27 protein-coding genes are annotated in these 42,416 nt (G+C 36.9%); 17 read left to right on the top strand and 10 right to left on the bottom strand.

All coding sequences use genetic code 11. The features are described from left to right. Positions 1-6,782: beta strand repeat-containing protein (locus AC1DY0_RS16805; protein ID WP_477189741.1), on the bottom strand; the 6,782-nt coding region annotated here is incomplete at its 3' end. A 373-nt stretch (positions 6,783-7,155) separates the two neighbouring features. On the opposite strand from AC1DY0_RS16805, the gene AC1DY0_RS16800 reads away from it, so the two are divergent. After that, positions 7,156-8,631: a sensor histidine kinase gene (locus AC1DY0_RS16800; RefSeq protein ID WP_477189740.1), complete on the top strand. Its 1,476-nt coding sequence runs from the start codon at positions 7,156-7,158 to the stop codon at positions 8,629-8,631. Here the strand turns inward: AC1DY0_RS16800 and AC1DY0_RS16795 are convergent, their stop codons facing one another. Then, on the bottom strand, positions 8,632-9,264 hold the full coding sequence (locus AC1DY0_RS16795) for a response regulator (protein ID WP_477189739.1): 633 nt from the start codon (positions 9,262-9,264) through the stop codon (positions 8,632-8,634). Positions 9,265-9,489: 225 nt separating this feature from the next. Between AC1DY0_RS16795 and AC1DY0_RS16790 the strand changes: the two genes are divergently transcribed. From AC1DY0_RS16790 to AC1DY0_RS16780, 3 genes are all read left to right on the top strand, one after another. Then, on the top strand, positions 9,490-10,050 hold the full coding sequence (locus AC1DY0_RS16790) for a 2'-5' RNA ligase family protein (protein ID WP_477189738.1): 561 nt from the start codon (positions 9,490-9,492) through the stop codon (positions 10,048-10,050). Between the two features lie 134 nt (positions 10,051-10,184). Further along, complete coding sequence (locus tag AC1DY0_RS16785) at positions 10,185-11,384, top strand: thioredoxin family protein (RefSeq protein WP_477189737.1); 1,200 nt, start codon at positions 10,185-10,187, stop codon at positions 11,382-11,384. Positions 11,385-11,708: 324 nt separating this feature from the next. Beyond that, positions 11,709-12,434, top strand: a complete 726-nt coding sequence (locus tag AC1DY0_RS16780; RefSeq protein ID WP_477189736.1) for a DUF4386 domain-containing protein — start codon at positions 11,709-11,711, stop codon at positions 12,432-12,434. Positions 12,435-12,439: 5 nt separating this feature from the next. Here AC1DY0_RS16780 and AC1DY0_RS16775 read toward each other — a convergent pair whose 3' ends face one another. Then, a complete protein-coding gene (locus AC1DY0_RS16775; RefSeq protein WP_477189735.1) occupies positions 12,440-13,135 on the bottom strand; it encodes a LytR/AlgR family response regulator transcription factor in 696 nt (231 codons plus the stop codon). Then, positions 13,135-14,169, bottom strand: a complete 1,035-nt coding sequence (locus AC1DY0_RS16770) for a sensor histidine kinase (RefSeq protein WP_477189734.1) — start codon at positions 14,167-14,169, stop codon at positions 13,135-13,137. The genes AC1DY0_RS16775 and AC1DY0_RS16770 overlap by 1 nt, the downstream gene beginning before the upstream one ends. Before the next feature lie 162 nt (positions 14,170-14,331). Between AC1DY0_RS16770 and AC1DY0_RS16765 the strand changes: the two genes are divergently transcribed. The 5 genes from AC1DY0_RS16765 to AC1DY0_RS16745 all read left to right on the top strand — a co-directional run bounded on the left by AC1DY0_RS16765 (position 14,332) and on the right by AC1DY0_RS16745 (position 22,076). Continuing rightward, entirely contained in the window at positions 14,332-15,717 is a 1,386-nt protein-coding gene (locus tag AC1DY0_RS16765; protein ID WP_477189733.1) for a TolC family protein, read from the top strand. A gap of 12 nt (positions 15,718-15,729) precedes the next feature. Continuing rightward, positions 15,730-19,014: an efflux RND transporter permease subunit gene (locus AC1DY0_RS16760; protein ID WP_477189732.1), complete on the top strand. Its 3,285-nt coding sequence runs from the start codon at positions 15,730-15,732 to the stop codon at positions 19,012-19,014. Beyond that, positions 19,004-20,083 carry an efflux RND transporter periplasmic adaptor subunit gene (locus AC1DY0_RS16755; RefSeq protein ID WP_477189731.1) on the top strand — a complete coding sequence of 360 codons (1,080 nt, stop codon included), beginning with the start codon at positions 19,004-19,006 and terminating at the stop codon, positions 20,081-20,083. Before AC1DY0_RS16760 ends, AC1DY0_RS16755 begins: the two co-directional genes overlap by 11 nt. A 390-nt stretch (positions 20,084-20,473) precedes the next feature. Then, complete coding sequence (locus AC1DY0_RS16750; RefSeq protein WP_477189730.1) at positions 20,474-21,214, top strand: FRG domain-containing protein; 741 nt, start codon at positions 20,474-20,476, stop codon at positions 21,212-21,214. Positions 21,215-21,749: 535 nt separating this feature from the next. Then, positions 21,750-22,076, top strand: coding sequence for a GIY-YIG nuclease family protein (locus tag AC1DY0_RS16745; protein WP_477189729.1), 327 nt, complete (start codon positions 21,750-21,752; stop codon positions 22,074-22,076). Positions 22,077-22,892: 816 nt separating this feature from the next. Here the strand turns inward: AC1DY0_RS16745 and AC1DY0_RS16740 are convergent. Continuing rightward, positions 22,893-23,705: an SDR family NAD(P)-dependent oxidoreductase gene (locus tag AC1DY0_RS16740; protein WP_477189728.1), complete on the bottom strand. Its 813-nt coding sequence runs from the start codon at positions 23,703-23,705 to the stop codon at positions 22,893-22,895. Positions 23,706-23,790: 85 nt separating this feature from the next. Beyond that, a complete protein-coding gene (locus tag AC1DY0_RS16735; protein WP_477189727.1) occupies positions 23,791-24,444 on the bottom strand; it encodes a TetR/AcrR family transcriptional regulator in 654 nt (217 codons plus the stop codon). A 369-nt stretch (positions 24,445-24,813) separates the two neighbouring features. Between AC1DY0_RS16735 and AC1DY0_RS16730 the strand changes: the two genes are divergently transcribed. From AC1DY0_RS16730 to AC1DY0_RS16695, 8 genes are all read left to right on the top strand, one after another. Further along, entirely contained in the window at positions 24,814-25,587 is a 774-nt protein-coding gene (locus AC1DY0_RS16730; protein ID WP_477189726.1) for a class I SAM-dependent methyltransferase, read from the top strand. Between the two features lie 93 nt (positions 25,588-25,680). Then, positions 25,681-26,259: a TetR/AcrR family transcriptional regulator gene (locus AC1DY0_RS16725; RefSeq protein WP_477189725.1), complete on the top strand. Its 579-nt coding sequence runs from the start codon at positions 25,681-25,683 to the stop codon at positions 26,257-26,259. A 218-nt stretch (positions 26,260-26,477) separates the two neighbouring features. Then, positions 26,478-27,620 (top strand): efflux RND transporter periplasmic adaptor subunit, encoded by a 1,143-nt coding sequence (locus tag AC1DY0_RS16720; protein WP_477189724.1) that lies wholly within the window; start codon positions 26,478-26,480, stop codon positions 27,618-27,620. A 9-nt stretch (positions 27,621-27,629) separates the two neighbouring features. After that, positions 27,630-30,854 carry an efflux RND transporter permease subunit gene (locus AC1DY0_RS16715; protein WP_477189723.1) on the top strand — a complete coding sequence of 1,075 codons (3,225 nt, stop codon included), beginning with the start codon at positions 27,630-27,632 and terminating at the stop codon, positions 30,852-30,854. A gap of 64 nt (positions 30,855-30,918) precedes the next feature. Continuing rightward, a complete protein-coding gene (locus tag AC1DY0_RS16710; RefSeq protein ID WP_477189722.1) occupies positions 30,919-32,337 on the top strand; it encodes a TolC family protein in 1,419 nt (472 codons plus the stop codon). Between the two features lie 431 nt (positions 32,338-32,768). Continuing rightward, entirely contained in the window at positions 32,769-33,872 is a 1,104-nt protein-coding gene (locus AC1DY0_RS16705; protein WP_477189721.1) for an NADH:flavin oxidoreductase, read from the top strand. 304 nt (positions 33,873-34,176) lie between these two features. Continuing rightward, a complete protein-coding gene (locus AC1DY0_RS16700; RefSeq protein WP_477189720.1) occupies positions 34,177-35,235 on the top strand; it encodes an NAD(P)-dependent alcohol dehydrogenase in 1,059 nt (352 codons plus the stop codon). A gap of 98 nt (positions 35,236-35,333) precedes the next feature. After that, positions 35,334-35,750 carry a (R)-mandelonitrile lyase gene (locus tag AC1DY0_RS16695; RefSeq protein ID WP_477189719.1) on the top strand — a complete coding sequence of 139 codons (417 nt, stop codon included), beginning with the start codon at positions 35,334-35,336 and terminating at the stop codon, positions 35,748-35,750. A gap of 98 nt (positions 35,751-35,848) precedes the next feature. On the opposite strand, the gene AC1DY0_RS16690 is transcribed toward AC1DY0_RS16695, so the two are convergent. The 4 genes from AC1DY0_RS16690 to AC1DY0_RS16675 all read right to left on the bottom strand — a co-directional run. Beyond that, positions 35,849-36,892, bottom strand: coding sequence for an adenylate/guanylate cyclase domain-containing protein (locus AC1DY0_RS16690; protein WP_477189718.1), 1,044 nt, complete (start codon positions 36,890-36,892; stop codon positions 35,849-35,851). Further along, complete coding sequence (locus tag AC1DY0_RS16685) at positions 36,885-37,268, bottom strand: response regulator (protein WP_477189717.1); 384 nt, start codon at positions 37,266-37,268, stop codon at positions 36,885-36,887. The genes AC1DY0_RS16690 and AC1DY0_RS16685 overlap by 8 nt, the downstream gene beginning before the upstream one ends. A gap of 111 nt (positions 37,269-37,379) precedes the next feature. Continuing rightward, complete coding sequence (locus AC1DY0_RS16680; RefSeq protein WP_477189716.1) at positions 37,380-39,896, bottom strand: tetratricopeptide repeat-containing sensor histidine kinase; 2,517 nt, start codon at positions 39,894-39,896, stop codon at positions 37,380-37,382. 1 nt (position 39,897) lies between these two features. Next, positions 39,898-42,416 (bottom strand): ATP-binding protein (locus tag AC1DY0_RS16675; protein WP_477189715.1); only part of this gene is annotated, 2,519 nt, incomplete at its 5' end.

The raw sequence follows: 42,416 nt of genomic DNA, 5'->3' as shown, positions 1-42,416 counted from the left end.
GTGTAGGTAACCATATCGCCTGCCATTCCYGTTCCACCMACAGCKCCAGTTTTCACCACGGCTATGCTTGGACTCGGAGTCAGTGTGGTTACTGTCGGAGTGTCATTGGTAATTGTCGTTCCGGATGTATCGCTCACTGTTCCGCCTGCTGGGGTGGTTCCCGTTACGGTCGCGCTGTTGGTCACTTGTCCCACATTAACATCCGATTGCTGGATCACATAAGTTGCGGTCGCAGTACCGATTGCGTTTGGTGCCAAGGTGCTTGGGGTAACCGCCAGATTCACGCTGTTGGTCAGTGCATCATTGACAACAATATTGCTCAAGGTCGTATTTCCGGTGTTGGTAACCGTGAAAGTGTAGGTAACCATATCGCCTGCCATTCCCGTTCCGCCAACAGCTCCGGTTTTCACCACGGCTATGCTCGGACTTGGAGTCAAAGGGGTTACTGTCGGAGTATCATTGGTAATTGTCGTTCCGGATGTATCACTCACCGTTCCGCCCGCTGGGGTGGTTCCCGTTACGGTCGCGCTGTTGGTCACTTGTCCGGCATTAACATCCGATTGCTGGATCACATAAGTTGCGGTCGCAGTACCGATTGCGTTTGGTGCCAAGGTGCTTGGGGTAACCGCCAGATTCACGCTGTTGGTCAATAAATCGTTGATGACAATATTACTCAAGGTCGTATTCCCGGTATTGGTCACCGTGAAAGTGTAGGTAACCATATCGCCTACCGTTCCCGTTCCGCCCACGGCTCCAGTTTTCACCACGGCTATGCTTGGACTCGGAGTCAGTGTGGTTACTGTCGGTGTGTCGTTGGTAATTGTCGTTCCGGATGTATCGCTCACCGTTCCACCCGCTGGGGTGGTTCCCGTTACCGTGGCGCTGTTGGTTACTGTTCCGGTATTAACATCCGATTGTTGGATTGTATAAGTTACACTCGCTGTCCCGATTCCATTCGGTGCCAAGGTGCTTGGGATAACCGCCAGATTAACACTTGCTGTCAATACATCATTGATGACAATATTGCTCAAGGTCGTATTTCCCGTGTTGGTCACCGTGAAAGTATAGGTAACCATATCGCCTGCCATTCCTGTTCCGCCAACAGCTCCAGTTTTCACAATCGCTATGCTTGGACTTGGAGTCAAAGGGGTTACTGTCGGAGTGTCATTGGTAATTGTCGTTCCAGATGTATCGCTCACTGTTCCGCCCGCTGGGGTGGTTCCCGTTACGGTCGCGCTGTTGGTCACTTGTCCGGCATTAACATCCGATTGCTGGATCACATAAGTTGCGGTCGCAGTACCGATTGCGTTTGGTGCCAAGGTGCTTGGGGTAACCGCCAGATTCACGCTGTTGGTCAGTGCATCATTGACAACAATATTGCTCAAGGTCGTATTCCCGGTATTGGTCACCGTGAAAGTATAGGTAACCATATCGCCTGCCATTCCCGTTCCTCCCACGGCTCCGGTTTTCACCACGGCTATGCTTGGGCTCGGAGTCAAAGGGGTTACTGTAGGGGTGTCATTGGTAATTGTCGTTCCAGATGTATCGCTCACCGTTCCGCCCGCTGGGGTAGTTCCTGTTACCGTGGCGCTGTTGGTTACTTGTCCCACATTAACATCCGATTGTTGGATCGTATAAGTTGCGGTCGCGGTACCGATTGCGTTTGGTGCCAAGGTGCTTGGCGTTACCGCCAGATTAACACTTGCTGTCAATAAATCATTGATGACAATATTGCTCAAGGTCGTATTTCCCGTGTTGGTCACCGTGAAAGTATAGGTAACCATATCGCCTGCCATTCCTGTTCCGCCAACAGCTCCAGTTTTCACAATCGCTATGCTTGGACTTGGAGTCAAAGGGGTTACTGTAGGGGTGTCATTGGTAATTGTCGTTCCAGATGTATCGCTCACCGTTCCGCCCGCTGGGGTGGTTCCTGTTACCGTGGCGCTGTTGGTTACTTGTCCCACATTAACATCCGATTGTTGGATCGTATAAGTTGCAGTCGCCGTACCGATTGCGTTTGGTGCCAAGGTGCTTGGCGTTACCGCCAGATTAACGCTTGCTGTCAATACATCATTGATGACAATATTACTCAAGGTCGTATTCCCGGTATTGGTCACCGTGAAAGTATAGGTAACCATATCGCCTGCCATTCCTGTTCCGCCCACGGCGCCGGTTTTTACAATAGCTATGCTTGGACTTGGAGTTAAAGGGGTTACTGTCGGAGTGTCGTTGGTAATTGTCGTTCCGGATGTATCGCTCACCGTTCCGCCCGCTGGGGTGGTTCCCGTTACGGTCGCGCTGTTGTTTACTGTTCCTAAATCAATATCTGATTGTTTAACCGTATAAGTTGCGGTCACTGTCCCTATTCCGTTTGGTGCCAAGGTGCTTGGAGTAACCGCCAGATTCGTACTTCCAGTCAATAAATCGTTGATAACTATATTGCTCAAGGTGGTATTTCCAGTGTTGGTAACCGTAAAACCATAAGTGATTACATCACCTACAGCAACTGTTCCTCCTACAACACCTACTTTTACCAAAGCAATACTTGAATTTGGATTCAGCGTAGTTTCGGTTGGTATATTATTGGTAATCGTGGTTCCCGAAGTGTCCGTTACAGTTCCACCCGTTGGAGTAGTTCCCGTTACAGTAGCACTATTGGTTACTTTTCCTAAATCAATATCTGATTGTTGAATCGTATAAGTTGCGGTCGCCGTTCCGATTCCGTTTGGTGCCAAGGTACTTGGGGTTACCGCCAGATTCACACTTGCTGTCAATAAATCATTGATAACTATATTGCTCAAAGTAGTATTTCCGGTGTTGGTCACGGTAAAACTATAAGTGATTACATTGCCTACAGCAACTACTCCTCCTACCGCACCTACTTTTACCAAAGCAATACTTGAACTTGGATTCAGCGTAGTTACGGTTGGGGTATTATCGGTAATCGTAGTTCCAGAAGTGTCCGTTACAGTTCCACCCGCTGGAGTAGTTCCCGATACAGTGGCACTGTTGGTTACTTTTCCTAAATCAATATCTGATTGTTGAATCGTATAACTTGCCGTTGCAGTTCCGATTGCGTTTGGTACCAAGGTACTTGGCGTTACCGCCAGATTCACGCTGTTAGTCAGAGCATCATTGATGACAATGTTGCTTAAGGTGGTATTTCCGGTGTTGGTCACCGTGAAGGTATAGGTAATCATATAACCTACTTCTCCAGTTCCTCCTATTACTCCTGTTTTTACCACAGCAATACTCGGATTTGGAGTCAAAGGGGTTACTGTCGAGGTATCATTGGTAATCGTGGTCCCCGAAGTATCGCTCACTGTTCCGCCCGTTGGTGTAGTTCCCGTTACAGTAGCACTGTTGGTTACTTGCCCGGCATTCATATCAATTAACTGGATTGTATAAGTTGCAGTAGCAGTTCCAACTCCGTTTGGTGCCAATGTACTTGGTGTTACAGCTAAATTTGTACTTCCTGTCAATAAATCGTTGATAACGATATTGCTTAAAGTGGTATTTCCGGTATTGGTCACCGTGAAAGTATAGGTAACCATATCGCCTACCGTTCCTGTCCCACCAACCGCTCCGGTTTTCACCACGGCTATACTTGGATTTGGAGTCAATGGGGTTACTGTAGGGGTATTGTTAGTTATCGTGGTTCCCGAAGTATCGCTCACCGTTCCTCCCGTCGGGGTAGTTCCCGTTACCGTGGCACTGTTGGTTACTTGCCCTGCATTAACATCAGTTAACTGAATTGTATAAGTTGCTGTAACAGTTCCTACGGTGTTTGGTGTCAATGAACTTGGAGTTACTGCCAAGTTTGTACTTCCAGTCAATGCATCGTTAATGAAAATATTAGTCAATGTGGTATTCCCAGTGTTAGTCACAGTAAAAGTATAGGTAATCATATCTCCTATTGTTCCGGTTCCTCCCACCGCTCCGGTTTTTACCAAAGCAATACTTGGAGAAGACACAAAAACAGTTACAGTGGCAGTACTACAATTTGTAGGGTTTAATTTTTCACAAATAGTATAATCTATTGTATAAATTCCTCCTGGTGTATTTGATGCCACTATTACACTCCCGTCTGTATTTACTGTGAGTGGCCCATTTAGAAGAGAAGTCAAAACAACATCCGATGGATTTACAGGATTTCCATTTAAAGTATCATTAGCATAAACATTAATTCCTGTATTACCTCCAGTTGTTCCGTAAATTGTTCCTGTGTTGATATCATCAACCGCGTCAATTACTGCTGCAGTTACATTTACTGTAACTGTTGCTGAATCACAAGTCAATGAGTTTAATTTATAGCAAATTTGATATGTAATAGTGTAATTGCCCGCAGGAGTTCCCGCAGGAATACTTACTACCCCAGTCACAGGATTTATAAAAGGTACAGATGCTCCAACTATCATTGGTACAGCTGGCGTAATTACGGCAAAGTTAATGTCACTGATTGCAACTGGATTTCCATTTAAAGTGTCATTTGTCAATACATTACCTATATTACTATTGCCAACTGATCCAATAGTTGGTGAAAAACTATCATTTACTGCATCAATAACAGCACAAAATAATGTACCACCACTCGTACTCGCCGTGTTAACAAAAGCTCCATATACATTAATATCATTGATTACACTTGCAAGTGATCCGACACTAATTCTGATTTCGTCAAAAGTTTTAGACGCTTGGAAACCTACATTATAAATTCCAGAGCCAGAACCAAAAGGTGTCAATAATGATAAATTAAGTAACTGTGAAGCACTTTTTGAATCCCTTAAAACTCCATCCAAATAAGTCGAAATGGTCAAAGAACTGAATAAATCTAACTGAATTAAACTATTCAAATCTTTTATTGTAAATCCAGCAAAAGTACCAACAGGGTAAGTTGATAATTGATCTAGAACAGCGATAGAAGCAGGTGCTATTACTCCCGCTGTGACCAAAACTGTAGCAAAATCAGTAGTACTTGCAGTCAATACATTATTAGTATTATTCACTGCACAAGCCACACAGGCCACACCATCGACACCTGTTTTACCGCTATCAATAATGACAGGAAAAGTTGGATTTGTTAATGCATAAGTCTTGTTACATTCTAAAGTTACTGGACACAATTTTTGAAAAACAGCATTATACACATTTACAACACCCAAATTTACAGCTACAGTATTGGCAATCGTAATGCGAGCTTCGTCGAACGCTTTAGTTGTAATAAAGCCGATAGTATATAAACTGCTACCCACCAAAAGATTGGAACCAACAGTAGCCAATGCAGAATTCCCAAATTTAATTTCCTGAGGTGATCCATTAAGGTAAGTAGTTATCGTAATAGCATCTAAGGCATTTACATTCAACAATGAAGGATTCTCTAAAGTGAAACCAACAAAAGAACCTATAGGGTAATCTGTTATCTGATCCTTTACCGAAATACTTCCAGAAGCTACAGCACCTACTGTTAAATTAATCTGAGCATAATTAGACGTATTTTGATCTATCAAATTATCAGCATTATTTACAGAACAGGCCACACACGCTACACCATCAATACCCGTATTTACACCATTAATATAAACTGGATATGTTGGGGAAACCATTCCAGTTTGTGTGTTACAAACCAAATTTGGTCCTGTGCAGAAATTTTCGAAAACTGCACCATACACTTTTGTTGAACCCAGATTCAATCCTATTGTTTGTCTTATTGAAATCTGAACTTCATCAAATGATTTAGTAGAAACAAAACCAACTTTATGTCGGCCAGAGGTATTCAATAAAGAACCATTTACAACCAAATTATTTCCAGAGAATTGGTCTTGAGGCGCCCCATTTAAATAAGTTGTTATATATATGTTTGCTAATGCTGAAACACTTAATAAATTGGAATTTTCTATTTCGAAACCGGCATAAGTACCAACTGGGTAATCTGTAAGTTGGTCTTTTACCGAAATACTTCCTGAACTTACAACACCAACATTCAAAGCTATTGTAGCATAATCTGCTGTACTGGAACTAATCACATTTTTAGCATCATAAATATTCCCTACTGTTACACCAGAAATACCTGTGTGAGAAGGCTCTAAACTGACAGGATAAGTCGGAAGATTCATTGGAGATACAGTATTGCAGCTCAAAGCTGGACCTGCACAATAATTTCTGATTACTGGATAATAAACATCAACGGTATTCAATAAACCAACTAAGCTTCCAATGGAAATTTCAATAGCATCAAAACTTTTTGTCGTATTAAAGCCTACAACATAATTATTACCTGAACCGTTAAGTAATCCCACGCCCAAAAGAGACGAACCCGTAGCTGTTTCTCTCAAACCACCATTCAGATAAGTTCTTATTGTAATTGAACCTAGTAAATTTACATTCAACAATCCCCTAGTATCAATTCTGTAGCCTGCATAAGTACCTGATATATAATCAGTATCAGAATCCGTAACTCTATAATTTACGGAGCCAGCAACACCAATAGTAACAGCTGCAGTAGCAAAATTGTTTAAATCAGCATCTATCAATCTAGATGCATTTGAAGCTGAGCACAGTAAACACACTCCACCGAGACTACCTGTTGCCGTCAAATTGCCAAAGGTATTGTCAATAAAAGGAAGTGGAGTTTCCGTATTGCATTGAGCCGAGATAGTCGTTGTAGAATACGCATAAAATATCAAAAAAAACAATATTCTTCTGAACATTCCTTTTATCAATGTATCTAATGCAATGGATTTATCTAATTGATTAATCGAAAGATTTGGGTAATTTTTTCTCATAGAATAAAGGATTAAACTTTTTTAAACAAGACCAGATTAATAACTACTTTAATATTTAATATCAAATTGATATAGAATATTAAAGACATTTAATAAAACATTTATCACATGTTTAATTTTATGTACATCGCTGGATAGTAACTCAAAGAACTTATTACTTCAGTAAATTTATCGCATTATAAAAGAGCACATGAAAAATTCCCACAAACAAAAACCGATTGTTATATAGAATTAATACTACACAAGAATTTGATTAGTACTAGTTTTTGTAAGATTAATAACTAAACACAGCTACAGTTAATTCTTATTATTAAAAAATCAAAAACATTAACTAAATTTCTTAAATTACAATACCAAATAATTATGAAAGATTATGACCGAAATTAAGAACACGCCAAAATCAAAAAACAATAATATAATTCTCCTATATATTATACTCTTTTTTTCATGTACCTCATTAATCGTCATAAACTACATCACAATTAGAATTTTATCGGCATCAAGAGCATATATAAATGGGGAATCACATTACTCCAAAGGACAGAACAAGGCATCACGCCATTTGATCACCTATTTATACACAGAAAACAATAAAAGTTGGAAATCATTTAACGAAGAATTAAAAGTTCCAATAGGAGATCAATTTGCAAGAGTCGCTTTAACTAAAAACCTTAATGACAGTATTGTAAAAATAGGATTTAGGGCTGGGAGAAATAAAGAAGGAGATTTAGATGATTTAATTTGGGTTTTTAAGAATTTTAAATCGGTACCATTTCTAAAAAAAGCAATTTTAGAATGGACGAATGCAGATGAATCAGTAAATCAACTTCATGAAATGGGGATTGAAGTTCATAATAAAATTAAAACCCAAAAATTAGATCTGCAAACAAAACATAAACTTTCATCAGAAATCAGTTTGATATGTGAAAGACTAGGTGCTGCTGCAGATAGATTCTCAAATATAGTTGGGGATGGTACTCGAGAAATTAAAGACAATCTAATAGTAATAAATATCTTTTTTATTTTAATTATAATCAGCAGTGTAAGCATTTATTATTCAATCACTTTAAAAAAAATAATAGCTTCGGAAAAAGATATTAAGAGTAAAAAAGAACAATTACACGAGATTATAAAGGCCTTAGAAAAAACTAAAATCGAATTATCTACAGAAATAATTCAACACAAAAAATTAATAGGAACCATAAGCCATGATATAAAAAGTCCCCTAAAATATTTGGCAATGACCAATAAATATATCTATGAAGAATCTAAAAATTATGATGATGAAAAATTTAAAAAAATAACAAAATCTGTTTATTCATCTACGCTTCAATTATTCAATTTCATCGATAGTCTTCTAACCTATTCCAAAATATTTTTTGAGGGAAACTCTTCCGAAAACACAGTTTACTTTCTAAAGGAACTGGTGCAGACAAAATGTAATTTATTCCACGAAATTGCCGAGGCTTCCAATAACATTTTAATAAATGATATCGATAAAAAAATTACAACAAAAATAAACAAAGACATTTTATCTGTTATCCTGCACAACATTCTTGACAATGCCATAAAAAACACTGAAGATGGAGTAATTAAAGTATATAGTCATATTAAAAACAAAAAACTATATATAGTTGTAGAAGATACAGGTAAAGGGTTTAAAGAAGAAGATTTAATATATTATAACCAATTAAGCAATCAGCAATCTACAGAGAAATTAATGCTAAGAAACAGCGGAATCGGGATACATATGATTGTCGAATTAATTCATATACTCCACGGTGATTTAAAATTTTATAGCGAAGGAGGTAAAGGTTCAAGAATTGAAATAATAACGGATTTAAACTAGTTAAACATTAAATTTTTTAAACAATTCAGATAATTCTATAATATTGGTTATATGTGTTTTTTTAAAAATATTTAATTTATGGGTACTTACTGTAGTCATTTTTATATCCAATTCATTGGCAATCTCAAGATTCCCATATCCTTTTACAAGAAGCTCAACAATTTCAAATTCACGATGGGTAAGATCTTCCAAAGGATTATTACTTTCTCTCTTGTGTTGAGAAAATGCAATGAATTTATCCAGAATATCATTTGAAATATATTTTCCCTCTTTCAAAACTGTTTTTACGGCTTTAACAATGGTATCGCTATCACTCAACTTGTTCAGATATCCGTTAGCTCCAGCCTGGATGTAACGAAAAGCATAGATATCTTCCTCATGAGCAGAAAAAATTAATATTTTCACATCTTTTTGCAACTCTCGTAAATCATCAACCATATAGCATTTTTTTCCGCCAGGTAAATTGATATCCAATATTACTAAATCAAAACTAGCTTTACCACATTCTGCAAGTGCTTCCTGAAAATCATTGGCCCCAAAAATTTGAACTTCATCAATTTCATTTTCCAACAAAAGCGACATTCCTGATCTTACAATAAAATGATCATCTACAATAAGTATTTTTTTAATCATATCTAAAAATTAAAAACTATTAAAATTTATCACAAATCAAACCATCAAAATGGTTTGATTTAAAAAAAACACAATGCAATTCAAAAAAAATCTACTTCTAAAGATCAAATTCTTATAAATTTAACCAAAAAAGTGTAAAACTCACATTTACAAATATAACTAAAAATCAATAACACAACTATAAATGTACTAATTTTACTTATAATATTAAAATAAATAACAACCATGGAAAAGCTATATTCTCTTGTCATCCATCCTCCTGAGTCAATCCTTGCTTTGGTGAAGTCCATGAAAGAACAATTGGCGGTAGAAGTGGGTTGGTTCAACAGCAAAAATTCCGTGGGACACATTACCATCTGCGAATTCAAGGCAACCGAAAAAGGAATTGAAAACATCAAAAATCAAATCAGTAAAGTATGTAATACGTTGTCTCCCATTGAAGTGCACTTAAATGAATTTGGTTCTTTCCCAAACGGTGCTTTTTTCATAGCACCCGACAACGATTCCAAGAAAAAATTGAAACATATCATGAAACGATTTCATAAATCACTGCTCATTCCCAATATGCTAAAGAGCGATAACCCTCATCTCTCCATCGCCCGGAAACTGAAACCCGAAAATCTTGCCAAAGCCAATCATTTATTTACCACAATAGACCTGGATTTTGTTTGTGACAGTGTAGTTTTAAGACAATTTGACGAAAACATAAAACAGTTTTTTGTAACCGATACTTTCGAATTTAAAGGTAATTCACAACCCGAATCGGTACAGGGAACACTTTTTTAATAATACGGTACTAGATAAAATCAAATCCATTTTTTTAGATTGAACTCATTATACCTTTTGATAAAATGAAAAAAAACTCGAAGCACAAAAAGTATTAAATTGCAGTCATAATAAAAATGAAATTACCTCCAAATATGTCATCAATAAAAACTTCAATAAAACATACTTTCATCTTATTCTTCTTGCTTTTTGTGTCTACAGTGAAAGCGCAAAAGACAGCTATTAATTTTATCGAAAATGATTATAAATTGGCGCTTGAACAATCCAAAACATCCAAGAAGCCAATTTTTGTAATGGTTTATGCCACTTGGTGTCCACATTGCAATAAAATGAAAGCTACAGTCTTAAAAGACCCCACTGTAATCGATTTTTTTAACACCAATTACATCAATGTAATGATGGATGGCGAATCGCCAACGGGAAAAGATTTTATGAAAAAATTTAGAATTACTTCCTTCCCAACCTTTTTATACCTGAACGAAAATGAAACCCATCTGTATAGTACAGGAGGCGAATTCACAGCGGAAGAATTTATTTCGGAATCCAAAAAAGCTTTAAATCCAAATACGCAATTACCTTATTTAGAAAGACAATTCAATGACGACATTCGGAGTCCAGAAGCTTGTCTGCTTTATTTAAACGCCCTAAGAAAGAGCATCGACAGAGACAAAACAGATGATATTGTGGCCAAATATCTATCCACTCAACCCAAAGACCAAATCTTTACGGCCATCAATTGGAAGATTATTGCTTTTGGCGTTAATAAATTGAATACAAAAGAATTTGATTTCGTTTTGGATCATCAAAGTGATTTTGCCAAAGTGGCATCACCCAAAAGAGTCGAAACCAAAATTGTAAGCGTAGTCAATCAATCCTTAAAACACAACATGGAAAGTCTGGATTCGATTGGGTATTCCAAGAACAGAATCCTTGCTAAAAGCAGAAATTTAACCAAAGTAGATTCCTTAGTGTTCAAGCTCGATTTACAAATGTATGAAGCCTGTAAATGCTGGGATAAATACAAACAGACCACATTGGAATCCGTTCAAAAATGGGCTTGGAGCGATTACAAAACCATCAACGAAATCTCAAAAATTTACATTCAGCATATCACCGAAAAAGAAGCTTTACAATCAGCCATTACTTGGGCAAAACGGTCTGTAGAATTGACCGATTCCGCCGAAAGTAATTTCTCATTGGCACGATTATACAACAAAACAAAAGATAAAAAGACAGCCATAACATACGCCCGAAAGACCAAAACCATCATTGCGGCAATGGGTTGGGATACCAAAGAAATAGATCAGTTTTACTTGGATTTGGGGATAAAATAAATTTTGTGTTTACTCCCACAACTTAATACGGAATTCATTAAAATTTTATTTTTTTGGAGCTACTTCCTGCTATCCGTTTCAATCTTTTTGTTGCAGAAAAAGCAACAAAAAAGGATTTCCACTACACACGAGCGGAGCGAACTGGCGAAGCAATCAGGGCTAGGGCATTCATTTTTCCATAAAATACAACCATCTTCAGCATCAATAAAGAACGGATATATCTTCAGATTATCGCTCATTGTTAATCATCAGAATACAATTACAAAGAAAATACCGTAACAATTTCAAATATTAAGCGTCATACCTCGAACTAAACTACCAAATATGAAACTTTCCCTCAAAAATTTTGAAAATTCGCCTCAACTTTATGCAAGATTAGCAGGAATACTATATCTAATAATTATAATAGCAGGCGTATTTGGAGAACTTTTGGTTAGAAATAAATTATTAGTTTATGGGGATGCTACAGCCACTGCAAACAATATTATTAATTCTGAATTTCTGTGGAGAATTGGTATTACTGGCGATTTGATTATGCATATTTGTGATTTACCTGTAATGATAATCCTTTATTATCTGCTTAAACCCGTAAACAGAAAACTTGCCTTACTTAATTTATCTTTTAATTTAATACAAACTGCCGTTTTAGTAATCAATAAATTAAATCTTTTGGCAGCATTATTTTTCTTAGGTGATGCCGAATATTTAAAATCATTTAGTCCAGATCAACTACATGCTTTATCCTATCTTTCTATAAAACTACATGATTTTGGTTTTGGAATCGGGTTAATCTTTTTTGGATTTGTATGTCTTTTTGAAGGCTACTTAATTTTTAAATCGGGTTATTTTCCTAAAGCATTTGGAGTTCTAATGTCAATTGCGGGTTTGTGCTATCTAACTAATAGCTTTGCACTACTTATTGCTCCACAATTTTCAAGTATTGCATTATTAATGCCGTGTTTTATTGCAGAACTATCACTTAGTTTATGGTTAATTTTCAAAGGAGTTAATCTGCCAATCTGGAAGACTGCAGTTAGTAAAAATTTATAAAAGGATTATTTTTTTAATCTATCGATCAATTCTCTCCGATAAGTAATCCCGACAGGTAATCTTTCATTTTTTATGATGACAAAATCTTTTTCGGTGGTATCAATTTTGTCCAATGCAATAATATAGGATTTATGGATGCGCATAAAGCTTTTTTCAGGAAGACATTTCTCAAATTCACTCGTGGTTATAGATGCTAGATAGGTCTTTTTTGTGGTGTGTAATTTTACGTAATTACCAAAACTTTGTGCAAACAAAAGCTGATCCAATTCGATGTCGATAAAATAACCGTCCACTTTTACACTCACTGAATTGATTGTATCTTCTTCAACTTTAATTACGTTTTCAGTTGAAAAAAAACGATCGATTGCTTTCAAAAATCGGGGAAAATAAATGGGTTTTAGCAAATAATCAATTACACCATAATCATAACTTTCGAGAGCAAATTCAGAATAAGCGGTAGTTAAAATGGTTTTGGGATGAGTAGGAAGGATTTTCAGAAGTTCCATTCCGGAAATTTCGGGCATATTGATATCCAAAAACATCAAATCGACTTTGTTTTCACGAAGATAGTCCATCGCTTCAATGCCATTATAGCCTTCAAAAACCAACTCTAATTGTGGATTTTGTCTGATATAATTCGCCAAAACATAATGTGCTGCCGGCTCATCATCAACAATAATGCACTTTTTGAGTTCTTTCATTATAACGTCTTTTTGAGTTGTAATTTCAAATCTACAATATAGGTATTTTTGTCGTCTTGAATATCTAATTTATAGTCTTTTCCGTAAATTAAATTCAAACGCTCAATAGTGTTTTTTAGGCCAATTTTAGTAGAAACCACATCTGTTTTCTTCGGAATGGAATTCACGACATGTAAATGAAGCAAACCGTTTTCAACAGTGATTATGATTCGGACAAAACATTTTTCTATGGCGCATGTTCCGTGTTTGAAAGCATTTTCGATAAAAGCAATCAGTAACATCGGTGACACTTTATAGGCATTTTCATTGTCAATTTTACAATCATAGGTAATGTCGCAACGATAAGCTACACGCTCTTTTTCAAGCTGCACATAACTGTTTATAAAATCAAGCTCGTCTTCAAGAGATACACATTGTTTGCTGTTGCTTTCGAGTTGATAGCGCATTAATTGCGACACTTTCATAATCAAATCGGATGTTCTTTCAGGAAATTCCAAACTGATTCCGTAAAGTGTATTGAACGTATTGAATAAAAAATGAGGATTCAGCTGTCCTTTTAGCGCATTCAACTGCATTTGATTGAAAAGTAAAGTTTCGTCTGTTTGCTTTTTATGAATCCTATAAAATTTAAAAACAATTATTGGGCTCAAAATACAAACCAATGTTCCCAAAACACTTGCCAATTGATAGACATAACTCCTTTGATGCGAGTTTTGATACAAATGGCCTTTACTGAAAATATCCAAAGTCGATATTTCGAATAATGCCACCGAAAACACTATTACTCCCAGCAGCGTTGCAACCAAATAAGTTAACGGTCTTTGAGCTTTAAATAGTATGGGCAACAGCAAAAAACGGTTGAATTGGGCATGCATATATAAAATACAATAGAAAAAAACGCCCATTAAAATGGAAGCCAAAGAACTGAATAGCATCCAATCATTTTTCAAGGTGTAAATTGTAAATGAAAAACCAACAACGGCAATTTCTTGCCACCATTTGTTATCCATCATATTGTCAAACTTTTTATCCATTTTAATATCTAAATAGTTTGCAAATTAACCACAAATATTTCGTTTTTATTTCCAATAAATGACCAATTGAATTGGTCATTTATAATCGCATTACATCATTTAAGAAAGCATATTTCCCCGCAAGTGAAATAATTTTGTGCCACTAATTATATTTTGAATTTTATGTGTTTTAAAAAAATCACCATATTGTTTCTCTTGATTTTTGGTGCCGTGAGTTATTCACAGACCTTGTCTTTGAAAGAAGCCATAAAAACAGGTCTTGAAAACTATGGTTCCATCAAAGCAAAAAACAATTACGCCAACGCTTCGCAGGAAACACTGAAGCAATCCAAACGCGATTATTTACCGAATCTAAATTTATCAGCGCAACAAGATTATGGAACTGTCAACGGGCAAAATGGTCCTCTTTATGGTTTTGGTGGTTTAGGAGTTGCTTCTTCAGGGCTTCCTCTTGCTGAACAAAACTGGAATTCGGCTTTTGGTGCTTTGTATTTGGTCAATATGAACTGGGATTTTTTCACTTTTGGAAAAATTCAAGAGAAAATCAATTTGGCCAAAGTTGATGTTTTGGCCAAAGAAAAAGATTTAAACCAAGAAAAATTCCAACAGCAAATCAAAATTTCATCTGCTTATCTGAATTTATTGGCAAGCCAAAGATTATTGATTTCACAGCAAAAGAATTTAGACCGCACAGAAGTTTTTAGAAAAAATGCTGTCGCAAGAGTTAAAAACGGATTATTGGCAGGAGTCGATTCTACATTAGCAACTGCTGAAGTTTCGAAAGCTAAAATGGCTTTGAATCTGGCTCGTAATTTCGTCAAAGAACAAAACAGCAAACTGGTCGATTTGATGGGCGTTGCACCGCAGGATTTTGTAACTGACACATTATTTGTCAATCAAATTCCAAAACAATTGGCTTTTGATGAAAAAGCAACAGACAGTCTGCATCCGCTTTTACAATTTTATAAAACAAAAGTTGATTACAGCAATCAGCAGGTCAAATTATACAAACGCTTTTATTATCCAACTATGAGTGCTTTTGGGGTAATGCAAACCCGAGCATCTGGTTTTGATTCAGGCTATGCACTCGATCAAACTGCTTTTACCCGAAATTATTGGGATGGTGTAAATCCGGATCGTTCTAATTATTTAGTCGGAATCGGAATCACTTGGAATCTTACAACTCCGTTCCGAATGAGTAAGCAAGTCAGCGCTCAAAAGTATGTTACACAAGGCTTGCAGGAAGAATACAATCAGGCTGAAAGAGAATTAAAATCGCAGTTGGCATTGGCCGATGATAAAATAAAAATCACGCTCGAAAACTACGCCGAAGCTCCGATTCAGGTAAATGCTGCACAAAGAGCATATTTGCAAAAATCGACTTTATACAAGAATGGTTTAACCGATTTGACCGATTTAACACAAACGCTTTTTCTTTTGAATCGTGCCGAAATTGACCGTGATATCGTCAACAACAATGTATGGCAATCATATTTACTGAAAGTGGCAGCCACAGGCAATTTTGACTTATTTATAAATGAATTTTAATTATAGATCCTAATGAATTTAATACGTTTTGCACTCCGCAAACCCATCTCTATCTTAGTATTGGTGGCAGGTTTATTTTTCTTCGGAATTGGTGCCATCAAGGATATCAAGGTAGATATTCTTCCGAAAATGAATTTGCCGGTAATTTATATTGCGCATCCTTTTGGAGGTTATACTCCAGATCAGATGGAGGCTTATTTTGCCAAAAACTACGTGAATATTCTACCTTTTGCCAATGGCGTAAAATCGGTAGAAACCAAGAATATTCAAGGGTTAATGATTATGAAATTAACCTATTATGAAAATACAAATATGGCTCAGGCTGCAGCCGAATTGAGTTCATTATCCAATAGAATTCAGGCGGCTTTTCCTCCGGGAACGCAACCGCCGTTTATCATTCGTTTTGATGCTTCTTCACTGCCGATCGGACAATTAGTATTGAGCAGTAAAATACGTTCGAATAATGAATTACAGGATTTAGCCAACGTCTATGTCCGTGCTTCCTTTACATCCATTCCGGGTTTATTATCGCCGGCACCTTTTGGCGGAAGCCCCAGAACTGTAGAGGTTAACGTAGATCCTGATTTACTGCGTTCGCACAATATGACACCCGATCAAATTGTGGAAGCCATTCGCGTGAACAACCAAACGGCTCCTTCGGGAAATGTTAGGATTGGAAATATAAACTACCTCACACCTACCAACAACACTATTAAAGAAATCAAAGATTTTGAACAGATTCCGTTGTTTAAAGGCGGTGTTCATAACTTAAAATTAGGAGATGTTGCTACTGTAAAAGATGGTGCCGATATTACCAACGGATATGCTTTGGTAAACGGAAAACGTTCGGTTTATATCAGTATTGCCAAAGCGGGAGACGCTTCGACTTGGGATGTGGTTCAGAAATTAAAAGCCGAATTGCCTAAAATACAAAGCACGCTTCCCGAAGATGTAAAATTATCTTATGAATTTGACCAGTCGGTTTATGTAATCAACTCAGTTAAAAGTTTAATTACCGAAGGAATTATTGGGGCTGTTTTGACTGGTTTAATGGTTTTACTTTTCCTTGGCGACAGACGTGCGGCCTTGATTGTAATTTTGACTATTCCAATTTCGATTATTTCGGGCGTTTTGTTTTTGAAATTATTCGGACAAACGATCAACTTAATGTCATTGAGCGGATTGGCTCTAGCAATCGGAATTTTGGTGGATGAAAGTACAGTAACTATTGAAAATATTCATCAGCATCTCGACATGGGAAAACCCAAGGCACTCGCCATTTGGGATGCCTGTCAGGAAATTGCATTGCCTAAATTATTGATTCTGCTTTGTATTCTTGCCGTATTTGCGCCAGCATTTACAATGGTAGGAATTCCGGGAGCTTTGTTTTTGCCTTTGGCATTGGCTATTGGATTTTCTATGGTGATATCCTTTTTGCTTTCGCAGACCTTTGTTCCCGTAATGGCAAACTGGCTGATGAAAGACCATCCAAAACACGAACACGCGCCGAATATCACAGACGATGAAGCCGAATTTAACGCCTGCGGATTAACACCGGAATCTGAGAAACAATTAATCACTCAGAAAAAAGATTATGTTGAAAGAACAGACACCGATGGCAACGGAAAAATTGGTGCTTTTGAGCGTTTCAGAATCCGATTTATGAGAACATTAGATCGTTTGTTTCCGTTCAAAAAAACTGCTGCTTTAACCTATTTAATCGCGATAACCGCTCTTGCGGTTGTGTTTATTTCATTTATTGGAAAAGACGTTTTTCCTAAAGTGAATTCAAGCCAGTTCCAACTGAGAATGCGCGCTCCCGATGGAACTCGTATTGAGCGTACCGAAGAAAAAGCAATATTGGTTCTGAAAGAATTGAAGAAAATGGTCGGTAATGAACACATCGGAATTTCTTCGATATATGTAGGTTCGCATCCGTCATTGTTCTCTATCAACCCTATATATTTGTTCATGGCGGGTTCTCATGAAGCTGTTTTTCAAGTGAGTTTGACAGATTATGAAGCGGATATGGACGAATTTAAAGATGATCTTCGAGCTCGAATCAAAAAGATTCTGCCTGATGTGAAAATTTCGTTTGAACCAATTGAACTGACCGATAAAGTTTTGAGCCAAGGCTCTCCTACTCCAATTGAAATTCGAATTGCGGGAAAAGACAAAAAGCGAAATGAAACTTATGCCAATCAAATTGTAGCCAAGCTTCAAAAATTCTCTTATTTCAGAGATGTTCAGATTGGACAACCCATTCATTATCCAGCGATGAATATTGACATTGACCGAACTCGTGCCGCTGAATTAGGAGTTGATATGAATGACATTTCGCGTTCGCTGATCGCTTCTACCTCATCATCGAGGTATACGGAGAAAAACACTTGGATTGATGAAAAATCAGGTTTGTCCGTAAACGTTCAAGTTCAGGTGCCACTGAATCAAATGAAAAGCAAAACCGATATTGGGGAAATTCCGGTATTGAAAAACTCTCTTCGTCCCGTTTTGAGTGACGTTGCCAAAATTACGCCGGGCTTTGTAAGCGGTGAAAATGACAATTTAGGGGCCATGCCATACATTACTGTTACAGCAAACATCCACCAAACCGACCTGGGAACGGCGACAAAGGATGTAGCTGCAACGATAAGCTCATTGGGCGAATTACCGCGGGGGTTATTTGTCAGTCCAATTGGGATGAGTAAAGTATTGGAAGAAACATTAAGTAGTTTGCAAGTTGGATTATTGGTTGCCATCTTCGTAATCTTCTTAATGTTGGCCGCTAATTTTCAATCATTCAAGGTTTCGTTAGTGATTTTAACTACAGTTCCAGCCGTAGTTTTAGGTTCATTGCTAATGCTGACAATTACAGGTTCAACGCTGAATTTACAATCCTATATGGGAATCATTATGTCGGTTGGAGTTTCGATAGCGAATGCCGTTTTATTGGTTACCAATGCTGAGCAGTTAAGGAAAATAAATGGCAACGCATTAGAATCGGCGCGTGAAGCTGCGGCGCTGCGTCTTCGTCCGATTATCATGACTTCGGTAGCGATGATTGCGGGAATGCTGCCAATGGCAATTGGTCACGGCGAAGGCGGTGATCAGGTTTCGCCATTAGGAAGAGCCGTTATCGGCGGGTTATTATTTTCGACCTTTGCGGTGCTGCTCATATTGCCTTTGATTTTTGCCTGGGCGCAAGAACATACCACGACACAATCCGTTTCTTTAGATCCTGAAGACGAAGAAAGCATCCATTATATCTCATCATTAAATTCAAAAAATGACAACTAAAATACTACAACCGACCGCGCTGTTTTTTGCAGCTTTATTTTTCCTGAACAGCTGTAATTCTAAAAAAGAAGAAACTGTTGTCACAGAAATCGAACCTAAAACTGAGACTTTTCTTTTAGCAAAAGAAAAACTAACAACCGAATTGCGTTTGCCGGCCGAATTGTCTGGTTTTCAGCAAGTGGATTTATACGCGAAAGTGAGCAGTTTTGTAAAAATCTTAAAGGTTGATATTGGAACAGAAGTTAAAAAAGGACAGCTTTTGATTGTTTTGGAAGCTCCCGAAATCAGTTCGCAATTGGCAGCCGCCGAATCGAGATTAAAATCGATGGAAGCCATTTATACAACTAGCAAAAGCACCTACAACCGTTTGTATGAAACCAGCAAAGTAGAAGGAACGATTTCCAAAAATGATTTGGAAATGGCAAGCGGCAAGAAAAACTCTGATTATGCACAATACCAAGCGGCAATTGCAGCGCATAAAGAAGTTTCGATTATGAGAGGCTATCTAGAAATTCGTGCGCCATTTGACGGAGTTGTGGCTGCAAGAAATGTGAATTTAGGAACTCTTGTTGGTCCTGGTTCTAGTTTGCCTTTATTGACGATTCAGCAACAGGACAAACTGCGTTTGGCGGTTTCTATTCCGGAGTTGTACACCGGTTATCTGCACCAAGGCGACGAAATGAGTTTCAATGTAAAATCATTGCCTGACACTTTCAAAGCTACGATTCAGAGAATGTCTGGTGCTTTGGATTTGAAATTGCGTTCGGAGCGTGTAGAAATGGACGTGCACAACACCAAAGGGAATTTATTGCCTGGAATGGTTGCCGAAGTTATATTACCGCTTAACGCAAAAGACAGCACATTTGTAATTCCAAAATCGGCATTGGTGAATTCAGCTGAAGGAACTTTTGTGATTAAAGTCTTAAACCATAAAGCCACTCGAATCGATGTCAAAAAAGGAAGAGAAGTCGATGATAAAATTGAAATATTCGGCGATTTGAATGCAAATGACAAACTGGTAAAAATTGCCAGCGAAGAAATTAAGGAAGGCGATGATATAAAAGAATAGTTTTTAATTAGGTTAGTTTGGTTGAAAAGTGCTGTAAGACTTAGGTTTTGCAGCATTTTTTTTAGGAGCTGATTCCTGCTATTCGCTTGTATCTTTTTCTGGCTAAAGAAGCCAGAAAAAGGATACCGCTTCTATCAGGGCTAGGGATTTTAGGTTTCATAAAAGTTTTATGGTTTTCCGTAAAATTGGTTTAAAAAGAGAAGTTACTTTTGAGACTTTATGAGATAAGTTTTTAGTCGGTTTTTAAATGTTAATCAATATATTTGAGGAAATTATGTATTTTACTTAACTACCTTTTTATACTTAAGAGTTATTTTAAATGGTTCAATAAAAGTATATTTTTAAATAAATACATTCATAGCTAAATTTCATTACTTAGAATAAATACTAATGGATATAGAATACCTAGATTATGACAACTTGGACGATTTAATGCTTAATATAAATTATTTATTTAGATCTTATCCTGATTATATTTTTAGAGGCCAGAGTCAAGATGATTGGAAAATAGAATCTTCTCTAACACGTCTATTAAGAGAAAGTGAACTTGTGAAAGACTTTGATGTGTTTTATCAAAAACAACTATCCAATTTTAAATTCAAAGCTAGAGGTCTTGGACTAAGTTTGAAAAAAATGCATGAAGATGAAATTTGGGCAATTGGTCAACATCATGGGTTAGCAACCCCTCTGATTGATTGGACAAACTCTCCTTATGTAGCACTGTTTTTCGCATTGATTGGTGCAGAAAAATCAAAAACAGGAAAAAGAGCTATATATGCATTTAATCTACCAGATTTAAAACATTTTAAAGATGAAGATAAAGAAGTTGTTTCTTTAATTGAGCCCCTTGATGATAACAGAAGACTAGTAAGTCAACGAGGGCTGTTTTTAAAAATATCAATTAATGAAGACTTTGAAAATATAATTAAAAACCAACCAAAACAAGAGTGGATATCCTTTTACAAAATTACTTTTCCTGATTCTATAATTAATGAAGCCCTTTTGGGTTTAGATTTAATGAATATTAATTTTTCATCATTATATCCAGATTTCCAAGGTGCAAGTTTAGCATCTAATAATATTTTAAAACTTTATAACTTTATATCTGATTTGCAAGATCAAGATGAGTAGATTAACCGCACCCGACCGCGCAGATCTACGCAACGATAGCGCAGAATTGCCAACGTTTTCGTGATCGCAATGCCATTAAGTCAAGAGAAAAGCGTTGATTATATAAGGATTGTCGAGCTACTTGTGTGATCTCTCCTTCGTCGAGATGACAAACTTTATGGATGATGTAAACCTTTTCATTCCCATTTTGTCATTCCGACGAAGGAGGAATCACATAATATGAGAACGCAAGTAGTTCCCAACCGCGCAGATCTACGAAACGATAGTGCAGAATTGCCAACGTTTGCGTGAGCACAATGTCATTAAGTCAAGAGAAAAGCGTTGATTATATAAGGATTGTCGAGCTTCTTGTGTGATCTCTCCTTCGTCGAGATGACAAATTTTATGGATAATGCAAACCTATTTTCGTTCCGTTTTGTCATTCCGAGGTACGAGGAATCACATAAAGTATGTGACGCAATATGAAGTCCTTTCTATTAGTTACTATAAACTTGTGAATTTTGAAAGTATTATAATTGTATAAAATTATCGAAATATGATTGAATATACAGAAGGTTACCATAGCTATTATGTTTATATTATTACAAATAAATTTAGGTCAACTTATTATGTTGGTATGACAAATAATTTAGGGTTAAGATTGCAGCAACATAAAGAAAACATAGAAAAAGGAAATAAAACTTTTGCTTCAAAATATGGTATTGAATTTTTAGTCTATTACGAAAATTTCACATGGGTTGAGCAAGCTATCGCTAGAGAAAAAGAAATTAAGGGATGGAGAAGAGAGAAAAAACTAGATTTAATTCGTTCGTTTAATGATAATTTTGAATTTTTAAATTATCGTTTTGAAAGTAGAATTTGACACTTTATGTTATAGTCTTAATCGATAAAGAAATTGGTTTGAAGAAATAGATTGCGGAGTTACTTGTGTGATCTCTCCTGCGTCGAGATGACAACCTTTACGTATAACCTTGACCGCGCAGATCTACACAACGGTAGTCGATTTGCAATCCGTACCCATTCCAATTATCACGACTAATTTACTTTTCATATTTTCTTTCTTCGTTGATGTACTATGTGGGCACGATTATAAATCCACAATTACATTTTAAGAAGGGAGCGCCATAATAATATTAAGGCGTGCCTATCGATTGTGTAGGCGTCACCTTCATTTTTGATAGGCACGCCTACCACTTTAGTAGGCGCGCCTATCGATTTCATAGGTATCGCCTTTGATTTTGATAGGCTCGCCTATCAATTTTGCAGGCACCTCCTTTGATTTTAATAGGCGGGCCTATTGGATTGTTTAGGCGCGCCTTTGGTTTTGGTAGGTGCGCCTTTGGTTTTGGTAGGCAAGCTACCAAAACCTAGAGTGTCCAGTAAACTGTGTAAAGTCCAATAATGTTTAATTATCTAAAATTTCTCGTTTAGCCCCGATGGAAACGGCATCTCCCGATTTAGAAAAACAAGGCTTTTTAGCCGTAGTTTTTGTTAATCGGGAATTTAGCGGACAGCGGGACTAAAGATCTTATGAAAACTGTATTTTCTGCTCCTAAAAATAATCTCGCAATTCTACAGCTCCCAAAGAGTTCAATGGAAACATCTCTTCATAAAAAAACGAGACCATTTCTAAAAAGAAACAATCCCGTTTAATCAACTAAAAAAATCAGAGTATAATTTATCTGTGTGCCGCTGCAGAAACGTCAGCCCATTCCTCCCAGGTAGCAATTTTTTGTTCGTAGGTATGTTTAGCGAATGGCAAGGCAACTTTTCCTAAAAATAGACGCAAGGGTGGGTTTGCAGCTTCAACCAATTTAATGATCGCCGGAACTGTAGCACTTATTGTTCCGAAAGTATCAGGATCATGACCCTCTCCAATTGCTTTTTTTAGTCCATCATAAGCGTCGATGCTTTGGCTGTTGAATCCATTACCCCAAATATCCGTTACATAACCATTTGGCTCCAATAAAGTTACATTGATTCCGAATTGTTTTACCTCTGAAGCCAGCGTTTCAGTTAGACCTTCAACGGCAAATTTAGATGCATTGTATAGTCCTAAAACCGGTAAAGTGGCAATACCTAAAATAGAAGAAACCTGAATGATGTGACCGCTTTGCTGCTTTCTCATAATTGGCAGAACAGCCTGTGTTAGCCATAAAGTTCCGAAGAAATTGGTTTCGAATTGTGCTCTTGCTTCGCTTTCGCTGGCTTCTTCAACAGCACCGTTTAAAGCATAACCGGCATTGTTAATCAGGATATCAATTTTCCCGAAATACTCTTGCACTTTTTTGACTACTTCAAACGATTCTTCACGTTTGTTTACATCTAATTTTAGCGGTAAAATAGCATTTCCATATTGTGCTTTTAAGTCGGCTAAGGTGTCGATATTTCTTGCTGTTGCAGCTACCTGATATCCTTTTGCTAAAAATGCTTCTGCCCAGGCTCTTCCGAATCCTTTTGATGCTCCTGAAATTAAAATTGTTTTTGACATGTTTTCTAATTGTTGATTATTAATTATTAATGTTGTTACTATTATTTAATAAATGACCCTTCGGTCATATTTTTGATAAAAAAAATTAGAGGCTGTTTTCCTCTATCATTGATTTTAGAGTATTGGCTACTATTTTCATCTTATCATTATTGCCTGACATTCTTGAGATCAAATGACCGCCTTCCATCATGGCAACGATTACGGTGGCAAAATCGACTGCATTCCAGTCGGCTCTGAATTCAGAGTTGGCAATTCCTTTGTTTATGCTGGCTTCTAATATCTTCTGATTTAAATTGATACCCTTATTTATTTTTTCTTTTATAACAGGATTAGTGTCATCAGCCTCTGTTCCGAAATTCAATAAAGGACAACCTCCGGTAAGGGGCGGATTTACAGCATTACTGAAGAAATCGATATACGTAAACAACTCCTCTTTGGCTGTTTTGCTTTTGGCCAGTCTTGCCATCAATTTATCTCCCAATACTTTCATATTGTAATCTACAGCAGCGCAGGCAAGGACTTCTTTATTTTCAAAATGAACGTACATGCTCCCTTTAGACAATTTGGTAGCTTCCATAATATCACTCATAGCCGTTGCTGCAATCCCTTTTGTATTAAAAATCGGTGCTGCTTTTTCTATGATGAACTGTCTGGTTTCTTCGCCTTTTGCCATGATAATTGTTTCTTTACTTTCTATATTCAGAAGAATTACGATGCAAATATATGACCGATTGGTCATATATAAAAACTTTTTATCATTTATTTATGATAGCAGTTATTTTTACCCTGCTAGACGATGTCCTCTGATCAACAAAAAACACTTTTTAAAGTTATACGCTGTGCGAAGATAAATTCGTTTACTATTCTGTAATTTCTCGTTTAGCCCCGATGGAAGCGATATCCTTTTCCTGGCTTCTTTAGACAGGAAAAGATTTAGCGGACAGCGGGAGTGAATATGTTTATGAAAATGGATTTTCTGCTCCTAAAGCCTGTGAGCATTTAAAAAAGAATCAAACTTATAAAGTTTAGCAAAATGGCTATCACGCAGAACCTATTTATGGTAACACTTTTATCAAGCAAAAAAATAGATTACTTCCACAACAATCCTGTGAAAGACAAAATTGTGACTATTTTTCTTTACTTTGTGGGCACAGTTTATCGTTTTAAGGTCTTTTTCCTTCGTAAATTAACTGCATTGATAATTATAAAAATGACAAACAATAATACTAACGCGCTTGGAAAAGGATTTGACCGCATTACAGCTGTGTATGATATTGTGGTATCTATTTGTTCATTCAATAGGATCAATAAAAGTCAATTGGCATTTCTATCGCATCTCTCAACTCAAAAAACAGGTTTAATATTGGGCGGTGGCACCGGTTATTTTTTACAGAAAGTACTAGATCAAAATAAGGAGATACATATAACTTATGTTGATGCTTCGGCAAAGATGATTGAGTTTGCCAAAAAACGCATCAAAGAAAAAAGACCTGATTCTTTTCATCGGGTAACATTTACTTGCTTAGGCGTTGAAGATCTTGAATGGCAGACTTATGATCTTATTGTCTGCAATTATTTTTTAGATCTGTTTGATAACGCTTTTGTACAAATGCTGGCTGAAAAATTCAAACAAAATTTAAACACAAAAGGCTTATTATACATAACAGATTTCAATATACCGGAAACAAATGGCTTCATGAAATGGAGTACACAAATGGGTTTAAAAGTCCTGTATTTACTCTTTCGATGGGCCACACAACTGCAAACCAAACAACTCCCAGAGACAGAAATGCTTCTGAAAGAACAATGTTTTTCTAGTACACATTCAAAATATTTTTTGAACGGAATATTAGCTTGTCGTTTATATAAAATAGTTACTTAGAAATGGCTCTTTTGAAAAAAATGAAAAAAATATCGATTCTGAAACGCTTGTTTCAAAAATAGTTTTACATTTGCAAAATAATAATGAAGTCTTATGGCTCGATGTGTAGAATTTAACGAGGTCGAAAAAATTGAAAAAGCAATGAATGTCTTTTGGGAAAAAGGATATAATGCTACTTCTATGCAGGACTTAGTGGATGCCATGCAGATCAACAGAAGCAGTTTGTACAACACCATTGGCGACAAGCATCAATTATTTATGAAATGCATTGGCAATTATTTTGATAATGCCATGTGTGAAGTAAGAGAAAAAGTAGCCAAGGAAACATCGGCCAAACAAGCATTGATTAAATTAATTACTGATAAAGCAGAGTGGATTGTATCCTGTGATAAAGGCTGTTTGGGAATGAAAACGATTTTCGAAATTGCACCGGAGGACACCATCGTCCGAAATGTAATGAGTAAAAACAATGATATTTTCATTGAATTTATGGCTACAATAGTTCAAAAAGCTATGGATGACAATGAAATGGATGACACAGAAGATGCAGCATTAATGGCTGAATATATTGCCACTTCTTTTACAGGATGGAAGCAATCGTACATTCTTCATGGAAATCCAATCAAAATCAAAAAAATGTCAGAATTCCTGATTAAAAATATATTTAAATAACGGTTTTTTTTTACCTAAATTCTGAAACGTTTATTTCAGAAAACAATATACAATAAGCATACCAATTTTTAAATTACAGCATTGATTCTGAAACGATTATTTCAGAATTATGACTGCAGCCAATTACTAACCTTTAAATAAAAAACACGATGAATTCTGAAACGTTTATTTCAAAAACAACTACAATATTTAAGACTAACTTAAAACTAATTCCTATCATGAAAAAAATCACCTTTTTAAGTTTAATGGCTGTATTTTTAATCAGCTGTGCAGATAAATCGCAGGCACCTGCCGCTGCGCCAGCTCCCCTCCTGCCCGTTATGGCAGTAACTACCGAAACCACTACGACTGATGCTGAATATCCTGCCGCCATACAAGGAACTGTGGATGTGGAAATCCGTCCTCAGGTAAGCGGGAACTTAGACCGAGTTTTGGTTGACGAAGGAGCCTATGTAACCAAAGGACAGACTCTATTCAAAATAAACGAACGCCCTTACCGCGAGCAATTAAACACAGCTTTGGCAAGTCTTCACGCAGCCGAAGCATCTTACATCAACGCTCAGCTTGAAGTTGATAAACTTACTCCGCTGGTTCAAAACAAAGTGGTTTCTGATTATCAATTGAAATCGGCTAAAGCTTCCCAGAAAATTGCCGCTGCCAATATCGAACAGGCGAAAGCAATTGCCGCATCGGCAAAAATCAATTTAGGATACACTAATATTACAGCTCCCGTAAATGGCTACATCGGAAGATTGCCTAAAAAACAAGGAAGCTTGGTTTCTGCAACAGATGTTGACGCACTAACAACTCTTTCGGATGTTCAGGAAGTATATGCTTATTTTTCGTTGAGTGAAACTGACTTCATCCAATTTAAATCAAAATATGCCGGAAACAGCATTGGTGACAAAATCAAAAAACTGCCTCCTGTTACTTTGATCTTAGCAGATAACAGTGCTTATCCACAAACGGGAAAAATTGACATGGTCGATGGACAATTTGATAAAACCACTGGAGCCATTACTGTAAGAGCGACATTCCCAAATCCATACAAAACGTTGCGTTCAGGAAACACAGGAAAAATCCGTTTGGGCTTGCAGCATGACGATGCTATTTTGGTACCGCAATCGGCTACAATAGAAATGCAGGATAAAGTTTTTGTATTTACTGTAAGCAAAGAAAACAAGGTCACCAAAATGCCGATTACTGTTATTGGAAAAAGCGGTGTAAACTACCTCATCAAAGACGGCGTAAAAACAGGTGATCAAATTGTATTAAGCGGTATCGACAAACTTCAGGAAGGACAAGTGATTCAGCCTGAGAAATCAGCAACTAAAATTGCTCAAATCATTAACAAAAAATAATTTTCACAGATGTTCAAAATATTTATACAAAGACCCGTACTGGCAACCGTTATCTCCATTTTACTGGTGATATTAGGAGTACTTGGACTTACGAAATTGCCTTTACAACAGTTTCCTGACATTGCGCCTCCCTCGGTTTTGGTCACGGCGGTTTATCCGGGAGCCAACGCAGAGACGGTGTTGCGATCTGTTGCGCCATCGCTGGAAGAATCTATAAATGGTGTGGAGAATATGACTTATATGAGCTCGACTGCCAGTAACGATGGTACGCTTGCGATTACGGTCTTCTTCAAATTGGGAACCGATGCCGATCAGGCTGCAGTGAATGTGCAGAACAGAGTGGCTCAGGCTACAAGTCAATTGCCTGCAGAAGTCGTACAGCAAGGAGTTATTACTGCTAAACAGCAAAACAGTTTTATCATGGCAATCGGTATGTACACCGACGATGAAGCCAAATATGACCAAACGTTTGTTGCCAATTATGCTCAAATCAATATTATCCCTGAAATCAAACGTATTCCAGGAGTTGGTGCTGCCAGTATTTTTGGAGGTGTAAAAGATTACTCTATGCGCGTTTGGCTGAATCCAACTCAAATGTCCACTCATAATGTGACGCCAAATGAAGTAATGGCTGCGATTCAGGACAAAAGTTTGGAAGCTGCTCCAGGTAAATTTGGAGAAAGAAGCACCGAAGTTTTCGAATATGTGATTAAATACAAAGGAAAACTAACCAAACCAGAAGATTATCAAAATATTGCCATTCGTTCCAATTCTGATGGTTCCATACTTCGATTAAAAGATGTGGCAAGAGTGGAACTTGGCGCCTACTCCTACAACAGTTTAACACGCTTGAATGGTAAAAAAGGAATTGTAATTGGTGTCATTCAGCTGGCGGGTTCTAACTCGAATGATATTCAGATTGCGATTAACAAACTGATGGTTAAAGCTTCTAAAGATTTTCCTACCGGAATAAAACACAATATTTTCTACAGCACAAAAGTTTCTCTTGATCAGTCTATTGAACAAGTAGAACACACTTTATTGGAAGCTTTTATATTGGTATTTATCGTTGTATTTATCTTCCTTCAAGATTTTAGATCGACATTAATCCCCGCAATTGCTGTACCAGTAGCGATTTTAGGAACGTTCTTCTTTATGCAGTTGTTCGGATTTTCGATAAATCTTTTAACGCTTTTTGCTTTAATCCTGGCGATTGGTATTGTGGTCGATGATGCAATTGTCGTCGTCGAAGCCGTACACGCCAAAATGGAACACAAACATCTGTCTCCAAAAATAGCAACACACGAGGCGATGCACGAAATTACGGGTGCAATTATCTCGATTACTCTGGTAATGGCTGCGGTATTCCTGCCAGTTGGTTTTATGGAAGGTTCAACAGGAGTTTTCTACCGTCAGTTTGCTTTCACGATGGCGATTGCTATTGTAATTTCAGCAGTTAATGCTTTGACATTGAGTCCTGCCCTAGCCGCTTTATTTTTAAAAGACAATCACGCTAACGGAGATGCTCCTTATCAGAAAAAAGGATTTAAAGAGAAATTCTTTACTGGATTCAACAATAGTTTTGAATCGTTAACCAACCGTTACGTTGGCGGGCTAAAGTTCTTAATTCGTAACAAATGGGTTAGTTTAGGAGGTTTGGCTTTAATTACAATTGCAACCATTGTAATGGTAAAAACGACTCCTTCAGGATTTATTCCAACAGAAGATCAAGGGTTTATTGCTATTGCAGTAAACACTCCTTCGGGAACTTCTCTTGACGGAACCCAAAAAGTAATGACTAAAGCAGAGAATACTTTAAGAGGTTTGGAATCTTCACGATTTGTAACTGCCATTTCAGGTTTTAACTTGTTGACCAACTCTACAAGCCCATCATCGGCAGTTGTTTTTGTATTGCTTAAACCAAATGAAGAACGCGGAAGTATTAAAAATATTGATGAAATAATGAATCAGGTTCGAGGCAAATTGGGCGCGATTTCAGAAGGCAGTTTCTTCGTATTTAGTTTCCCAACTGTACCCGGATTTAGCAATGTTGAAGCTTTGGACTTAGTATTACAGGATAAAACGGGTGGCAAGCTAGATAAGTTCAGTGGTATTTCACAGACCTTCATTGGAGAATTAATGAAACGCCCAGAAATTGCTGTTGCCTTTACCAGCTTCAAAGCTGATTATCCTCAATTGCAATTGGACATCAATGACGAGAAAGCCGATCAATTGGGTGTAAAAGTAAAAGACATACTGCAGACTATGCAGGCTTATTTTGGTAGCGCACAAGCATCCGACTTTAATCGATTCGGGAAATATTACAGAGTGGTTGTTCAGGCAGATATTGCCGACAGAGCAGACCCGACAGCTATTGACCGCGTATTTGTAAAAAACAAAAACGGCGAAATGGTTCCGATAAATACCTTGGTAAAACTAAGCCGTATTTATGGTTCTGAAACGGCTTCGAGATACAATTTGTTTAATTCTATTTCGGTGAATGCGATTCCGAAACCTGGATTTAGTTCTGGAGACGCCATCAAAGCAATCGAGGAAGTGGCAAAACAGCAATTGCCAGCAGGCTACAGTTATGAATTCTCAGGGCAAACCCGCGAAGAGATTTCTTCGGGAGGGCAATCAACGACGATTTTCCTATTGTGTTTGATATTCATTTACTTCCTACTTGCTGCACAGTACGAAAGTTACATTTTGCCATTAGCAGTAATATTTTCAATACCTGCTGGAATCTTTGGAGTATTTGTAGCCATTGGCTTGACCGGAATCGAAAACAACATTTATGTGCAGGTTGCTTTGGTAATGCTTATCGGATTACTTGCCAAGAATGCGATTCTGATTGTAGAGTTTGCTGTCCAAAAAAGAAAATCAGGACAGCCATTAGTCAAAGCATCAATAGACGCTGCCAAACTTCGTTTACGTCCAATTATTATGACATCACTGGCTTTCGTTGTTGGATTAATCCCAATGATGTACGCCACAGGTCCATCGGCTCAGGGTAACCACTCTATCAGTATTGGTGCCGCCGGAGGAATGGTTTCGGGAGTAATTCTAGGGTTGTTAATCATCCCTGTCTTATTCATCGTATTCCAATATTTACAAGAAAAAGTTACTGGAAAACCAGTAGCTGTAACTCATAACTACGAAAATAAAAATGGAAAATTACATCACAACAATTCTGGTGACAATCATCATCAGCCTCACGTACATAGCGTATAAAGTGTCAAAAGATCTTGAAAGTAAAAAAGATAGCTGTCCAGAAATTTAATTACGAAAAAGTAAAATGAAAAAGTATATAACCAAAACCGTGATGATCGCATTTTTGATCACCACAATAATATCCTGTACTGTTTCTAAGGATATTGAAACTCCAAAAAATGCATTTCCTGAGAATTTCAGGAATGCATCGGTTTCAAAAGATACTGCAAGTATCGGTGATTTGGAGTGGAAAAATTTCTTTACAGAAAAAGATATTATTCAGTTGATTGACAGCGCCGTGGTCAGAAACAATGATTTGCAGATTGCGACTAAAAACATCGAAATCGCGCAATACAAATTCACACAATCCAAATGGGGAAATGTACCGCAAGCCAATTTATTTGTGACTGCCAATACCAATAATCCTTCTGACAACAGTTTTACGGGAAGAACTCTGGATCAGGCATTAGGCGCAAAACATATTGATGATTTTTCGACTGGAGTTTCACTTTCGTGGGAAGCAGATATTTGGGGGAAAATCAAAAACCAGAAGAAAGGAGCTTTTGCTAATTATCTTCAATCGGAAGAAGTAAAAAAAGCACTGCAGACTACTATTGTGGCCAATGTTTCAAACGGTTATTACAATCTTTTGATGTTGGACGCACAATTAGAAATCGCCAAGAAAAATGTACAGTTAATAGATAGTACCACCACTATCATCAAATTGAAATTTGATGCAGGACAGGTTACTTCATTAGCTATTCAGCAATCGGAAGCACAGAAATTAAATGCGGCGCAATTGGTTCCTTTATTGGAACAAAACATTGCGATTCAAGAAAATGCTTTGAGCGTTTTGACAGGTTCATTTCCTAATTCGAAAAAAAGAAGCATAGCTCTTAGTGCTGTTGAAGTGAAAAATAATGCTTCAATCGGGATTCCGTCTTCAATAATAAGTCGAAGACCTGATGTGAAAAGCACTGAATTGGCTTTGAAATCAGCGAATGCAAATGTAGGCATCACAAAAGCCGATTTGTATCCTGCATTAAGAATTACAGCTCAAGGCGGATTAAATTCGTTTGAAAGCAGTAATTGGTTTAACATTCCGGCTTCATTGTTCGGAACTGTTGCCGGAGGTTTAACACAACCTTTGCTGAATAATAAAAAATTAAAAACGCAATATAATATCGCTGTAGCCGAAAGAGAAAAAGCAGTTTTAAATTTCAGACAATCTGTATTAGTTGCGGTTAGTGAAGTGTCCGATGCTTTGGTAAAAGTGGAGAAATTACATCAACAAGAATCCATTTTGCAAGAGCGTGTAAAAACCTTGCAACTAGCCATCAAAAATGCGAAAATGTTATTCAAAAACGGAATGGCAGAATACTTAGAAGTGTTATCTGCACAAGCGAGTTTGTTACAAAGCGAATTAGAATTAGCAAACATAAAAAGAGAACAATTATCTGCTAATACCGAATTGTATCGTGCATTGGGCGGAGGCTGGAGATAATATTTCTAACTGCGTGGTTATTGCTATGCGTTATAATGGGACACAGATGACACGGATTGAACAGATTGACACAGATTCTTTTTATGAAAAAAAGCCTGTTTTGCCTTTTGAATTTACCATAGCCAACGGTTTCAACCGTTGGATTCAATCGTTGGTTACATGCAATCGTTGCATTTTTAAAACGTTTCCCACGGTTGAAACCGCGGGCTATGGTTGAGATTCAGTCTTTTTTGAATGATTATAAAAATACCAAATGTTTTCTCTTAGCCCCGATTGCTTCGCCAGTTCGCTTCGCTCGTGTGTAGTGAAAATCCTTTTGTACCGGTGTTCGGTACAAAAGATTGCAACAGATAGCGGGACAACTGTTGATGAAATATCAAACGTTTCTGCTCCTAAAAATAAAAATTAATAAAATCTAAATTATAAAAAGTATGAGTACAGCTAATTTATTTACGCCTTTCAATCTGAAGACGCTAAATCTTAAAAATAGAATCGTAATGGCGCCAATGACGCGCTCTTTTTCTCCAAACGGAATTCCGACTGATGAAGTTGCTTCCTATTATCAAAAAAGAGCCGAAGGCGAAGTGGGTTTAATATTATCTGAAGGAACTGTCATCGACAGGCCTTCTTCATCCAATGATGGAAATGTTCCTCACTTTTATGGTGATGAAGCGCTAAAAGGATGGAAAAAAGTGATTGATAAAGTGCATGCAGGCGGGGGTCAAATGGGACCACAAATCTGGCATATGGGAATTATGGACAATCATCATTCGGGCTGGGTTCCGCCAGTTCCTTTTGAAGGTCCGTCTGGATTAAATCGTCCTGATTTCAATAACGGAAATACGATGTCCGAAAAAGATATTGAAGATACGATTATTGCTTTTGGAAAAGCTGCAGCTGATGCTAAAAGACTGGGCTTTGACACTATCGAAATTCACGGTGCGCACGGTTATTTAATTGACCAATTCTTTAGAGCTGAAACCAATTTACGTACTGATATTTACGGCGGAAAAACATTGAAGGAACGCAGTCGGTTTGCAATTGAAGTGGTGAAAGAAATCAGAAAACAAGTAGGAAATGATTTTGCTGTGATTATGCGTTTCTCTCAATTCAAACCTTCTGATTACAATTATAAACTGGCGAATACACCGCAGGAATTAGACGCTTGGCTTACACCTCTGGTTGATGCTGGAGTTGACATTCTGCATTGTTCACAACGCCGTTTCTGGGAACCCGAATTTGAAAAATCGGATTTGAATTTTGCGGGATGGGCAAAAAAAGTAACCGGAGCTCCAACCATTACCGTTGGTTCTGTTGGACTTTCTAGTGATTTCTTTGGTGCTTTTGCTGGCGAAAGTTCTCAGCCTGCCTCTTTGGATGAACTGACAAGACGTTTCGACAGAGGCGATTTTGATTTGGTTGCCGTTGGAAGACCTTTACTATCTGACCCAAACTGGACTGCAAAAATAAAATCCGGTGAAACGGATCAGCTTGTAGGATTCAGTAAAGAAGCTTTGAGCGAATTGGTTTTATAAAAAGATAACTTATTCTTTACCACAAATGGTAATTTTAGGATGCTGTTGAGCTAAATTTTTTATGAAAAACTAAATTTCTCGTTTAGCCCCGATGGGAGCGATATCCTTTTCCTGGCTCCTTTAGCCAGGAAAAGATTTAGTGGACAGCGGGACCGAATATGTTTATGAAAATGGATTTTCTGCTCCTAAAAAATTATAAAAACACTTTTGTTAATTCGCACAATATGAAATAATTAACCAAAAACTCAGTATCTTTATGTGCCTTGAAATAACATATTAAAATAATAATTTAAAATCTAATCGAATGGAAACCACAAATGTAAAAGCTTACGGTACTGTAGCTGCTGATGCCCCCCTAAAACAAATGGATATCCAACGCAGAAACGCAACTGCGAAAGATATTGAAATCGATATTTTGTATTGTGGCGTTTGTCACTCCGATTTGCATACCGCCAGAAATGACTGGGGATTTACGACTTATCCGACTGTTGTTGGTCACGAAATTGTTGGAAAAGTGACCAAAGTAGGAAGTGAAGTAACCAAACTAAAAGTGGGTGATTTTGCGGCTGTAGGTTGTTTGGTTGGTTCTTGTCACACTTGTGATAACTGCAAACACGATCTGGAACAATATTGCACGAACGGATGGATTGGTACTTATAACAGTCCCGACAAATATTTGGGAGGAATGACTTATGGAGGCTATTCGGAAAAAATTGTGGTTGAAGAACACTTCGTTCTGAAAGTACCTGCGAATCTTGATCTTGCCGCTACTGCGCCTTTGTTGTGCGCAGGAATTACGACTTGGTCACCGCTTCGTCACTGGAAAGTTGGGAAAGGAAGTAAAGTTGCCGTTGTAGGTTTAGGCGGATTGGGACATATGGCTATCAAACTGGCCAAAGGTTTGGGTGCAGAAGTTACCTTATTTTCAAGAACTCCCGGTAAAGAAAAAGATGCTTTGGATTTGGGCGCAGACTCTGTTATTATTTCAACTGACGATGTTCATATGGCTTCGGTAGGCGGAAAATTCGATTTAATTATTGACACCGTTCCGTATGTTCATGATGTAAATCCTTATGTTGGGACTTTGAACACCAACGGGACTTTAGTTTTGGTGGGCTATTTGGGTGGTTTGGAACCATTCTTAAATACTGTTCCGATGATAATGGGACGAAAATCGGTGGCAGGTTCTTTGATTGGCGGAATCGCTGAAACACAAGAAATGCTAGATTTTTGCGGTAAACACAACATTGTGTCCGAAATTGAATTAATCAAAATGCAGGACATCAACGAAGCCTATGAAAGAATGCTGAAAAGTGATGTTCGTTACCGTTTTGTAATTGATATGGCTTCACTTAAAGGATAATCTAAGATACTAAGTTTCTGAGATTCTAAGTTGCTTAGATTTTTTTACTCATAGTAACTTAGAATCTTAGTGTCTTAGAAACTATAAAATAAAAAAATATGACCACAACAGATAAAATAGAACAAAACCCTCTTTTCCCTCAAGGCGATAAAGCAAATCCTGATTATTTTACGGGAAATGCCTGGGTTAAATTATTGGTGAATGAAAATGAATTCAATAGTGTAATTGGTAATGTGACCTTTGAAGCGGGAGCCAGAAATAATTGGCATACACATCCGGGAGGCCAAATCCTTATCGTAACCGACGGAATTGGCTATTATCAGGAAAAAGGCAAACCGATACAGTTGATTCAAAGAGGTGATGTAATTAAGATACCCGCCGATGTTAAACATTGGCACGGTGCTTCAAGAGATAATGCACTAACCCATATAGCGATTACTGCTGCAACCTCAAAAGGAGCTGTTGATTGGCTAGAGAGAGTAACCGATGAGGAATTCAATAGTTTCAATCACTAAATAACAATCAATTATTTTTGAATATTTTACTACTCCAAAAACGTTATTACTAAAGATTTAAGTAATAACGTTTTTTGTATTTTAAACAACTTAAATGCTCATTCAATTACTTCATAGGTGTTTACAGGCACTGATTTATTTTTCAGAACATATTCACCATTAAGTTCGCACTTAAAAGATTCTTTGGCAATATTAAAAACCGCTTCTGAAATAAGAATCTGCCCTGGTTTGGCAACACTTTGCAACCTTTGTGCCGTATTTACTGCATCTCCAATAACAGTGTAATCAAATCGCTTTAAAGATGCTGAACCAATATTTCCGGAGACCATTTCCCCAGAGTTGATACCAATTGAAATTTCCGGCTTGTATTTTTTGTCCCCTACTATTATTTCTTCGCTATTTTTAATTTGATTTTTTAAAGCGAGTCCGGCATCAATAGCTCTATCCAGATGATATTTTCCTCTAAAAACAGCCATAACTGCATCTCCCATAAATTTATCTACATGTCCTTCCTGTGCTATAATTTCTTTTACGATTGTATCAAATAATCCGTTAAGTAAATTCACGACTGTATTTGCCGGGAATTGCTCTGTAATTGTAGTAAAACCGCATACGTCTATAAAAAGCACTGTTGCCTCCAACATTTCATTTTTAAGAAGACTACTCTCAAATTCCTTATTGGTCATAAAATTAATTACGTTTTCATCAACATACATCTTGAGAATATTATTCTCTTTGATTGCATTTATCGTTTCTTGCAATTGTCTGACATGCAGTATGGTTTTCTCCATGGTTAAGTCAAGATCATCAAAATCAACGGGTTTACAGACAAAATCAAACGCACCTCTATTCATAGCTGTCCTTATATTTTGCATATCGCCATAAGCAGACACCATAACTGCTTTCAACATCGGGTTGGCCTCGGGCAATCTGCTCAATAAAGTTAGTCCGTCCATTATTGGCATATTAATATCACTCAATATTATATCTAAGTCTGGATGTTCCGAAACTTTCTGCAAAGCCTCTTCCCCATTCTGTGCAAAAATAAATTCGTAAACATTTTCCCGAATCTTTTTTCTGAACTTTTGCTTTACCAGAATCTCTAAATCTGCTTCGTCATCAACTACAAGTATCTTAGCCATTGTCCATGATTTTTTTTAGTTTCTCTTTCAATACATTAAAATCCAATGGTTTTGTCAAAAAATCATTCGCCCCGTTTTCCATAGATTGTTTGTAATTTTCTTCGTCCCCATAAGCGGTAATCATCATCACTACAGGCTGTGGTCCATGAAAATCATGTCGTATTCTCGACAAAAGTTCTATCCCGCTCATTCCTGGCATATTTATATCCGAAAGAATCAACACTACTTCCGAAGATTTGCCTTTAAGGTAATCTAATGCTTCTTCCCCTGAAAGGGCAAAGTCAAACTCAAAATCATGATGACGCAATTCTTTGCGAAAATGTTGCAAGAAAAGCGGTTGTATATCGGCTTCATCGTCTACTACCAGTATCTTCATTTAAACTTGTTTTAAATTATTATTAATATTCAAAAACAACTAATAACTATTAATTTTCAACTACTTACATCTTTATAAATTTACAAATTTTATCATTTGAATTTTATACTTTTATCCAATTGGAAGCAAAATCGTAAAGACAGTATAATCATTTTCCAAACTATCAACTGTAATTGTTCCACCGTGCGCTTTTACCACTATGTCATAACTCAATGACAAGCCTAAACCAGTTCCTTCCCCAGTGGGTTTGGTGGTAAAAAATGGCTGCATAATTTTGTCTTTGATGGCTTCCGGAATCCCTATGCCATTGTCTTTTACCGTTATTTCAATTCCTTTATCTTTTAATGCAGTCTTCACACTAACCATTGGTTTGTATGCCTCCCCCGATTTTTTCTGCTTTTGGTGTGTTGCGTAGAAAGCATTTGTGAATAAATTCAATAATACACGGCCAATTTCTTGTGTCAATACATTTATTTTAGGTAGGTTTTCATCAAAATCGGTAACTAGGTCGGCATTAAAGCTTTTATCTTTGGCCCGAAGTCCATGATAGGCAAGCCGAAGATATTCATCCGCTAATTTGTTGATGTTAGTGGGTTCTTTTACATTATTTCCAATTCGGCTGTGTTGCAGCATTCCTTTTACAATACTGTCGGCACGTTTACCATGATAATTTATTTTTTCCAGGTTTTTTTTGATGTCGTTTGCAATGTTTTTCACTTCTTCAAAATCTCCTTTTTCAATTTCTTCATTCATCTCTTCTAACAATTCACTACTCACTTCGCTAAAATTATTGACAAAGTTTAATGGGTTCTGAATTTCATGCGCAATACCAGCTGTGAGTTCACCAAGGGAAGCCATTTTCTCGGATTGAATTAGCTGGTTCTGTGTGGTTTTTAATTCATTGAGGGCTTTTTCGGCTATTTTGCGTTGATTGTTAATCTCCTTTTTTTGCTGCTGCAAAAGAGCATTGGCTTTCTGTTTATGCTGATTGTTTCGGTAGAGCAACAACATTACTACTATAGCTGATATCAAAGCTCCTGTAATACTAAAAATCCATAGACGCTGATTCTTGTTTTCGGCTTCTTTGTCTAATCTTTGTTTTTCTATTTTTTCTATTTCCTTATTGCTTTTTTCAAGAATTGATTGAATCTCAACATTGGCAAGATTGTTTCTAGCTTCTAAGTCATCAGACGCATCTTTTAAGTGCTGATAGATCTTAAGGTATTTTAAAGCTTCTCCTGTCTGTCCCATTTTTTCATAAATACGGGACAGCAGTAAACTCGAGTTTAACTCAATACCTCTATTAATATACGTTCTGGATGCAACAAAGGCAAGGAGACCATTTTCAATAGCTTTTGGCAAATTGTTTAGTTTTTCATAGCACATCGCTAAATTACAATAGCTAAATTGTGAGTCAATCTTAGAGTGTTTTAAAGACAGACTAAGTGATTTATTAAAAAAGGGGATAGCAGCTGCATAATTGCCCTGAGTCATTTCAATCTGCCCTTTTGCATCATAATTTTTGGCCAATAACCAAGGTGCGTGATCCTTTCTTGGGTCTTGTAAAGCAAGTGCCATATATTTCCTGGCTTCATCATACCTTTTTAGCCCAATTAACGTAAAAACCATATTACCGTAAACGTCATAAATTTGAACAGTATCATTCATTTTTTTTAGTAGGTTTTCAGATTTGATAAAATACTGTAAAGTTTTAGATTGATTGTTCATATCCGAATAACTAAATGCTATCGAACGATATATTTCCACAAGCTTACCTACATCATTTGTATTTATTTCCTCCTCCAACGTAGAAGTACTTTTTAAATAATAGTCAATAGCCAAACTAGATCGACCACTCTGAAAATAATAATCCCCCATAGCAATAGATAAAAGTGCAATTAATTTTTTATCCTTAATAGTTGAAATCATTTTTATCAATTCCACTTCTATCTTTTGGGCTTCTTCCTGTTTTCCTTCACTAATTAGATCAAACATAATATAACTTGATACTTGAAAAACAGGGAAAGTTTGTTTCAGATCTTTAAACAATGAAAGCGACTGATCTAATGTGTTTTTTAACTCTTTTCTTCTTCCCAGCATAAAATAACTATCAGTCATTAAAATGCAAATATTTGCCTGCATTTCCTTATCTCTTACTTTTTCAAAATAATGAAGTGCTACTGTAAGCTTAAGCAGTATTTTTTCTTGATTCAAATTGTTAGGCCAGGCCAACCTTTTTGAATTTGGAATCCGAAAATTTTCGTCCTTTTCCAATTCTGTAGAAAGCCAATCTGCCTTTTTCCAATAGTAAAATGAAAAAGGACTATCTCTATGAAAATCACCCATTGTACTGTAATACAAAACTTCCCCATTTCTGTAATGTATTTTTTTGGAGAGTTCTCTTGCCTGTTTGGTTGCGATAAGTCCCTTTTTAAATTCCAGTCCGTGATTAGAAAATCGGGCAAACTGATATAACCAGAGCACTTTTTGCTCGTCATTAATTCTATGTTTCATCAAAAGCCGTTGTACACTATCGGCTTCGAAATTATATTTCACGGTAGTTTGTTGCGCATACAGAGAACCAACTGAAATGACAATTACAAGAACCATTAACGAATACATTTTCATCTTACAGTTTATTATCGATTAAACAAATGATAAATTCCGATCCTTCTCCTTCTTTTGTTTTCACTTTCAAATCTCCATTGTGTGCCTTCACTATGTCATAACTCAAAGACAACCCCAATCCAGTTCCTTGCCCGGTGGGTTTGGTGGTAAAAAAAGGCTGAAAAATTTTGTCCAATACTTTTTGCGGAATACCAGTGCCGTTATCCTTTACACTCACCTCAACTTTGTTCCCTGTTTTTTGAGTTTTGATTGTAACAATTGGTTCATAATTATCCACACCTAACTTTTTCTTCTCTGTGACAACATAAAACGCATTAGTAATTAAATTTAAAATCACTCTTCCCATATCTTGCGGAATGACATTAATATTGCCAATAGTTTCATCAAAATCCGWTTTAATAGTTGCATTAAATGATTTGTCTTTGGCCCGAAGTCCGTGATAAGCTAATCGCAAATATTCATCGGCTAGTTTATTKATATCCGTGGGTTCCATTTGTCCAGAACTGGCAYGKGAATGCTGTAACATGTCTTTTACAATACTGTCAGCCCGTTTGCCATGAAGGTTTATTTTTTCCAGATTTTTACTGATATCTTCTAAAATTTCATCAACCAATTTTTCATTTCTCTCCCCATTACTCTTTCCTCTTTCCTCCTGAATTTCTTTAATGAGTTCGTTGCTTACTTCAGCGAAATTATTCACAAAGTTTAACGGATTCTGGATTTCATGGGCAATCCCTGCGGTGAGTTCACCAAGCGAGGCCATTTTTTCGGATTGGATGAGCAGGTTCTGTGTGGATTTTAATTTATTGAGTGTTTTTTCGGCAATCGTTCGTTGATTGTCAATCTCATTTTTTTGCTGTTGCAAAAGGGCATTGGCTTTCTGTTTATGTTGATTGTTTCGGTAGAGCAACATCATCAGTACTATGGCAGACATCAATGCTCCTGTTATACTAAAAATCCATAAACGCTGATTTTGGTTTTCGGCTTCTTTGTCTAATCTTTGCTTTTCAAGTTTTTCAATTTGTTGGTTGCTTTTTTCGAGAATTGACTGAATCTCCACATTAGCAAGGTGGTTTGTAGCATCTAAGTTATCAGACACATCTTTTAATTGCTGATAGATCTTTAGGTATTTAAAAGCTTCATTTTTCTGTCCCATTTGTTCATAAATACGGGACAGCAATAAACTCGATTTTAATTCAATACGTTTACTAGTATACGTTTTGGATGCACTGTAAGCAAGAAGGCCATTTTCAATAGCTTTTGGCAAATTGTTTGTTTTTTGATAGCACTCCGCCAAATAACAATAGATATAGGGTGATTCAATCTTAGTGTATTTTAAAAACAAATCGATTGATTTATTAAAAAAGGGAATAGCTGCTTCGTAATTGCTCTGCGACATTTCAATCTGACCCAATGCGTCATATTTTTTGGCCAATAACCATGGCGCTTGATCCTTTCTCGGATCTTGCAAAGCAAGCGCCACATATTTCCTTGCTTCATCATACCTTTTTAGTTGTATTAAAGGATAAACGATGCTAAAGTAGGCATGGTAAATTTGAACTGTGTTATTCATTTTTTTTAGTAGGCTTTCGGATTTGATATAATACTCCAAAGCTTTAGAATGATTGTACAAATTTTCATAATTCCCTGCGATTAAATTATAGATCTCAACGAGTAAATCTTTATCGCTTATATTTTGATCCTCCTCCAGAGCAGCAGCACTTTTTAAATAATATTCAATAGCCAAACTAAATCGACCACTTTCAGCGTAATTGTCCCCCATAGGAAGAGATAAAAGCGCCGTTAACTTTTTATCCTTAATAGTAGAAATCATCTTTACCAATTCAATTTCTATCTTTTGGGCTTCTTCCTGTTTTCCTTCATTTAGTAAACCAGTCATCTTAAAACTAGACAGTTGGAAAACAAAAAAAGTCTGATTCAGTTCTTTAAAAAGTGACAGAGCCTTTTCTGCAGTCTTTTTTGCCTCTATTGCTCTTCCAAGCACAAAATAATTCCCAGCCATCATAGTACAAATATTTGCCTGCATTTCCTTATCCTTTTCTTTTTCAAAATGATGAAGTGCAGTTGTAAGCTGCCCCAGCACTTTTTCATGATTCAAATTGTTAGGCCATATCAACTTTTTTGAATTCAAAATACGGGTATTTTCCTTTTTTTCCTCTTCTGTAGAAAGCCAATCTGCCCGTTTCTGATAGTAAAATGAAAAAATACTATTTCCATATAAATCACACATTGTGCGGAAATATTGCACTTCTCCATTTTTGTACTGTAATTTTCTGGAGAGTTCTCTTGCCTGTTTGGTTGCAATAAGTCCCTTTTTAAATTCCAGTCCGTGATTAGAAAATCGGGCAAACTGATATAACCAGAGCACTTTTTGCTCGTCATTAATTCTATGTTTCATCAAAAGCCGTTGTACACTATCGGCTTCGAAATTATATTTCACGGTAGTTTGTTGCGCATACAGAGAACCAACTGAAATGACAATTACAAGAACCATTAACG

This window comes from Flavobacterium sp. P1_E4 (assembly GCF_056405915.1).
The sequence above is the reverse complement of the archived record's forward strand: the minus strand, read 5'-3'. Positions and strand labels throughout refer to the sequence as shown.

Excerpts from the sequence above, each read along its gene's own strand:
- AC1DY0_RS16715 (WP_477189723.1), top strand. The coding sequence starts at position 27,630 with ATGTTCAAAATATTTATACAAAGACCCGTACTGGCAACCGTTATCTCC.
- AC1DY0_RS16680 (WP_477189716.1), bottom strand. The coding sequence starts at position 39,896 with ATGAAAATGTATTCGTTAATGGTTCTTGTAATTGTCATTTCAGTTGGT.
- AC1DY0_RS16710 (WP_477189722.1), top strand. The coding sequence starts at position 30,919 with ATGAAAAAGTATATAACCAAAACCGTGATGATCGCATTTTTGATCACC.
- AC1DY0_RS16770 (WP_477189734.1), bottom strand. The coding sequence starts at position 14,169 with ATGGATAAAAAGTTTGACAATATGATGGATAACAAATGGTGGCAAGAA.
- AC1DY0_RS16740 (WP_477189728.1), bottom strand. The coding sequence starts at position 23,705 with ATGTCAAAAACAATTTTAATTTCAGGAGCATCAAAAGGATTCGGAAGA.
- AC1DY0_RS16785 (WP_477189737.1), top strand. The coding sequence starts at position 10,185 with ATGTCATCAATAAAAACTTCAATAAAACATACTTTCATCTTATTCTTC.
- AC1DY0_RS16780 (WP_477189736.1), top strand. The coding sequence starts at position 11,709 with ATGAAACTTTCCCTCAAAAATTTTGAAAATTCGCCTCAACTTTATGCA.
- AC1DY0_RS16800 (WP_477189740.1), top strand. The coding sequence starts at position 7,156 with ATGACCGAAATTAAGAACACGCCAAAATCAAAAAACAATAATATAATT.
- AC1DY0_RS16700 (WP_477189720.1), top strand. The coding sequence starts at position 34,177 with ATGGAAACCACAAATGTAAAAGCTTACGGTACTGTAGCTGCTGATGCC.
- AC1DY0_RS16765 (WP_477189733.1), top strand. The coding sequence starts at position 14,332 with ATGTGTTTTAAAAAAATCACCATATTGTTTCTCTTGATTTTTGGTGCC.
- AC1DY0_RS16685 (WP_477189717.1), bottom strand. The coding sequence starts at position 37,268 with ATGAAGATACTGGTAGTAGACGATGAAGCCGATATACAACCGCTTTTC.
- AC1DY0_RS16750 (WP_477189730.1), top strand. The coding sequence starts at position 20,474 with ATGGATATAGAATACCTAGATTATGACAACTTGGACGATTTAATGCTT.
- AC1DY0_RS16760 (WP_477189732.1), top strand. The coding sequence starts at position 15,730 with ATGAATTTAATACGTTTTGCACTCCGCAAACCCATCTCTATCTTAGTA.
- AC1DY0_RS16735 (WP_477189727.1), bottom strand. The coding sequence starts at position 24,444 with ATGACCAATCGGTCATATATTTGCATCGTAATTCTTCTGAATATAGAA.
- AC1DY0_RS16775 (WP_477189735.1), bottom strand. The coding sequence starts at position 13,135 with ATGAAAGAACTCAAAAAGTGCATTATTGTTGATGATGAGCCGGCAGCA.
- AC1DY0_RS16795 (WP_477189739.1), bottom strand. The coding sequence starts at position 9,264 with ATGATTAAAAAAATACTTATTGTAGATGATCATTTTATTGTAAGATCA.
- AC1DY0_RS16725 (WP_477189725.1), top strand. The coding sequence starts at position 25,681 with ATGGCTCGATGTGTAGAATTTAACGAGGTCGAAAAAATTGAAAAAGCA.
- AC1DY0_RS16790 (WP_477189738.1), top strand. The coding sequence starts at position 9,490 with ATGGAAAAGCTATATTCTCTTGTCATCCATCCTCCTGAGTCAATCCTT.
- AC1DY0_RS16690 (WP_477189718.1), bottom strand. The coding sequence starts at position 36,892 with ATGGCTAAGATACTTGTAGTTGATGACGAAGCAGATTTAGAGATTCTG.
- AC1DY0_RS16695 (WP_477189719.1), top strand. The coding sequence starts at position 35,334 with ATGACCACAACAGATAAAATAGAACAAAACCCTCTTTTCCCTCAAGGC.
- AC1DY0_RS16755 (WP_477189731.1), top strand. The coding sequence starts at position 19,004 with ATGACAACTAAAATACTACAACCGACCGCGCTGTTTTTTGCAGCTTTA.
- AC1DY0_RS16705 (WP_477189721.1), top strand. The coding sequence starts at position 32,769 with ATGAGTACAGCTAATTTATTTACGCCTTTCAATCTGAAGACGCTAAAT.
- AC1DY0_RS16720 (WP_477189724.1), top strand. The coding sequence starts at position 26,478 with ATGAAAAAAATCACCTTTTTAAGTTTAATGGCTGTATTTTTAATCAGC.
- AC1DY0_RS16745 (WP_477189729.1), top strand. The coding sequence starts at position 21,750 with ATGATTGAATATACAGAAGGTTACCATAGCTATTATGTTTATATTATT.